This window comes from Actinacidiphila bryophytorum (genome assembly GCF_016916835.1).
In the GTDB taxonomy this organism is placed as follows: domain Bacteria; phylum Actinomycetota; class Actinomycetes; order Streptomycetales; family Streptomycetaceae; genus Actinacidiphila; species Actinacidiphila bryophytorum.
The window spans coordinates 1-55,591 of sequence record NZ_JAFFIX010000005.1 but is presented as its reverse complement, the minus strand read 5'-3'; the positions used below and the strand labels follow the sequence as shown (position 1 = coordinate 55,591).

Genomic DNA, 55,591 nt, shown 5'->3' with positions numbered 1-55,591 from the left:
AGGGCCGCCTTTCCCGGGCGGGTGGTGTCCGGCCAGTACCTGGCGGCGGTGGTCGGCATCGCGGCCTCGGGGAGCCATCCCGTGCACGACGACCCGGCCGTGGACCGCAGCATGCGGCTGCGGCTGGCGTGGCGGCTGCTCGGCCTCGGTGAGGCCGAGCAGGTGCTGCGGCCCGACCGGATCGCCCGGCAGTGCCTGCGCTTCGCCCGGCAGGTGGCCGACGAGCCGGAGCCCCGCGCCGAGGTGCCGGAGCAGTTCACCGTGGACGCGGCGGTGGCCCGCGCCCTGGCCTGCTTCGGCCTCGACCGCGAGCAGGCGCTGCGGATCGCGGAGGCCCGCCGGCAGAGCTACACGGCGGCACTCGCCGCCGGAACACCCGACCGGGACCTGGCGCGGGCCACCGCCGTGCCGGGCGACGGCGACCTGCTGCGGATCACCGTCCTGCTCGCCGACCTCGCCTGGTGCGACGGCCAGGTCGCCGCCCCGGCGCTGGCCGCCCAGCTGCGGTCCTGGCTGGCCGTCAGACACGACCTGGGCCTCGGCGACGGCATAGCGGGCCGGCTCGGCGACCGGATGCGCTTCGAGAGCTGACGAGCGAGCACCCGAAGTGGGCGGCCGAGGGACGAGGCCGTCCGCGGAGGGCGCGAGGAGGAAGATCGAGCGACAAGGGGGCGGGCCGGCCGCCAGCCGGTGCCTCACAGTGCCTGCTGTGCGCCCCCGTCGACCGGCAGCATCAGCCCGGTCAGGTAGGACGCGGCGGGGGAGAGCAGGAAGGCGGCGGCCCGGCCGAACTCGGCCGGGGTGCCGTAGCGGCGCAGCGGGATCGCCGCGCTGTGGCGGGCCCGGGCCGCGTCGGGGTCGCCGCCCAGCGCGTCCAGTTCGCGGACCCGGTCGGTGTCGATACGGGACGGCAGCAGGCCGACGACGCGGATGCCGCGCGGGCCGACCTCGGCGGCCAGCGTCTTGGCGAATCCCGCGAGACCCGGGCGCAGGCCGTTGGAGACGGCAAGGCCCGGGATGGGCTCGCGGACCGAACCCGACAGCACGAAGCCGATCACACCGCCCTCGCCCAGGCACCCGGCCGCCGCCCGGGCCAGCCGGACCGCGCCGAGGAAGACCGACTCGAAGGCCGCCTGCCACTGGGCGTCCGCGACGTCGGCCGCGGCCCCCGGCGGCGGGCCGCCGACGCTGATCAGCACGCCGTCGACCGTACCGAAGCGGGTCCTGGCGGTCGCCAGCAGCAACTCGGCCGTGGCCGGGTCCGCGTTGTCCGCGACGACGCCCAAGGCCTGCTCGGGGCCGCCGAGTTCGGCCGCGGCGGCGTCCACCGTGGCACCGGTGCGCCCGGACAGCACCACCTTGGCGCCCTCCGCGGCGAGTTCGCGTGCGGCGGCCAGGCCCAGGCCCCGGCCGCCGCCGGTGACCACGTACACCCGGTCCTTGAGCCCGAGGTCCATCGCTCAGCCCCTCTTTCCGTCCCGGCCCGACAGGGTGAGCGCGGTGTTGACCAGCCCGACATGGCTGAACGCCTGCGGGAAGTTGCCCAGTTGGCGCCCGGCGACCGGGTCCCACTCCTCGGCGAGCAGCCCGAGGTCGCTGCGCAGGCCCAGCAGCCGCTCGAAGAGCTGCCTGGCTTCCTCGGTCCGCCCTGTCGTGTGCAGCGCGTCGGCGAGCCAGAACGAGCAGGCCAGGAAGGCGCCCTCGCTGCCCGGCAGCCCGTCGACGCCGCCGGTGTCGGGGGAGTAGCGGCGCACGAACCCGCCGTGGTCCAGCTCCCGCTGCACCGCCTCGACGGTGCCGACGACCCGGTGGTCGGTCGCGGGCAGGAAGCCGACCTGCGGGATCAGCAGCGTCGCCGCGTCCAGCTCCGCCGAGCCGTAGTACTGCGTGAAGGTGTTGCGCCCGGCGTCGTAGCCCTTCTCGCACACCTCGGCGTGCACCTGCGCGCGCATCGACCGCCAGCGGTCCGCGTCACCGCGCAGTTCGGGGTGCGCCTCGACGGTGCGGGCCGCCCGGTCGGCGGCCACCCAGGCCATCACCTTGGAGTGCACGAAGTTCCGGCGCGGGCCGCGCACCTCCCAGATGCCCTCGTCGGGCTCGTGCCACTTGGACTCCAGGAACTCCATCAGCGACCGCTGCAGGTTCCAGGCGTGCGGCTCGTCCCGCAGCCCGCTGTTCCTGGCCAGGAACAGGGAGTCCAGGACCTCCCCGTAGACGTCGAGCTGCAGCTGGCCCGCGGCGGCGTTGCCCACCCTGACCGGGGTGGAGCCCTCGTAGCCGCTCAGCCACGGCACCTCGAACTCCGTCAGCCGCCGCTCGCCGGCGATGCCGTACATGATCTGCAGGTCCGCCGGGTCGCCTGCCACCGCCCGCAGCAGCCAGTCGCGCCAGGCCTGCGCCTCGGTCAGGAAGCCGCCGGAGACCAGCGAGTTCAGCGTCAGGGCGGCATCGCGCAGCCAGCAGTAGCGGTAGTCCCAGTTGCGTACCCCGCCGATCTCCTCCGGCAGCGAGGTGGTCGCGGCGGCCGCGATACCGCCGCTGGGCGCGTACGTGAGGGCTTTCAGGGTGATCAGGGACCGCAGGACCGCCGAGCGCCACGGCCCGTCGTAGGTGCACTGCGCGGACCACTTCTCCCAGTCCGCCACGCTCTGCTCCAGCGCGGTGAAGGGCGCCACCCGGCGCGGCCGGGTGGCGTGCGAGGGGTGCCAGGTCAGGACGAAGGCGACCCGGTCGCCCTCGGCGACGGTGAAGTCGGAGTACGTCCGCATGTCCTTGCCGTACATCGGCAGCGGGGGCTCGGTGCGCAGCCACACCGCGTCGGGGCCGGCGATGGCCACCCGGTGGTGGTCCGTGCGGCGCATCCACGGCACCACGCTGCCGTAGTCGAAGCGCAGGGCCAGTTCGCTGCGCATCCCGACCTGCCCCGAGACACCCTCGACGATCCTGATCACGTCGGGCGCGCGGTCGCGCTGCGGCATGAAGTCGGTGACCTTGACGGTGCCGGTCGGGGTGCGCCAGACGGTGTCGAGCACCAGGGTGTCGCCGCGGTAGGAGCGCTCGGTGCACTCCACCTCGTCCAGTGGGGCGATCCGCCAGCGGCCGTTGCTGTCGTCGCCGAGCAGCGCGGCGAAGCACGCCCCCGAGTCGAAGCGCGGCAGGCACAGCCAGTCCACCGACCCGTCCCGGCCCACGAGCGCGGCCGTCTGCAGGTCGCCGATCAGTGCGTAGTCCTCGATACGTCCTGCCACGGTCCGCCCATCCGCCAGTGCCGGTGTCTGTCGAGTCTGCTGGTGCCGCGGCTACACCGCTACCGGAACGCTGCCCTCCGGCTCCTGCGGCGTCTCGGGCTCCTCCGGCACCTCGGACTCCTTCTTGCGGGCGGCCAGTATCTCGGCGCGCTCCCTGCGCAGCAGGATCACCCAGCCCACCGGCACCATCGCGGTGAACAGCCACCACTGGATCGCATACGCCATGTGCGGGCCGATGCTGCTGTGGTCGGGGTCGGGGATCAGCCCGGGCCCGCCGCTGCCGGGCTTGGGCGAGACCATCTCCAGGTAGCCGCCGACCGTCTGCTCGGGCAGCCCGCCGGCCGACTTCACCTCGGAGCCGTTGATCAGCATGATCTGCCGGGACGGCAGCCCCTTGCGGTCCCTGATGCCGGTGGAGGACGTGGACTCGTCCGGGCGCAGCCGCCCCAGCACCGTCACCTCGCCCGACGGCGGAGGCGGGATCTTCGGGAACTTCGTCGGGTCGTCGCCCGGCGAGATCCAGCCCCGGTTGACCAGCACCGCCCTGCCGTCGTCCAGGACCAGCGGGGTGATGACGTGGTAGCCGACCTCCTCGCCGCCGCCCGAGGAGTCGTCCGAGCCGGAGTTGCCCGCCGTGCGGTGGCGGGCGACGACCTCGTGGGCGGTGTCGAAGCGGCCGGTCGCGGTCACCATGCGGTAGAGGTCCTTGTGCGGGACCTGGTAGCCGGGCCTGGTCACCGACTCGACCGGGACGGGAGTGGCCTTCAGACCGGCCGCGATGACCTTGTTGTTCGCCACCCGGTGTTCATGGCGGTGCAGCTGCCAGAAGCCCAGTCTGACCATCACCGGCATGAGCAGCAGACCGATGAGGGTGAGGATCACCCATTGGCGGGACAGCAGGAAGCGGTACACCCCACGACGGTACAACTCGGCCGTGGGGCGTCCGCGGGTAGGGGGTGGTCAGGCGTGGGAAGGGGTGTCGGCGTGGTCGACGATGCCGGTGCCGCCCTCCGCCTTGGCGCAGTGGCCGCCGCAGTACCAGTGGCCGTCGACCTCCACACCGTGTCCGATGATCTGCACCCGGCAGTGCTCGCAGATCGGCGCCATCCGGTGGACGGCGCACTCGAAGCAGTCGAAGACGTGCACCGCGCCCTGGGCGTGCACCTCGAAGCTCATCGCATAGTCGTTTCCGCAGACTTCGCATCGTGCCATGAGGCACAGGCTGCGATGGCCGGGCGGCCCGGGCAAACCGCGGGCGGGCGTGTTGCCCGGCTGCCACCCGGACGGCGGCGCGGACCCACCTGGCGGCCCGACCCGGGGGCCCGCCGGTCAGCCGTGGACGCCGGGCGCCGGGGTGACCGCCCTGAGCAGCTCGGTGAACTGCCGCTCGTCGATGACCGGCGTCCCGTACTCGCGGGCCTTGACCGCCTTGCCCGTCGGGGAGTCCGGGTCGTTGGTGACCAGCACACTGGTCAGCCGGCTGACCGAGGACGCCACATGCAGCCCCGCATCCGTCGCCCGGTCCTCCAGCAGCTCGCGGTCTATACCGGTGTCGCCGGAGAAGGCCACCCGCATCCCCTGGACCAGCGGCCCGTCCTGCGCCAGCCGCCCCGGGTTCGGATACGGGCACGCCGGGCGCTTGCGTGCCGGGCGCCAGCCCGAGCGCGGACCCGAGCCGTACAGCGCCCCGTAGCGCGGCGCGGGCACCGCAGGGTCCACCCACTCGGTCAGCGGGCGGCACGCGTGCAGCGGCAGCGGCAGCTCGGCCGCCGCCGCCAGGTGCAGGCTCGGCCGGAAGGCCTCGGCCAGCACCCGGGCGTCGTCCAGGGCGTGGTGGGCGCGCTGCTGGACCACCCCGTAGTGCGCGGCCAGCGACTCCAGTTTGTGGTTGGCCAGCGGCAGCCGCAGCTCCTTGGCCAGCACGATCGTGCACAGCCGGTGCTCGACCGGTGCGGCGGACTGCGCCCGCGCGTACTCCCTGGCCAGCATCGACCAGTCGAACACCGCGTTGTGCGCCACCAGGACGCGACCGGCGAGCCGTTCCGCCAGCTCGCCGGCGATCTCCGGGAAGAGCGGGGCGTCGGCGAGCATCGCCGAGGTCAGCCCGTGGATCCACACAGGACCCGGGTCGCGCTGCGGGTTCACCGGCGAATACCAGTGGTCCTGGACCTCGCCGCGGCCGTCCAGCCGGTAGACCGCGGCCGACACGATCCGGTCGTCCTTGCCGAGGCCGGTGGTCTCGACGTCGACCACCGCATAGCCCTCGGGATAGCCCGCGGGCCACGGTGAAGGAGGCGGCATGGCGGTGCGGTTGTCCAGCATGGTCACTGAGGATACGGCTCGGCGCCGACAGTGGATCATCCCGTCCGCCCGCCGGATGGCCGGGAGGCGTCGCCAGGTTGACGCGTACGCGACCGTACTAATCGGTAACAACATCTGGTGGGCGCCCGTGATGTGCCTCTATGGTGCGCGCATGCCCCAACTGCCCGATGTCGTGCTGTGGTCGATACCCGCATTCGTGCTGCTGGCCGTCGTCGAGATGGTCAGCTACCGCATTCACCCCGACGAGGACGCGGCCGGCTACACCGGCCCCGACACCGCCACGAGCCTTTCCATGGGCCTGGGGAGCCTCGTCACCGACGCGCTGTGGAAGATCCCGGTCGTCGCGATCTACTCCGGCGTCTACGCGCTCACGCCGCTGCGGGTGCCCGTCCACTGGTGGACGGTGCTGCTGATGCTGCTGGCGCAGGACTTCTTCTACTACTGGTCGCACCGCGGGCACCACGTCATCAGGATCCTGTGGGCCTGCCACGTGGTGCACCACTCCAGCCGCAACTTCAACCTGTCCACGGCGCTGCGCCAGCCCTGGACCAGCCTGACGTCGTGGCCCTTCTACCTGCCGCTGATCGCACTCGGCGTGCACCCGGCGGCGCTGGCCTTCTGCTCGTCGGTCAACCTCGTGTACCAGTTCTGGATCCACACCGAGCGGGTCGGGCGGCTCGCCCGCCCCTTGGAGTTCACCCTCAACACGCCTTCGCACCACCGCGTCCACCACGCCTCCCAGGGCAGCTACCTGGACCGCAACTTCGGCGGCATCCTCATCGTCTGGGACCGCCTCTTCGGCTCCTTCGCCGCCGAGACCGAACGCCCCGTCTACGGCCTGACGAAGAACATCACCACCTTCAACCCGCTGCGCGTGGCGACCCACGAATACGCGGCCATCGCCCATGACCTGGCCGCCGCGACAACCTGGCGCGACCGCCTGTCCCACCTGGTCCGCGGCCCCGGCTGGCACCCAACCCCCGCGGGCACGCCCACGGGGACGGCGGCGGGCACCCCCGCGCCTGCGGCGGGCGTTGCCGGCGCGCCAGCACCCGGCTCGGCGCCGGAGGCCGCCGCATGACGCCACCCGACTCCGCGGGCGGCCCGGCGACCGGCCCGGGGGGCGCGCCGACTGCGCCGGGCGCGTCTGCCGACGGACCGCCGGCTGCTGGCGCGCCCACGGGGACGGCGGCGGGCACCCCCGCGCCTGCGGCGGGCGGCGGAAGCCTGCCTGCGGCGGCACCCGACGCCACGCCCGACCTGACGGCCGGCCCGGGGGGCGCGCCGGCTGCGCCGGGCGCTGCGGGCGACCCGGTCGGGCGGCGGGCGCGGCTCGGTTGGCTGCGTGGTGCCGGGGTGACCGACCCCGCGGGCGGGACGGCTTGGGGATTGCGGCGGGTGCGGTCTGGGGTGGTTGTCGGGGTGTTCTGGGGGGTGGCGGTGGTGCAGTTGGTCGCCGTCGGGGGGGACTTCGGGGTGGTGCGGGGGGTCCGCAAAGGGCTGTTGATGCCGGTGCTGGCGCTGTGGGTGTGGGGGTGGCGGGGGCCGCGGGGGCTGGTGTGGGGGCTCGGGTGGGGGTGGGGTGGGGATGTGCTGCTGGAGGTGGGGGGCACCGTGGCCTTTCTGGCCGGGATGGGGTGCTTCGCTGCCGGGCACGTCTGCTACCTGAGGCTGTTCCGGCGGTACGGCGGGTTCGGCGGGCCGCGTGCCGCGGTGCGGGTGCGGTGCTCCGCATACGCGGTGGTGTGCGTCGTGCTCGTCGTCCTGCTGTGGCCGGGTCTCGACCCGGGGATGCGGGTGCCGGTGGCGCTCTACAGCCTGCTGCTGACCGCGATGGCGGCCGGGGCGTACGGCCTCGGCGCCGCGGCCCGGACCGGCGGTGCGCTGTTCCTGCTGTCGGACAGCCTGATCGCCACCGACCTGGCGGACTGGCCGCAGCTGCCCGGCCCCGGCGTGTGGGTCATGGCGACCTACGCGGCCGGCCAGATGCTGCTGGCCCTGGGCGTGCTCAGGGCCTCCGGCGGCGGTCCGCGCGCAGGGCGCCGAGGCTCAGGAGAGGGAGAGGTACCCGGCCCGGCCAGTGCCCGGGCAGTGCCGGGCGCGGCGGCGGGGGCGGGGCAGCGGTGACCGGGGCGGGCAGCCGGACGCTGCCGTAGGGGTGGCGGCGCGGCGGGAGCGGCGGGGTCTGCACGGCGGGTCCTCGCAGGGTTGCGGGGCGCCGGCGGGCAGCCGGCGGGTGTCGGCACGGTGTGCGCTGCACAACGAAGAGCCGCCGCCGCGGTGTCGCGGCACCCGCCCCGCCCCGGCGACTTCCGCCGGAAAGGGTGAGCACCCACCAGCGGTTTCAACAGTCTGTTGTAAAACGGCCCCGTTCGCGTACGCTGCCAGCGGTGTCCGCCGCCGGGAACGGCCCTGTCGGCGGCACGTCTTACGCTTGCAGGACCGGCGGCGAGATCCGGCGCCCTGAGGGAGGCGGAGCCCGTGCTCATCGACACCTACGGACGCATGGCCACCGACCTGCGCGTATCGCTCACCGACCGGTGCAACCTGCGCTGCACGTACTGCATGCCGGAAGAGGGTCTGCAGTGGCTGGCCAAGCCCGACCTGCTCACCGACGACGAGATCGTCAGGATGGTGCGGATCGCCGTCACCGACCTGGGCGTCACCGACGTCCGCTTCACCGGCGGTGAGCCGCTGCTGCGCCCCGGCCTGGTCGGCATCGTCGAGCGGTGCGCGGCGCTCGACCCGCGCCCCCGCCTGTCGCTGACCACCAACGGCATCGGCCTGAGCCGCACCGCCGACGCGCTGAGCGCCGCCGGTCTGGACCGGGTGAACGTCTCCCTGGACACCCTGCGTCCCGAGGTCTTCCGCACCCTGACCCGCAGAAACCGGCATGCCGACGTGCTCGCGGGCCTGGCCGCCGCCGCGGCCGCGGGCCTGACCCCGCTCAAGGTCAACACCGTGCTGATGCGCGGCGTCAACGACGAGGAGGCGCCCGACCTGCTGCGCTGGGCCGTGGGCCACGGCTACGAGCTGCGGTTCATCGAGCAGATGCCGCTGGACGCCCAGCACGGCTGGCAGCGCGCCGACATGGTCACCGCCGACGAGATACTCGCCGCCCTGCGCACCCGCTTCGACCTCACCGCGGAGGGCGAGACCGTGCGCGGCTCGGCGCCCGCCGAGCGCTGGCTGGTGAACGGCGGACCGGCCAGGGTCGGGGTGATCGGCTCGGTCACCCGGCCTTTCTGCCGGGCCTGCGACCGGACCCGGCTGACCGCCGACGGCCAGGTGCGCAACTGCCTGTTCGCCCGGGAGGAGTCCGACCTGCGCGGCCCCTTGCGCTCGGGTGCCTCCGACGCGGAGGTCGCCGCGCTGTGGCGGGCGGCGATGTGGGGCAAGAAGGCGGGCTCCGGCCTGGACGACCCGGCCTTCCTCCAGCCGGACCGTCCGATGTCGGCCATCGGCGGCTGAAAGCCGCTCAGCGGCTCACCGGCGGGCTACTGCTCGCCCGCGGCCACGCGACGCTCCCACTCGGCCAGCGCGACCACGTCCTTGAGGAAGCCGCGCATGCCGAGGAACTGCGTCAGGTGCTCGCGGTGCTCGTCGCAGGCCAGCCAGGTCTTGCGCCGTTCAGGGGTGTGCAGCTTCGGGTTGTTCCAGGCCAGCACCCACACGGCGGCGGTGCGGCACCCCTTGGCCGAGCAGATCGGCGTCTCGTCGTTCACGCGCCCCAGTAAACCCCACGCGTCCTGGTGCGGACATGGCGACGCCGGGCAGCCACGGGGGGAGCCGCCCGGCGTCGGTCCATCGCCCCGACGGGGGATGCGGAGCGCCTACGAAGTATGTCATGCACTGACGCGTTCGGGGGAGTGGAACGTCACCATTGATCTGAGCTTTTCTTGAGGTTCCGTTTCGGCGCCCCGGCCCCGCCGGGCCGCGGGCGCGGATCCCGGTGCCAGGTCAGGTGTTGTCGACCGGGTCGGCGAACGGCTCGGCCGCCCGTTCCGCCCCGGACTCCACTTTGGTCGCTTCGAGCACCGGCACGACCGGCGGCGGGATGTAGGCGGCCGGTGCGACGGGTGCGTTCTCCCGCCCGGCATTGGCGTAGACCACTGCGATGTACGGCAGCAGCAGGCCGACCACCAGAGTCGCCCAGGCCAGCGGGCGCTCCACATTCCACAGCACGACGGTGAGGATCACCGAGACCGTGCGGATCGACATCGAGATGATGTAACGCCGCTGCCGTCCGCGTACGTCCTCGGTCAGCCCGGCACGCGCCCCGGAGATCCGGTAGACCTCAGGCCCGCCCTGCTTCCGCATCGCATTCCACCGCCCGCTCGACAAGCCGGGCCGCACTGCTCACGGGTTGCAGCGCACCGCACCGGCTGGACACCACGGTACGCCGAGGACCGCCGCCGCATCAGAGTGGGGGAGGCGTGCGTCTTGCGCCGTACGGACCATGCTTGCCCCCGACATGCGGCGTAGCAGGACCGGGCGGAAACTGGCGGGACGAGTACCGGGCGCCGGCCGCCCGGTGACGAGGAGGTGGGCGGCATGGGCTGGCTCTGGGCGATCGTCGTCGGACTGGTGCTCGGTCTCATCGCGAAGGCGATCCTGCCCGGCAAGCAGACCCTGCCGCTGTGGCTCACGGTGATCTGCGGCATGGTCGGCAGCCTGCTCGGCAATGCCGTCTCGACCTGGATCGGCGTCAACGACACCAAGGGCATCGACTGGACCCGCCACGTCCTGCAGCTGGTCGGCGCGATCGTGATCGTCGCCGCGGGGGACGCCCTGTGGTCCGCCCGCAAACGCCGGCGCAGTACCACGACGGTATGAGCAGGACCGTCAGCCGGGCTGCACCCGCAGCCACTGCGGCGGCACGGGACCGGTCAGCCACACCCCGTTCGCACTGACCCGGAAGACGTGGCCCGCGGCGGCCAGCCCCGCCGCGTCCACCGCGAGCACCACAGGACGGCCGTGCCGTGACCCCACGCGCACGGCCGTCTCGACGTCCGCCGACAGGTGGACGTCCTGCCGCGCCATCGGCAGCAGCCCGTCCCGCAGGATCAGCGGCACGGTGGCCGCCGCCGTCCCGTGGAAGAGGACGTCCGGCGGCGCCGCGGGCTCCAGGCCCAGGTCCACCTGGACCGTGTGGCCCTGGCTCGCCCTGATCCGCCGGCCGTCCTCCGAGAAGGCGAACCGCCGCTTGTTGTTGGTGGCGACGACATGCTCCAGCTCCGCCCGGCTGAGCTTCCTGCCGTGCTCGGCGCACGCGGCGAGCAGCCGGTCCACATCGACCCAGCCGGCCTCGTCCAGCGCGAGCCCGATCCGCTCCGGCTGGTGCCGCAGCACCAGCGACAGGAACTTCGACGCCTTGACCGTCCGCTTCTCGTCCAGCACCTTCCCCGCCCCTCCTGTCCGCTCAGACCCCCTGGCTGACCGAACTCATGTTGAAGTCCGGGATCCGCAGCGCAGGTGCCGCCGCCCGGGTGAAGTAGTCGCTCCACTCGCGCGGCAGCGTCCGCTCGCTGCGGCCCGCTTCGACCGCCCGGCCCAGCAGGTCGACCGGCGACTCGTTGAAGCGGAAGTTGTTCACCACACCGGTGACCTCGCCGCCCTCGACCAGGTAGACGCCGTCCCTGGTCAGACCGGTCAGCAGCAGCGTCGCCGGGTCGACCTCGCGGATGTACCACAGGCAGGTCAGCAGCAGGCCGCGCTCGGTGCCGGCCACCATGTCGGCCAGCGACCGGGTGCCGCCGCCCTCCAGGACCAGGTTGTCGGCGGCCGGCGCCGACGGCAGCCCGGTCAGCGCCGCGCTGTGCCGGGTGGTCGGCAGGTGGCGCAGGGTGCCGTCGCGCAGCCAGTCCACCGGGCCGACCGGCAGCCCGTTGTCGAAGACCGAGGACTCGTCGCCCGAGGCGTGCGCGACCACGAAGGGCGCCGCCTCCAGGCCCGGTTCGCCCGGGTCGCTGCGCAGCGTCAGCGGCAGCGCCGACAGCTTCTCGCCCACCCGGGTGCCGCCGCCCGGCTTGCTGAAGACCGTACGGCCCTCGGCGGCGTCCCTGGCGCCCGACGACCACAGCTGGTAGATCATCAGGTCCGCGACCGCCGACGGCGGCAGCAGCGTCTCGTAGCGCCCGGCCGGCAGGTCGGTCTTCCGCTCGGCCCAGGCCAGCCGCTGCGCCAGCTCGGCGTCCAGCGCCAGCGGGTCGACGTCGGTGAAGTCCCTGGTGGCCGCGCCCGCCCAGGCCGACCGCGTACGGTCAGGCGACTTCGCGTTGACCTCAAGGGTGCCGGTCGGCTGGTCGTGCCGCAGCCGCAGCCCCGCGGAGGTCCCCAGGTACGTCGAGGTCACCGAGTGGAAGGCGAAGCCGTACAGCTGCCGCCCGCCGGCCCGCGCGGTCGCGAAGGCCTCACCGAGCGCGGGCGCGAAGGCCGCGAAGACCTCGGAGGCGGTCTCGGCGGGCGCGTCGGTGAAGTCCGCGGACTGCGGCACCCCGGTCACCAGCGGCTGCGCGTCCTCGGCGGGGCCGGCCTCGCGGGCCGCGGCCTCGGCGGCCCGCACCAGCGGCTCCAGCTCGTCGGCGGTCACCGCGGACCGCGACACCACGCCGGAGGCGGCGCCCTGGCCGCCGTCCACGGTCGCGATCACCGTGAGGGTGCGGCCGCGCGTGACGCCGTTGGTGGTCAGTGCGTTGCCGGCCCAGCGCAGGTTGGCGCTGGACTCCTCGTCGGCGATGACCACGCAGCCGTCCGCGGTGGACAGTTCGAGGGCCCGCTCGACGATCTCGTGCGGCTTGGTGGTCATCGCCCCGCCTCCTGGGTGGTGTTCAGAATGTTGACGCCGCGGAAGAGCGCGGAAGGGCAGCCGTGGGAGACCGCAGCGACCTGGCCCGGCTGGGCCTTGCCGCAGTTGAAGGCGCCGCCCAGGACGTAGGTCTGCGGTCCGCCGACCGCCTCCATCGACCCCCAGAAGTCGGTGGTCGTCGCCTGGTAGGCGAAGTCCTTGACCTGGCCGGCGAGGCGGCCGTTCTCGATGAGGTAGGCCCGCTGGCCGGTGAACTGGAAGTTCATCGCAGGGTCGGGGGGCATACCGCTCTGATCGGCGACTGTGCAGGTCAGGGTGTTTTCCACGGTGTGCCCTCAATCCCTGTTCATACTGGTTGAAACCGGACTGTACGGGGTCTGGTGTCGACCTGGTGTCAACCTCCGGGGCCGTCCGCGTGCTGCGTGCGGCGGCCCCTGGGGGTCAGTGGATCAGGGTTGAGACTACCCACCGGGCGTATGGCAGGGGGCGACAATTTTCCTTGATCGGCAGCCGAGGCGCGCGCCACCCATTTGCCGGATGGCCGGGTCGGGCACCAGTCAGACGGTCGGCGTCTCCTTTTCGAGGGAAACACGGCTGGGCGGCGCAACGGGCCGGTGCCGACGCCGACTACGCCACGCGACGCCCCGTCGCTTCACCGCCCTGACGATCTTCTCCGCAAGCTCTCCGGCGATCATCTCAGCAAGAAACTTGACAACTTGCCCAATCAGCCAGAGCACTGCCCGTAGTAGCGCTCCGATCACCTCGTCCACAGACCCCCCTCTGCTCCGCCCCGTGGCAAGCGTACGTGTCAAGCGCGCGACTCCGACCTGCATCCGCCCACGTCGACGGCCGTAGGCCAGTGTTGGTTGGTCCGTGGAGGTACGGACTATCGTCGTTTCCGGCGCGCGTCACGTGTGGCCGGTGCTCGCGCGACGGTAGAGGGCACACGATTGGGGAACCCGTACAGCCATGGCGTCTGACTCTGACCTCGGTTCAGGTGCGCAATTCACGTCGGCTGCCGCGGCCCGGGTGATGGCCTCCGCCTGCCGGGCGGCCGGGCTGGACGCCAGCGGCGCGGCGCCGATCCGGCTGGGGGAGAACGCGCTGTACCGTCTGGCGGCCGCACCGGTTGTGGTCCGGGTGGCTCGGGGACCCGCTTTCCTGCCGTCTGCGCGTAGGGAGGTCGCGGTCTCGCGGTGGCTCGCGGACGAGGGATTCCCGGCCGTCCGGGTGGTGGAGGACATCGAGCAGCCCTTGATGGTCGAGGAGCACCCCGTGACCTTCTGGCACCTGATCGAGGATGCCGGGCGACCCGCGACGTACGGGGAGTTGGGCTCCGTTCTCCGCGAACTGCACTCCCTCACCCCTCCGGCCAACCTGGGCCTGCCCCCCTTCGATGCCTTTGGGCGTGCTGACCGTCGTATCGAGATGGCCGAGGGCATATCGGATGACGACCGGGTGTTCCTGCGCAAGCGACGGCGGGAGCTGGCGGACCTCCTGGCGGGGCTCGCCTTCGACTCCGGTACGGGACCGGTGCACGGGGACGCGCACACCGACAACCTGATGGTCGACAGGGACGGGCGCCTGCACCTGATCGACCTGGAGAACTTCTGCCTCGACCGGTCGGAGTGGGACCTTGTGGTGTCCGCCCACGAGTACGACCGGTTGGGCTGGGTGTCAGCAGACGAATATTCGGCGTTCGTCCGCGGGTACGGGCGTGACCTTCGCGAGTGGTCCGGGTTCCGCGTGCTGTCCGCCGTCCAGGAGTTCAAGATGACCACCTGGCTTATGCAGAACATCGCGGAGGGTCCGCATATCGCGGCTGAGGTGAGGAACCGCCTCACGTCGCTACGGGACGACGAAGCGCCGCGGAGCTGGGAACCGTACTGACCGGGGACCGAGGGGCTACTCGTCCAGTTCGGCGCGCGCCATGGCCACCTTTTCGGTGAACTCGGCCACGGCCGGGATATCGGTGTAGCCGCTGATTTCCCGCTGGAAGTCCTCGACGTAGCGGACGAAGCGCGCGGACTGCAACGACTCTCCCTCATCCACCGCCAGGCCGGCCGTCGAGAGAGCGCCCTCAAGGTCGCCGTTGAGCAGCTGGCTCTGCGCGAGCACCATCCGGCAGAAGCCGAGCGTCCGGGCGTACTGTGCGTCGGTCTGCGCAACTGCCTGTGCCGCGAAGCGAAGCGACTCCGCTGGCCGCTTGAGGTCGCGGAAACAGTGACTGAACTCGCCGATGATCTCGGCTTCATCCACGTAGGCGAGGTATTCGGGGTCCTGCGACGTCCCGGCCCTTTCGAAGTACCTTTCGGCGTCGTTCATGGCCCGGGACGCGCCTGCGAAGTCCTGGGCGTTGGACAGGGCTCGGGCCTCGTGAGCGGCGAAGATTGCCTGTGCGCGCGGCGTGGCCTGACCGCGACCGCCTTCGATTGCGGCTCGTGCGAGTTGGGCGGAGCGGACTGTGTGCCCGAGGTAGTTCGCCTGGTGGCTCATGTTCGCGAGGATGGTCGCACCCAGTAAGCGGTCATCGATGACCTGCGTGAGTCGTAAGCCCGAGAGGAAGTACCGATGCGCCAAGGCGTGATCGCCGATGTCGTAGGCGGTCCAGCCCAGGACTTCGGCGATTTCCGCAGCAGCGCCGAACAGGGCGACCCCTACCTTCTCGCTGTAGCCGGCGCTCAAGAGCGGCAGCACCTCATGCCGGAAGTAGTGCCGCAACGCCGCATGGCCATGACCCCCTCCGTAGAGGAAGTCGAGTCGGCTGAACATGCCGGCTGCGGTGCGGATAGCCAGCACCTCACGCATGCCTACGCGGCGACTTCCGGCCACGTCGGCGCTGATCCCGTCCGGCCGAGAGACCATCCAGGACAGCACAGCGGAGTTGACGTCGCCGTCGCCAACGACCAGACCCGTGACAGAGGTGGACCCCGGAACCTCCTGCGTCAGGCTGTCGAGTGCGCTCAAGGCGTCGGACAGCGCAACGGGGTACGCAGGGTGCGGGTGGCGGATCGGAGGGTCGGTGCCGAGGAGACCCAGATCGGCGGCGCTCACTCGCCTGGCGAGCTTCGCACTCAACGCATCCGCCATGATGGCGGCGGTCTTGGGTTGGATGCCTGCCCCGTCGCGCCAGCGCTGCACGGAAACATGGGTCGTGCCCAGAGAGGCACCCCGCTGCGCCGCAAGGTCCCGCATGCGCTTGGCGAGGCCCTTGTTGGACACCTTGGCCTCTGCCATGAACGCGATTAATCGTTCGTTGGGCTCTCGGCTCATACCTTGAATCCCTCGCTCACAACCTGTGGCCATGGTGGCACAGGTGGCTGAGGCGGGGGGTTCATTTGTGAACCCCCCGCGTCGCGCCACGTGTTCACGTGAACCCCTCGATGAACACTCCCGCGCCTGCGTCCCGCGGCATTGACTGGCCGTCATTGGGCATCGCCCCACACTCGGCACGCAGGAAGGCCAGGCCCCATGACCGAATCCGTCTACTCGTCCACCGACCCGTTTCCCGACGCGCCGACCGCGGGCGGCGTCGCGCTGCGACTTCTTCCGTGGTCCGGCGAGGACGGCAGGCCGTGCTACCTCAGCACGGACGACGAGAAATCGTCGTATCTGTCGCGGTTGGCGGACAACCTTGAGGCGGTACAGCTCGGCATGGCCGAGAAACTGCTGGGCTATGTGGCGGAGGCCACGAAGGGCGAAAGCCCCTCGGAGACCGAACTCCGCTCGATGGTGGCGCCGTTGAGCCAGGCCCTGCGGGATGTCCTGCGCGTCGCCCACAGCCGGGGCAAGCGTCTGCCCGTGCTCGACGACAAGGCGAGCGCCGAGGCGAGTGCTGTGATCGACCGGGAGATCATCCGGTGAGTCCGGCCGCGAGCAAACGCCTCAGCCCACGGAGGCTCCACCAAGAGCCCGCAGCCGTGACCTGGGCGCGCGAGAAGGCCGGCTTGACGAAGCGGGCGCTTGCCCAACGGGTGGGCATCTCCGAACAGCTCATGGGCGAGATCGAATCCAGCTGGCGCAGTGCCACCCCGGCCAACCTGGCAAAGATCGCCGAAGCGCTGAACTGCCCCGTGGTCTTCCTGGAGCGCAAGCGCGCTGAACCTGTCCCGGTTCCGGCCGAGGCTTTGGAGTAGCGACAACCGAAAACGCGACCGGACCACCCCAGTGCCTCGACAGCGGGGGGTGGTCCGGCGGAGATCCGCGAGCGAACCCCGGTGCCGATGGTACCGGGGCGCTCACCGTGCCTCGATCCAACTGGCCGACTGCACAGCAGAGTTGACCGACTGAGGCGGGGAAGGGTGTTCGCGGATGAGCGGCACGAGCGATGAGTTCGACCTGGAGGAGACACAGTGGGTCCCGGGCGTCGACTACGTCGGCGGATGGCGCGATGCCAAGGACGCCTGCGACGAGTTGCTGGCAGCGGTGTCGGACACGTGGCCGGAGGCGGAGGACGTGACGGCGTCCGCTCAGTCAGTTTCAGACGGCTCGGCGCTGATCCACCTCCGCATCCCACCAACGACCGCCCGCAAGCTGGCCACCCTGATCCGCATTACGGCGGGCGACTCCAACAACCGGCGTACGGAGCCCTGAACCGAAGTTCTAACGGCAACGATCGATTTGGTCACACAGACATTGGAAGGTCCGCAATGGCGTGCTTGAGATCAGTTACTTCTGCTGCTGTGCTACAGCTCGACCTGACAAGACCGGCTGATCACGAGATCTAAGCCTCGCAGGATACCGAGGTCCAGGGAAGGCAAGCCTGCGGTCGCATCGGCTACGGGACGCTTGTCTAGGATCAGCCGACTTCGTTGCTTACGCCTGTTAGACGGCGTGAATTGGCCACCATATTTTTTTGGCTTATATCAGAAATTTTTTCCTTGTCGCTTGCGCTTAGCTGTATCTTCTTGCTCTACGCATCCAGGATCGACGGATGCGCACTTCCTAATTCAATCCCTACAATCGCCGACTCCGCGGCGGTTCTTTCACCAGCGCTTATGGTCCCATTTAAGAGTTGTAGGTTAGGAAAGCTTTCGCCGAGCGCTCTAAAATCTTCCACTCCGAATATCTTACCTGACCTACGGTGAGAGGTGTTCATAATACTCACCCGGCTCACCTGCGGCCAGGAGCCATTAAAGTTCAATAGACTGGGGAGCGAATCTCTCTCTATGCTCAGAGCATTAAGATTCGGGAGTTGATTAGCTTCAGCCCAATCTTCTTCCGTAAGTTTCTGAAATCCAGCGATCTTGAGGTCCTCAACAGTGATAAAATCACTCAAACCTCGGAGTCCAGTGTCGGCGAGAGTTCCATCAGAGAAGGAGATTCTACGCAGCGACGCCTCACGAGGTAGCACTGATAGATTATTCCCTGGAATCTTTTGCAGTATGCTCAGGTGATCAATGCGGCGCATGGATTTCAGGCCGCTCATTTTATTCAGTAATCCGTCCATGTCGTTTAAGCTCAGCTCTTCAAGCGGAAGGTCGTTGATCGGCGTCAAATCATTTACCAGAGGGCACTTGAAGAGAAAAAGCGACTTCAATTCAGGACATTCGGACAGAAAATCCAGACCATCAATGACATCATTCGCGTGAATTCCAAATCTACGGAGAATTTCGCGATTCAAGACCTCAATCCAGAGGTCTTGCCCAAAGTCTCCATTGGCAATTAGCGCCCGCCGGCCTCCGATCTCCTTGAGGAATCTTAGTTGCTCCTCTGTCTTTACCCATATCAACTCATCTTCGGGGAGGTTGGTGATGATCTCTTGACCGTACGCTCGTGTATCAAAATTCGACCACCCTCTCGCCAATTGATCGCGAGTCTCCGGAGCGTAGTGATTCCTGTAGGAGGCGAGCAGGGGAATTGCGGCATCAGTGCCAATGAGTGAGACCGTATTTATCACGGCTCTAACTTGGTTTGAGCTGAGGCCTTCTGGCCCAGGGAGCAGGTCGAGAACCATGAGCCCTGCGCTCGCCAGGTCTTCAGCCTCCTGGTAGCTTCCAGGAGGGATAATCTCACTAGCCCGCTTTTCGACTTCTAGGCGGATTGCAGGGCTTAATTCTGTAGCCTGCTCCAGGCAAGCCATCGCAAGCAAATAAATGCGTGTTTTGTGGCGCTTTACCCGATCTCCTCGCTTGATAAGTTTATTGAGAAGGCGCACTCTTTCGGCAGGGTAGGCGTGAGCCACGGCCATCCGTACGACATCTTCCCATTGGTCGTGATGGGCATTTTTCACCATCAGATCAAAATCGCGTTCCTCTACAGCGGCCTTCGCTCCCAAGTAGTCCTGAAACGTCCGATGAACAAAATCCGTAACACCATCTGTAGGTTCTCGAAGAAGGCCACTTCGGAGGAGTAGGTACGCGTACACCCTTCGTGCGTTTCCAAGTTGCGCCAAGACGGGCATGGCTGAAAGTGAGCTTTCGATGATGCCAATGGCATCTGAGCGATCCATTTCCACTTGCCCGTTGCGGATCAACCAATAAGCTAGTTTTTGGAGAAGCTGAACCTGCGTTTCTTCTGAGATTTGTACATCTAGATCTCGCTCGCGATCTCGACGGGCCAGAAGCATAGAAAGAGCCGCGTCATACAGCTGCTTTCTGCCGGGCGGAAGATAACCTCTTCTGTCGCGATGAAGTGCGCAAATCAGTCCACACATTAGGGGGTTGGTGGCCAGGCGTCCTAGATCTTGTTTAGCCCTCAGAGCGCTGAGGAGGCTCTCTTGATAACCGGTCAGTCGTGAAATTTCTTCAGCATCGCGACACGTCGTAGACGCGGCGCTGTGCCATCTCCGTACAAATGTGGCGACATCCCTGTGGTTCATCGGAGACAGACTGAGTTCGACAAAATCCTCCGACTCGAGCCAATCGTCAGAAACCGCAGAAGGTCGTGATGTAACCAGCCAGGAATTTCCCGGGAATGCCGTAATTAGCTCACGCAGCCAGATCTTGACTCGCTCGCGATCTGCTTCAGATATCTCATCAAGGCCGTCTACTAAAATGAGACCCTGCTGCGCCGAAAGTACCCTTTCAGTCCACCCTTGCGGTTGCAGACCGGAGAGGGGGTTTCTGGCCGAGGTGAGGAAGCTATCGGGCAGGGGAAGTGACGAATTCCGGATAAGTGTCCGCAGGGGGAGAATGAAAGGGATGCGGCTGTGTAGATGTCGAAGCCCACCGTTAAACTCTCGCTTCGCTGTCGATACAGCTAGCCACTGAACGAGGGTTGTCTTTCCGGAACCCGCTACCCCTCGTAGGAGGATACGGTCGTGGCCTTCAAGTGCTCTATCAGCCGGAAGTACAGATTGAGATTTTTCCAACCCTCCCCGAGTATTGTTAGCCTCTCGCTTCGATCCTCTGTAATCCGTTGCTTCGAGACTTAGATAAGCAGCATCGAGTGGCCACTCTGCGTGAGATTGATCGTTTAAATCAATTCCGAAAATTGTCAAAGTACCGAATTTAGTTGCGATGTACCCTCTGTATCGCTCCTCAAATATATGATCGGGCGACATGGCTTCGGGTATGGATACATACTCTGGATTTCCATCTTCGTCTAGAATTGCCTTGAAGTGAGGGTCATTGCAGAACTCAGACACTGGAGTTGCCTCGACGCGACCATGCTGCCAGTTCGCTGGATCGTGGCCGACAACCCCTACGATCACGTCACTATAAAATAGCGCAGCGCCCGAGAAGCCTGACCACGGTGAGGAGGCATCGTCTCTTGAGGGGGGTGTATGGGTACTGTCTAGTACGCATTTCCTGCTCAGTAGATTTGAGCCTGGCTTCAGAGTTCCTACAAGTTGTTCACTATCAAGCTGGCCCCTAGCGTTTCGCTGTGCTTGAGGAAAACCAATTGCCTGACAACTTGGAAGAGGGGTCAAAGAAGTAATCGAACCGAGGCGTACATCTGGAAGGGCGACTGTATGGTTGAGTATCGGCTGATGTGCAATTAGTAGGGCAGCGTCGCATCGTTCGTCATGCCGAATCCATCCAACATCGCAAGTCACCTTCTCGATTCCCGGTAGTGCGACGCGAACATCCGTTTTGTCGGCGACAACGTGGGCGGCGGTGAGGATTAAACGTGGGGTCAGAAGGTAGCCGCTTCCCTGTCGTCCTCCAGCGAAAACTGCGGCTATGCGTTCCCGTGTAGGGCCAAGATACGGCAGCATCAATCGTCCCCCTTGAACTTACTAGCGTCACCCTCTGACTCGTTCGAGATTTCCCAGCCGCTTTTTGTCGTGGAATTTTTTGGCTTGAGGGTAAAGGCTACTTTTTGAACGCGCGTGTTTGCGACGGATCCCTCGGCGGATATATTTGCGATCCACGCCTTAACTCCGGCTCGCCCCTGGAAGTCGCGGCGGAGTTCGACGGAAAATTCCATTTGAATGTCACCCACTTCGAAGTGCAGTGGTGACCCGCTACCACGGCTGGCCGCAACCAGGAGACCATCTCGGACTGCTTCTACGGCGTCAGCTAGCTCGATGTCATCAGCAGGTGAAGTCACCCTACTAGGGTATGGGCAGGCGACCCTGTGATGGTGCCAGTTCAGAGAATCAGCCTCGTCACTATGAGCACGCCGTGCACAAGAGACCCAAGAGCTGATTGCTCAGCAGTCAGCGTTGCAGGCCAGCTGCCCAACTCCGCTGTCGCTCCTCCAGCGAAATGACCGTCCTGAAGTTGAAGCGGAAGACGAGCTGGCAGGCGTGGACCTGCCCTGTGTCTGGAGAGGGGAGCTCCTTGGTGGCAAGGGTCACCTGACTGTTGGGCTTGGCGTTGCAGGTATCTCAGCCGTGTTGTAGACCCGCACCTTCATAAGCTTCCATCCCGTCTGCCGTCGGCCCGCACACCTGTGGAGCGGGCGTGGTTCAGGGCGTCAAGGTGGAGCGCCCCGCTGGACGAACGACCTTGACGCCCTGGGCCGCGACTGCTCGGCTTGCCCGGGTCGATGGCAGGTGGGATGGGAGCACCCCCCGCTCACCACGACGAACGTGCAGACGCCGACGGGTTGGGGCCATCTCGGAGCCTGAGCGCCCCCGCCGGAGGCATCGTCTTGGCCCCGGCTGTGCGAGATCACCTCATGCCACCGGCCAGCCCACCGCGGGCGCGCGCGGCGTCGGCCGGGCCGAGCGGGGCGGAGACAGGAGCGACGGCGCGGCCGGACGCCGGACGCGCGCCCGGCGGAGCGGCAGCGACGCCGGGTGCCTTGAGGAAGTGGAGACAGATTTCGACGGGCCGTCGGGTCAGGTGCGGGTGGCGCGGAGCTTGGGGGTGGGGTCCGGGGTGATGCGGTAGGCGAGTTGGGCGCGGTCGGCGCTTGTGCGGAGGACTTCGAGGATGAGCGGGTGGTCCTTGGTGCCGTGGGTGACGCGGGTGGTTTCCAGGAGGGGGGTGGCGTCCTGGAGCTGGAGCGAGGTGCGCTCGTCCGGGAGTGGCATCCGTGCGCGGACGGTCTCCGACCACCAGAGGGTGTGGCCGGCTGCGGCTAGCAACGCGTAGATGCGCGCGGGCTCGGTGCCCGGGTGCTCCGCCAGGTCGGTTCCTTCGGCGGTGGCGAACGGGATGAGCGTCTGATGCAGTACGCGGGTGGCCGTGGTGGTGTCGATGAGCAGGCGGTCGACGCCGAACAGCGCTTCATCTTCCCTGAGGCCCAGTTGAGGGCCGGTGACCGCGTTGGTGTGGGTGCGGTAGATGTGAGGCTCTTCGACCTCCTCCCACTCGGCGGCGCCCTCGGTGGTGAAGGCTCCGCCGTCGTCCTGGCTCACCGACCGATCGATGGTCACAACCGGGGATGACGCGCCTCGGACGAAACTGCCTTTGCCGTGGATGACCTCAAGGAGCCCTTCGGAGCGGAGGGCCGCGACGGCGTTACGAACCGTGGGGCGGGAGACCTGGTAGCGCTCGATGAGTTGGGCTTCGGAGGGGAGCGGGGCTCCGGGCGGGTACTCGCCGGATGCGATGGCGTCGCGGATCGCGGCGGCCACCTGGCGGTAGAGCGCCCCCGGGCGCTGGATCTCTGACATGCCGCTCCCCTTGTCCGCGTGGTGCGCTCTGTGTCGCTCACGTCACTCGTCAGCATAAGTGCTTGCGTTCGGCCGTCAAGGCTTGCATAGTCATCACTCGTTAGTACGAGTGACGTCAGCCCGAAGTTGACGTCTGAGGGCCGAGGAGGCCGAGCACGCATGCAGTCCATACCTGTGGACACGACTCGCTTGGGCGTACTGAGGTGCGCCGTCGAACCCGAGGCGAAGATCAGCAACTTCGACACGCAGGAGGTCAAGAAGGACAGGGACGGCAACACGATCTACACCGTGGGCGTGATGGTCCGGCAGGAAGGGCGCCGGGTCTCGGTGATCGAAATCTCGGTCACCGGGGAGCCCCGGGGCGTCACGGAGGGCACCGAGGTCCGGGTGACCGGGCTGGAGGCGTTCGCCTGGTCGATGGGGGACCGGCACGGCATCAGTTTCCGGGCTGCCGCCATCACTCCCGTTCCGCCCGTGCCCGCGCCTGCCAAGTCCGGTGGTGGTGCCTGATGGGACAGTCGATTCTCTTAGCCGCCGGTCTGGCCGTGCTGGCGTGGCTCCTGGTCGTCTCGCGGCAACTGCGGGACCGGCGTCCGGAGTGGTTCTGGTACCTGACCGGCTTCGTGCCGGCGGCCATGCGGGTCATGACCACTTGGCGGAGGGTGGCCCGGGTCAACGACCTGGCCGTGTCCTACGGGCCGAACCAGCGGGCACTCGGTGGCCTGATCGTCAGGGGCACGCCCTTACGGTTGCGGTTCCCGCGGCTGACGGGTATCCGGCCGCTGCCCAACGGCCTGGCCGTGCGGGTACGGCTGCTGCCGGGGCAGACCCCGGCGGCGTTCGTCGAGGCCGCGGACGCCATGGCACACGCATGGCGCATGTTCGCCGTGCGGGTGGTGTCGCCTCGGCGCGGCGTCGTCTTGATCAGTGCGACGGCGAGCGATCCGCTGGAAAACCCGCGCCTGCCCCGGGGTGCGACCGGCGTCCCGCTGCTGTCGGCGGTCGTCGGTGCTCTGGAGACCGGCGGCGCCTGGGTGGTCGACTTCCGCCGCGAGCCTCACTGGCTCGTGGTCGGTGCGACACGCTCGGGTAAGTCCACGCTCCTGGCCCGGCTCGTCGTGCAGCTCGCTCCACAACCGGTCGCGCTGGTGGGAGTGGACTGCAAGGGCGGCATGGAACTGGGCCTCTTCCGCCGGCGACTGTCGGCGTTGGCCACGTCCCGCCCGGAAGCGGTGGCACTGTTCGGGGCGCTGGTTGTCGAGGTTCAGCGGCGTATGAAGGTGTGCCGTGCGGCCGGTGCCCGGTCCATCTGGGAACTCCCCAACGAAGAACGACCCCTGGCAGTCGTCGTCCTGGTCGACGAGATGGCGGAGCTCTACCTCACCAACGGATCGCGCGACGACCGCGCGGAAGCCGAGCAGTGCTCGACCTACCTCCTGCGGCTGGCCCAGCTCGGCGCCGCCTTGGGCGTCCACCTGGTCATCGCCGGTCAACGCGTCGGCGCCGACCTCGGCCCGGGAGTCACCGCACTGCGCGCCCAGCTCGGCGGACGCATCTGCCACCGCGTCAACGACCCCGGCACCGCGGAGATGACCCTCGGCGACCTGCACAAGGACGCCGTTGCCGTCGCCCAGAGCATCCGGGCCGACGAACAGGGAGTGGCCGTCACGACCGCGGGCGCGGCCGGTTGGGTACGGGCTCGCTCTCACCTGACAGCCCCCGCCGATGCCGCCCGGCTGGTCGACGCATACGCCGATCGGACACCGCACCTTGCCTTCCTGGACAACGCGATGGAAGCAGGTGACCCCTCATGACGACATGGTCCATCCCGCTCGTGGCCGTCTTCGGACTCGTGTCCTTCCTCCTCGTCCGCGGTCGCGACGTACGGGCCTGGGAAGCCGTTGTCCTGGCCCTCTTCGGCTACTACCTCGCGGCATCGCCCGTCAGCGGCGACATCTCCGCGAGCGTCGACTGGCTGCTCCACGGCTTCCTCCACACCTGACGACACAAGGACACACATGCCTATGAGCCGCGTCCGCTGCCCGGCCTGCAAGGGCGAGGGAGCACGTACCACCTGGACGGGAAGGCGCCGCCGCTGCCGCATCTGCCGCGGCGCCGGCTCCATCCGCTGACCAGTCCGGCACACACAGATCCAGCCGAGCAAGGAGTGATCGCCATGAAGGACCCCCACCCACCATCCAGCCGAGCCGCCTCGGCGGCCCACCCCGGAAGGTCCCCACCACCATCACCACTGAACACACCTCGGCTGGCAGGCGTGCCGTGCTTGCACGTGCGGCACGCCTGCGTCAGCTCAGCGAAACCGACCGCGACATCCTCCGCCTCGCCAACCACCCCCAGTTCGACCGCTGGCTCCAGCAGATCACCGCAACAGGCGGCTGCGCCCACCCCATCCACCTGTCCGGTACCACCACCACCCGAGACGCCCTGACCGGGGAAGTCCTCCACCACTACGACACCGCCGACGAACCGTACGAACGCCTCTCCGTCCGCTGCCGCAACCGCCGGGCCACCGTCTGCCCCTCCTGCTCCCGACTCCACGCCGGAGACACCTACCACCTGGTGCGCGCCGGCCTCATGGGCGGCAAGAACATCCCGACCGGTGTCCGGCAGCACCCCCGGCTGTTCATCACCCTCACAGCCCCCAGCTTCGGCGCCGTCCATCGCGCGGCAACCGCCGAACGTCCGATCTGCCGCCCGCACAGGCGCGCCGTGTCGTGCGAGCACGGACGACCGACCTCATGCCGTGAGGTGCACGACGATCCCACCGACCCGAGGCCCGGGCAGCCGCTTTGCCCCGGCTGCTACGACTACACCGCCCATGTCCTGTGGCACGCCCATGCCGGCCGCCTCTGGAAGGCGTTCACCGACAACCTGTACCACCACCTCGCTGCACAAGCGGGCCAGGGGCGTACCGCGCTGCGACGCAGCGTGCGCATCTCCTATGCCAAGGTCGCCGAGTACCAGCGGCGCGCGGCGGTCCATGTTCACGCGGTGTTAAGAGCGGACGGTGCGGGCGGGGCCGAGGACCTTCCGCCGTCCTGGGTCGACGCACCCGGGCTTGCCGATGCCGTACGCACCGCGGCCGCCGTCGTACGCCTGACGGTCCCGTACGCCCGCGGCCTCGGAGAGTACGAGCTGCGATGGGGCGCCCAACTCGACGCCCGGCCGTTGCGCGCCGCGACCGGCCATGACGCGTTGACCGATGACGCGGTGGCGGCCTACGTGGCGAAGTACGTCACCAAGGGCGCGGCGGACACGGGAGCCGGCACGGACCACCCCGTCAGAAGCCAGGAGGACATTGCGGCTGCCGCCGTCTGCCCGCACGTACGCGCCCTCATGGCCGCCTGCTGGCGCTTGGGCGGCCTTGCCGAACTGGAACACCTGAGGCTCCGGGAATGGGCACACAGCCTCGGCTACCGCGGCCACATCCTCACCAAGTCGCGCCGCTACTCGACCACGTACGCCGCCCTTCGCTCCGATCGTGCCGACCATACGAGCGGTGAGACCGAGGCGGGCGTGAGCGGCCCGGACGCGGTGACGGAAGCGGCCTGGCGCTACGTCGGCTCCGGCCACACTCCCGGCGCCGCCCAACTGGCGGCCGGAATCGCCGAAGACCTCGCGCGCTCCCGGCACCTCTACGCGGAGGCGCAAGCGGATCGCGAATGGGGGCGGCAGTGGTGAGAGGCGGCAGCAACCTGCTCATGACGCCGGAGGAGGCAGCCGCGGAGTTGGGCGTCACGAAGCGGGTCCTCATGGACTCGTACCGGCGCTGGGGCATCCCGTACCTCAAGGTCGGCAAGCATGTCCGGTTCCGAACTCGCGATCTGCACAACTGGGTTGAGGCTCGGATGCAGGCTCACTAGGCTCACAGCCAGAGCCACTAACCCATCAACATGTGGAGGATCAACAAACGTGGCGACGATAAAGAAGGAAGAGTGCTCCTGCCCGCGCCGCAAGAAACCGACCTGCCCGCACAAGCCCTACCGGGTCTCGTACCGGGAGCCAGGAGGCAGGGCGGGCAAGCCCCGGCAGGTGTCGTTCAAAAAGCTCGACGACGCGGAGGCGTTCGCGGTCAAGGTCGAGCGGGACAAGGACCTGGGGACGTACATCAACCCCAAGACCGGGCAGCGGACGTTCGAGGCGGTCTGGCGTGAGTGGGTCGAGGCGGGAACGCTCGAAGAGTCCTCGAAGCGGAACTACCAGAGCGTCTACGACAACCACTACGGGCCGTTCTTCGGGACCAGGCCCATCGTCAGCATCACGCCGACGACCGTCCAGGAGTGGGAAGCCGACCAGAAGAGCCGGGGCTACAAGGAGACCGGGATCAACGGGCGAAAGAGCGTCCTGTCGTCCGTCTTCAACTACGCGGTGGCGGCCGAGATCATCGGCCGTAACCCCTGCAAGAAGGCGAACCCCCGGCGGCGTCCGGGGCAGCCGCTTACGCCGGTCACCGACGCCGACATCCCCAGCATGGAGGAGGTCCTGGGGATCATCGCCGAGGCTCCCAAGCTGATCCGGGCCGGCTTCTGGGCCATGGCAGGTTGCGGTGTGCGGCCGGGGGAGTCCCTGGCGCTCTCAGATGAGTCGATGGACTGGGAGAACGGCATCCTCGCGGTGGACCACCAGGTCTCGGCCTACGGCTGCCAGGAGATCTCCGGCAGCCGCCGCGGGGTGAAGCGGGGTACGAAACACCGCACCTTCGACGAAGCACGAAGGACGCCGGTACCCGATTCGATCAAGGAGTTGTTCAGCGACCACATCGACGCGTTCGGCACGTGGGGCGATCGGGGCTGGTTCTTCGAGTCCCCTCGGCTGAGCGACCGGCACCCGTCCTACGACTGGTTCCTCGACCAGTTCAAGGCTGCGGCCAAGCAGGCGGGAACCCCGCAGTACACGCCCAAGAGCTTCCGGCACTTCTTCGTGTCGGAGGCCATCCACGCGGACATCCCGCTCTTCGAGGTCGCCGCGTGGGTCGGGCACCGGACCACTCGGACCACTGAGCTGGTCTACGGGCACCTCGTGCGGCGGGCCATGAGCCGGGGGAGCCGGACCATCCACAGCCGCCTGGGGCTGAAGCTGGAGCCCTTCAAGGGCCTCATCGTCCCGCCCTCGCTGACTCCCGGAGAGGGAGACACCGAGGACTGGGACGACGTGGCGTAGTGGCGTTCGCTGTGATGGCGTGCAGACCTGGTGCAGACTTCGGGCCGCGAACGGCTTCCGCCCGCTGCCTGTCAGCTGCGCCCCGCCTCCTGGGTGGTGTTGAGGATGTTCACGCCGCGGAAGAGCGCGGACGGGCAGCCGTGGGAGACCGCGGCGACCTGGCCCGGCTGGGCCTTTCCGCAGTTGAAGGCCCCTCCGAGCACGTAGGTCTCGGGGCCGCCGACCTGCTCCATGGACCCCCAGAAGTCGGTGGTCGTGGCCTGGTAGGCGAAGTCCTTGACCTGGCCTGCGAGGCGGCCGTTCTCGATGAGGAAGGCCCGCTGACCGGTGAACTGGAAGTTGTAGCGCTGCATGTCGATCGACCAGGAACGGTCGCCGACCACGTACAGGCCGCGTTCGACGCCGCCGATCAGCTCGTCGGTGGACGGGCCGTCCGGCGCGGGCTGCAGCGAGACGTTCGCCATCCGCTGGACCGGGACGTGTCCGGGGGAGTCGGCGTAGGCGCAGCCGTTGGAGCGGTCGAAGCCGGTGAGCCGGGCGATCCGCCGGTCCAGCTGGTAGCCGACCAGGACACCGTCCCTGACCAGGTCCCAGGCCTGGCCGGCCACGCCCTCGTCGTCGTAGCCGACGGTGGCCAGGCCGTGCTCGGCGGTGCGGTCGCCGGTGACGTGCATCAGCGGGGAGCCGTACGTGAGGCTGCCGAGCTGGTCGAAGGTCGCGAAGGAGGTGCCCGCGTAGGCCGCCTCGTAGCCCAGCGCCCGGTCCAGCTCGGTGGCGTGGCCGATCGACTCGTGGATGGTCAGCCACAGGTTGGACGGGTCGACCACCAGGTCGTACGCGCCCGCCCGTACCGAGGGCGCGCGCATCTTCTCGGCCAGCAGGCCGGGGATCTCGGCCAGTTCCGCGTCCCAGTCCCACACGTCGCCGGTCAGGTACTCCCAGCCGCGGCCGACCGGCGGCGCCAGGGTGCGCATCGAGTCGAAGCCGCCGGTGCCGGGGTCGACGCTCACCGCGGTCAGCTGCGGGTGCACCCGCACCCGCTGCTGGGTGGTCGTGGTGCCCGCGGTGTCGGCGTAGAACTTGTTCTCGTGCACGGCGATCAGCGACGCGTCGGCGTGCGTGACCCCGTCGGCGGCCAGCAGCCGGCTGCTCCACTCCGCCAGCAGCCCGGTCTTGTCCGCGTCCGGCACCTCGAAGGGGTCGGTCTCGTACGCCGACACCCAGGTGCGGTCCGCGTGCACCGGCTCGCCGGCCAGCTCCACCCGTTCGTCCGAGCCGGCCGCCGCGATCACCTGGGCGCTCAGCTTGGCCATGGCGACGGCCTGAGAGGCGACCTTCGCCGCCGCGTCCATCGTCAGGTCCACGCCCGAGGCGAAGCCCCAGGCGCCGCCGTGCACCACCCGGACCGCATAGCCCAGGTCCGTACTGTCCGAGCTGCCCGCGGGCCGCGCGTCCCGCAGCCGCCAGGCCGCGCTGCGCACCCGCTCCAGGCGGAAGTCGGCGTGGTCGGCGCCGAGCGCACGCGCTCTGGCCAGCGCCGCGTCGGCGAGCGCCCGCAACGGCAGCGCGAGGAATGACTGATCGACCTCATGAGGCACGGCGAACTTCCCTTCGCATCAGCGTGTCCGCAGTGAATCATGTCCCGCGGTCGGTCGGCCGCGCCACAGCATTGCTTCGGCACCCGTAGTTTCATTTATGGTCATTTCCTGGCGTGATGCCCTGTCAGCCGGTCCCGTTGTCCGCATTTCGGAGCGTCAAGGGACATACGACATCGCGAACTTGTTCGGTCCGCGAGCCCTGGCTAGAGTCGGCCGCCATGACCGCAGACCTCTCCCTCATCCGGAGCAGCTTCACCGCTGTCCAGCCCCACGGCACACAGGTGACCGAGTACTTCTACGAGCACCTCTTCGCGAACAACCCGCAGGTACGCCCGCTGTTCGCGACCCACCTCGACGAGCAGCGCGACCGCCTGTGGGCGGCGCTGGGCGCGCTGGTGTCCAACCTGGAGAACACCGAGACCCTCACCTCGATGCTGCAGAACCTCGGGCGGCGCCACGCCGGGTACGGCGCACTGGCCGAGCACTACCCCGCCGTCGGCGCGAGCCTGATAGCCACCCTCCAGCACTACGCGGGCGACGCGTGGACCCCCGCCGTCGAGGAGTCCTGGACGGCGGTCTACGGCGTGATCAGCAGCACCATGGTCGCGGCCGGCGACTCGGTCTCCAGTTGACGAACCCGTCGGCGGCTTTCCCGGGCGAGCCGCCGACCTGTCCGACATCCCGGAGGTCACGTCAGATGCCAGCCACCGGAGGGTGGTCGTGAGCGACTCCCATCCACTGCGGGACTCCTTCGCCCTCGTCGGCAAGTCCGGCGACGAGGTGCCGCGGTACTTCTACTCCTATCTCTTCCTGATCGCGCCCGAGGTCCGGCCGATGTTCCCGGTGGCCATGGGCATGCAACGCGACCGGCTCGTGGCGGCGCTCGGCCGGATCGTCGCGGACGCGGACGACCCGGAGAAGCTCGTCCCCTTCGTCCAGCAGCTGGGCCGCGACCACCGCAGGTACCAGGTGGTCGCCCAGCACTACGAGGCCGTGGGGCAGGCGCTGCTGGCCACCCTGGCCTACTTCCTCGGCGAGGCCTGGACCCCGGAGCTGCAGCAGGGCTGGACCGACGCCTACACCCTGGTCGCCCGCACCATGGTCCAGGCAGCCGAGGCCGACAGCGCGGTGAACCCGCCCTGGTGGAACGCCGAGGTGGTGCGGCACGAGCAGCGCGGGTTCGACCTCGCGGTCATCACGCTGCGCCTGGAGCAGCCGATGGCGTACGCCGCCGGGCAGTCGGTGATGCTGGAGGCCCCGATGCTGCTGCCCAGCGTCTGGCGCTCCTTCACCCCGGCCAACGCCTCGCGCACCGACGGCATCATCGAGCTGCACGTGCGGGCCGTCGACGGCGGCCTGCTCAGCCCCGCCCTGGTCTACCGGCTGCGGCACGGCGACGTGCTGCGGCTGGGCGCCCCGGTGGGCGACCGGCTCGGCCTGCCGGTGTCCGAGGGGCGCGACCTGGTGCTCATCGCCGGCGGCACCGGGCTCGCCCCGCTGCGCGCCCTGATCGAGGAGATCGCCTGGCACGGCCCGCAGCGCCGCGTCGACCTCTTCTTCGGTGCGCGCGACTCCCACGGCCTGTACGACATGCCGGCCCTGACCCGGGCGGCACAGGCCCACCCGTGGCTGCGGATCACACCGGTCAGCGGTGCGGACGCCGGCACCTTCGAGAACCGCAGCCTGGCCGGCCCGGTCCTGCGGGCGGCCGCATGGCGCGAGCGCGCCTTCTACATCTGCGGCTCGCCCGCCATGGTCTCGGCGACGGTGCGCGACCTGGCGAACGCAGGCATCCCCCACGACCTGCTGCACTTCGAAGACGTTCGGTGATCGGAGACACATGAACGAGACCGGAGCACCCAGCCCGGACGGACGCCGGGTGACCGCGGAGGCCCTGCGGTCGATGACCTTCCCCCGCGCCCCGCTGACCCGCCGCGGCTACAGCGAGGAGCCGGTGCACCAGGTGCTGCGCCGCTGTGCGGCGGAGCTGACGGCGCTGGCCGAGGAGAACGACCGGCTGCGCGCGGACATGCAGCGGCACCGGGACTGGATCCGGGCGAACAACATCGGCGACTCGGCGGGCCCCACCGGGGTCCCGACGGTGGACGCGGTCCTGCAGCAGGCCCGCGCCCAGCAGTCCGCAGAGCAGACCGTCTTCGCCGCCCGCGAGCAGGCCCGCACCATGCTGCGTGCGGCGCGCGCGCAGGCCGAGGCGATCCTGCAGCAGATGTCGGAGCGGGACGGCCAGGGCGGCGAGGGCGACGAGGAGGAGGCCGAGCGGCTCATCTCCTACCTGCGGCAGATCGCCCAGTCGTTGAGTGTGACCGCCGACCAGTACGCCACCAAGCACGCGGCGCCCGCCGCACAGGCGCAGGTCGTCAGCCGGCAGGGCGGCATCTGACCCGATCTGACGCGACGACAGCTGCCCTTCGTGCAGCAGCTCTTGGCTTGGTCCAGACCAATCTCTATGCTCGGGGTGCCGCCCTCTCTTGTCCGCACCGCATCACCGCACGCTCGACAAGGAGCCCCCCACATGTCAGTACGCCGCAAGGCCGCCGCACTCGGCGCGGTCGGCGCCACCACCCTGATCGTCGCCGGGCTGACCCCCGGCACGGCCAGCGCGCACGGCGCGCTCAGCACCCCGGTCAGCCGTATCTCCGCGTGCTACGCGGAAGGCCCGGAGACCCCGAAGTCCCAGGTGTGCAAGGACCTCGTCGCCGACAGCGGCACCCAGCCGCTGTACGACTGGAACGAGGTCAACATCGCCAACGCCAACGGGCAGAGCCGGACGATCATCCCCGACGGCCACCTGTGCTCCGCCAACCGCGACAAGTACCGGGCGCTGGACTGGGCGCGCACCGACTGGCCGGCCACCCCGGTCCAGGCGGGGCAGACCGGCATCAGCTTCCGGGTCACCGCACCGCACCGCGGGGTCATGACGCTCTACATCACCAAGCAGGGCTACGACCCCACCCAGCCGCTGAAGTGGTCCGACCTGGACGACACCCCGATCGCCACCTACACCACGGCCGCGTCCTCGCCCGGCTACTACACCTTCAACGCCACCCTGCCGGCCCGCACCGGGCGGCAGCTGATCTACCAGGTGTGGCAGCGCACCGACAGCCCCGAGGCCTTCTACGGCTGCGCGGATGTCGTCTTCGGACAGACCGCGCAGGCGGCGAAGGCGGCCACCGCCGACATCGCCCAGGCGCCGACCGACGCCCAGATCACCGCGGGCGAGTCCCGGTCGACCGTCGTCCACCACGGCCACGGCGGTGACGCTCCCGTCACCTCCACCACCGGCGACCTCGCCACCAGCAACGTCGCCGCCAGCAGCAGCACCCTGGAGACCGCGCTGTCCGGCAGTGCGGTGCTGGCCGGCGGGGCCGTGGGGCTGCTGGTCTACAGCCGCCGCAGGGCCGGGGCGCGCAACCGGGGCTGACACCGGACCGCTGTAGGAATCCCACAGGGTCGGCCGGAGCAGCCTGTCGGGGCCGATTCCCCGGAAAGGCGCCGGGACCGATAGCTTTCACGGAGATACTCACGACTGAGGAGTGATCCGTTGAGCCGCTCGGTTCTCGTCACCGGAGGAAACCGGGGCATCGGCCTCGCCATCGCCCGGGTTTTCGCCGACGCGGGCGACAAGGTCGCCATCACGTACCGCTCGGGCGAGCCGCCGGCCGACCTCGTGGCGCTCGGTGTGCTCGCGGTGCGCTGCGACATCACCGACGCCGAGCAGGTCGAGCAGGCCTACAAGGAGATCGAGGCGGTGCACGGCACCGTCGAGGTGCTGGTCGCCAATGCCGGCATCACCCGCGACCAGCTGCTGATGCGCATGTCCGAGGAGGACTTCACCGCCGTCCTCGACACCAACCTCACCGGCACCTTCCGGGTGGTCAAGCGCGCCAACCGCGGCATGCTGCGGGCCAGGAAGGGCCGGGTCGTCCTGATCTCGTCCGTGGTCGGCCTGCTCGGCTCGGCGGGGCAGGCGAACTACGCCGCCTCCAAGGCCGGCCTGGTCGGCTTCGCCCGCTCGCTGGCCCGCGAGCTGGGCTCGCGCAACATCACCTTCAACGTCGTCGCACCCGGTTTCGTCGACACCGACATGACCCGGGCGCTGACCGACGAGCAGCGCGCCGGAATCGTGGCGCAGGTCCCGCTGGCCCGCTACGCGCAGCCGGAGGAGATCGCCGCCGCGGTGCGTTTCCTGGCGTCCGACGACGCCGCGTACATCACTGGAGCCGTCATCCCGGTTGACGGCGGATTGGGCATGGGGCACTGAACACCATGAGCGGAATCCTCGACGGCAAGCGCATCCTGGTCACGGGTGTGCTGATGGAGTCCTCCATCGCCTTCCACACCGCCAAGCTGGCCCAGGAGCAGGGTGCCGAGATCATCCTGACCGCCTTCCCCCGGCCCACCCTGACCGAGCGGATCGCCCGCAAGCTGCCCCGCCCGACGAAGGTCATCGAGCTTGACGTGACCAACGCCGAGCACCTGGCGGGCCTGGAGGGCGTCGTACGCGACGAGCTGGGCGGCCTGGACGGCGTCGTCCACTCCATCGGGTTCGCCCCGCAGGACGCACTGGGCGGCAACTTCCTCAACACCCCCTTCGAGTCGGTCGCCACCGCGATGCACGTCTCGGCGTACTCGCTGAAGTCGCTGACCATGGCCTGCCTGCCGCTGATGAGCGACGGCGGCGGCTCGGTCGTCGGCCTCACCTTCGACGCGCAGTACGCCTGGCCGCAGTACGACTGGATGGGCCCCGCCAAGGCCGCTCTCGAGGCGACCTCCCGCTACCTGGCCCGGGACCTGGGCAAGCAGAACATCCGCTGCAACCTCATCTCGGCCGGGCCGATCGGCTCCATGGCCGCGAAGTCCATCCCGGGCTTCTCGGAGCTGGCCGACGTGTGGAACCACCGCTCGCCGCTGGAGTGGAACATGTCCGACCCCGAGCCCGCCGGCCGCGGTGTCGTGGCGCTGCTGTCGGACTGGTTCCCGATGACCACCGGCGAGATCGTGCACGTCGACGGCGGCCTGCACGCCATCGGCGCCTGACGCACACCTCCGCGCGGCCGCCCCGTCAGCGGGCGGCCGCGCGGAAGCGGCAGTGGAAGGCGTGGGTACGCGCCTCCTCCGCCGCACGCGACGGGTCGCCGGCCCGGATCGCGGCCACCAGCCGGGAGTGGTCGAGGTGGTCGGCGGGGCGCAGCTCGGTGCCGACGTCGGCCCGCAGGAAGTCCCGCAGCACCTGGCCGAGGTCGGCGTACACGGTGGTGAGCACCTCGTTGTGCGAGGTCGCGACCACCGCGAGGTGCAAGGTCGCGTCGGCCTCGACGAAGGCCTCGGCGTCCCCCGATTCCCAGGCTCGCTCGCGCCGGGCCAGCAGCGCGTCCAGCTGCCGCAGGTCCGCCTCGTCGCGCCGCTCGGCGGCCAGCGAGGCCGCGGTGGTCTCCAGCGCCCCGCGCAGCTCGGCGATGTGCAGCTGCTCCGCGCCGGCGAAGCGCCGCTGCATCACCCCGGCAAGCTCGCTGGTGGCCACCACATAGGTGCCCGAGCCCTGCCGGATGTCCAGCAGGCCGTTGTGCGCGAGCGCCCTGATCGCCTCCCTGACGGTGTTGCGCGCCACCCCGAGCCGCTCGACCAGCTCGGGTTCCGTCGGGATGCGGCTGCCCACCGGCCAGGTGCCCGAGGTGATCTCGGCGCGCAGACGGGCGATGACCTGGTCGGCGAGAGTGCCGCTGCGGGGCACGGGTCCGAGATTCATCCCATCATTCTATGATGGGTCCATGCGCGATGACGAATCCCTGACCCTCGACCTGCCCGCGACCCCGCACACAGCCGCCACGCAAGCCGCCACGCAAGCCGCCCCGCACAGCGCCTCGCAGCCCGCACCCCCGCAGCCCGCGGCCCCCGGGGCCGGGCTGCCGCGCTGGGTCCGGGTGCTCGCCCTCGCGGGACTCGTCCTCGCCGCCGTCAACCTGCGCCCCGCCGTCACCAGCCTCGGCCCGCTGATGACGGAGGTCCGCGACGGCCTCGGCATGAACGGCACCATGGCGGGCCTGCTCACCTCGGTGCCCGCCGCGTGCTTCGCCCTCTTCGGCTTCGCCGCCCCCCGGCTCGCCCGCCGCTACGGACCGGGCGCCGTCGTCTGCGCCGGCATGGCCCTGATCACCGGCGGCCTGCTGCTGCGGCCCTTCGCCGGCGGCACCCCCGCCTTCCTGGCCGCCAGCGCGCTCGCCCTGGCCGGCATCGCCGTCTCCAACGTGCTGATGCCGGTCATCGTCAAGCGCTACTTCCCCGACCGGATGGGCGCCGTCACCGGCGTCTACTCCATGGCCCTGTCGCTGGGCACCGCCGTGGCCGCCGCGGTGTCCGTACCGCTGACCCACGCCATGGGCCACGGCTGGCGGCTGGGCCTGGGCGTGTGGGCGGTGCCCGCCGCGCTGGCCGTGCTGGTCTGGCTGCCGCTGGTACGCGACCGGTCCGCGGCCACCGCCCCCGTCTCCACCTCCGCTGCCGCTGCCACCGGCGAGAACGGGCGGATCACCCGCAGCCGCACCGCCTGGACGATGGCCGCCTTCTTCGGCCTCCAGGGCACCGCCGCCTACGTCACCATGGGCTGGATGCCGCAGATCTTCCGGGACGCCGGGATCTCCGCCGGCCAGGCGGGCCTGCTGCTCGCGGTCACGATGGTGATGGGTGTGCCGCTGTCCTTCGTGCTGCCGCAGGTCGCCGCCCGGATGCGCTCGCAGGGGCCGATCGTTGTCGTGCTCGGCGCCTTCCAGGTCGCCGGGTTCGCCGGGCTGTGGGCCGCGCCCGCCGCCGCCCCCTGGGCGTGGGCGCTGCTGCTCGGGGTGGCCAACTGCGCCTTCCCGCTGGTCCTCACGATGATCGGGATGCGCTCGCGCACCGGCGCCGGGGTCGTACGCCTGTCGGCCTTCGCGCAGAGCACCGGCTACCTCATCTCCATCCCCGGGCCGATCCTGGTCGGCGCGCTCAACCAGTCCTCCGGCGGCTGGGGCCTGCCCATCGCCCTGATGCTCGCGCTGGTCGTCCCCCAGGTGCTGTGCGGGGTGCTGGCCGGGCGCAACCGGTACATCGAGGACGAACTGTGACCCCGGTGGGAGCCGTCCGGGCGCCGGTGCCAGACTGGACGCATGCCCGTACTCGAACCGAACCCCCCGCAGCCGCAGCGCCGGCTGCTGACCCTCTTCGGCCTGATGATGGGGGTGCCCGCGATCGTCGCGGTGGTCGCCGTCATCGCCGCGCGCATGGGGTGAACTGCCCGACCCCGACCCGGGGGTGGGGACAACCCCACCATCCCTAGGGGGCCAGGGTCAGGGTCAACTGGGTGGACGACCGGATGGGAGCGCCCGCCGCGCGCCCGTAGCGTCGAAGTGCAGTCAGACAACGGCACTTCGACGGTCCACCACGGAGGCGTTCACCGTGACCACACAGTCCCCGCACCTGTACACCCGGCAGGCCGGGACCGGCACCCAGACCCCTGCCGCACGCAGGACCGGCGCGGTGCAGACCCGGCTGCCGTGGTGGGCGGTGGCGCTGCCCGCGGTCGCCTTCGCCGCACTGCTCGCGCTCATCAGCGGCGGCAGCGCCGACGCCTCGACCGCGGCCCCCGCCGGCGACGTGCTCTCCCGGCTCGCCACCGCGCTGCCCGACCTGCTCCGTCACATCCTGTGACCGCCCGCAGGGGCCGGCGACCGAGCCCATCCCGCGCCTGACTGCGGGTTTTCTGGAAAGCTGAAAGGCATGACCGTCGATTCGCCCCGCACCATCGTCCTGCTCCGGCACGCCAAGGCCGACTGGCCGTCCGTACCCGACCACGAGCGGCCACTGGCCGACCGCGGCCGGCTGGACGCCCCGATGGCCGGCCGCCGCCTCGCCGACGACGGCATCGCCCCCGACCTCGTGCTCTGCTCCACCGCCGCCCGCACCCGCGAGACCTGGAAGCTCGCCGCGCACGAACTGCCGCACCGGCCCCGTACGGTCTACGAGGAGCGGCTGTACGACGCGAGCCTCGGCGAACTGCTCGCGCTGCTCAGCGAGACCCCCGACGACGTCGGCTCGCTGCTGGTCGTCGCCCACAACCCCGGGATGCACGCGGCCGCGGAAGCCCTCGCGGGCACCGCCGACAGCGACGCGCTGGCCCGGATGAAGAGCGGCGGCTTCCCCACCGCGGCCTTCGCCGTGGTCACCTTCGCCGGCTCGTGGAAGACCGTCGAGCACGGTGTCGGCCGGCTCACCGCCTTCTGGACCCCGCACGAGGCCTGACAGGCCCGCTTGCGGTGGACCGGGTCAGGCGGTCGGGGTGCCGTCCAGCTCGTCGGCCGCCTCGATCTCCTCGCGGGTGATGCCCAGCAGGTACAGCACCGCGTCGAGGAAGGGCACGTTCACCGCGGCGTCCGCCGCCTCACGCACCACGGGCTTGGCGTTGAAGGCGACACCCAGGCCCGCCGCGTTGAGCATGTCCAGGTCGTTGGCGCCGTCGCCGATCGCCACGGTCTGGCTCAGCGGCACCCCGGCCTGCTCGGCGAAGCTGCGCAGCAGCCTGGCCTTGCCCGCCCGGTCCACGATCGGCCCGACGACCCGGCCGGTCAGCCGCCCGTCGGCCACCTCCAGGGTGTTCGCGGCGGCGAAGTCCAGGCCGAGCCGCTCCATGAGGTCGTCGGTGACCTGCGTGAAACCGCCGGAGACCACACCGACCTGGTAGCCGAGCCGCTTGAGGGTACGGATCAGGGTCCGCGCGCCCGGGGTCAGCCGGACCTCGGCGCGCACCTTGTCCACCACCGAGACGTCCAGGCCCGCCAGCAGCGCGACCCTGGCGTGCAGCGACTGCTCGAAGTCCAGCTCGCCGCGCATCGCGGCGGCCGTGACGTCGGCGACCTGCTCCTCGCACCCGGCGTGTGCCGCGAACAGCTCGATGACCTCGTCCTGGATGACGGTGGAGTCGACGTCCATGACCACCAGCCGCTGCGCCCTGCGCTGCAGCCCCGACGGCACCACCGCGACGTCCACCCCGCGGGCGGCGGCGGCGATCGCGAGCGCCGAGCGCAGCGCGACCGGCTCCGCGCCGGAGACGGCGAACTCCACGGCCGTCACCGGGTACTTCGCCAGCCGGAAGATCCGGTCGATGTTGCCGCCCGCGCCGGTGATCACCGCCGTTATGGCCGCCGTCGACTCCGCCGTCAGCGGCCTGCCGAGCACCGTGACATGGGAACGGCCCTCGCCGCGCGGCCGGTTGTCGCCGACACCGGAGATGATCTCGGCCTGCATCTTCAGGCTCTCGGCCCAGCTGTGCACGGTCGCCCGCAGGTCGCCCTCGGTGCCGGTGCCCGGCGCCGGGGCGGTCACCAGGGCACACAGCACTATCCGGCCGCGGGTCACCACCTGCTCGATGTCCACCACGTCCACCCCGTAGGCGGCGAGCGTGTCGAACAGGCCGGCGGTGATGCCCGGCTGGTCCCTGCCGAAGATCTTGACCAGGAGGGTCGGCACGTCCGCTGCGGGAACGGCGGCGACAGGCGTGGCTTGCGAGGCGTCGTTCATGGTCCCTCCACGGTATCCGCCCCGCACTGCCGTATGACCATCCGTCCCGCGTGCCGGACAATCGGCTGCTGGGAACACCCGGAACGCGTCCGGGAGGGCGCTTTCTGTTACGAGACCGGGGCCTGCAATAGTTCCTCCCGATGTTCGCAATCCCTAGACTCCCCTCATGGGGGACAACACGGGGGACAACCAATGGGGCTTGGGGTGCCTGAACTCGTACTCGAATTGAACGGTCGAACCTGGACGCTCGACGCCTCCCGGTCCTACAGCCTCGGGCGCGACCCGCAGGCCGATCTGCACTGCGACGACCCCCGGGTCTCGTGGCGGCACGCCACCATCCGCCGGGGAGACCGCGGTTGGCTGATAGAGGACCACGGGAGCACGAACGGCACCTTCGTCCACGGGCAGCGGATCCAGCAGACGGAGGTCGGCCCCGGCACCGCGGTCAACCTCGGCAACGCCACCGACGGCCCGCGGCTGGACTTCACCGGCGGCACACCGGTCGCGGCGGCCGGCCGCGACGTCTACAGCGCGGAGACCGCGCACGCCCAGCAGCCGCCGCAGCTCTACCCGCAGGCGCAGTCCGCACCGCCGGTGCAGCAGCCGGTGCAGCCGGCCCGGCCCGTACAGCAGCCGGCCCCGCAGGTGCCGCCGCAGCAGCACGTACCGCCGCAGGTCCAGCAGGCGCCGCCGCAGCACTACCCGCAGTACCAGCCGCCGGCCCAGCCGGCCGCCGCGCACCAGCAGGCGGCGGTGCCGCAGGCCGCAGCCGGCTGGCCGCAGCAGCCGCCGGCGCCGCAGGGCGTACCCCAGCAGCCGCCGGCCGGCGGCCGGGCACCCGGCTACGGCGACCGCAGCCCGACGACCTTCCACCAGCTGGCGCTGGGCCGGGTCATGCGGATCGGCCGTGCGCTGGAGAACGAACTGGTCGTCTCCGACCTCCAGGTCTCCCGCTACCACGCCGAGTTCCGCGCGCACCCCGACGGCCGCTACGAGATCGTCGACCTCGGCAGCCACAACGGCACGTATGTCAACGGCCAGCCGATCCAGCGGCACCTGCTCGGCGCCAACGACATCGTCGGCGTCGGCCACTCCACCTTCCGGCTGGTCGGCGACCGGCTGGAGGAGTTCGTCGACACCGGCGCGGTGTCCTTCTCCGCCCGCCGCCTGTCGGTGACCGTGCCGCACGGCAAGACCACCAAGACGATCCTCAAGGACGTCTCCTTCGGGGTGCCGGAGAAGTCGCTGATCGGTGTGATCGGCCCGTCCGGCTCCGGCAAGTCGACCCTGCTGCGCGCGCTGACCGGCTACCGGCCCGCCGACCAGGGCGAGGTGCTCTACGACAACCGGAACCTGTACAAGCAGTTCGCCGAGCTGCGGCAGCGCATCGGCCTGGTACCGCAGGACGACATCCTGCACAAGGAGCTGCAGGTCAAGACCGCACTGCGGTACGCGGCCAAGCTCCGCTTCCCCGGTGACACCGCGGCCGCCGAGCGCGAGGCGCGGATCGACGAGGTGCTGCGCGAGCTGAAGCTCGACATCCACGCCGACAAGCGCATCACCTCGCTGTCCGGCGGCCAGCGCAAGCGCGTCTCCGTGGCGCTGGAGCTGCTCACCAAGCCGTCGCTGATCTTCCTCGACGAGCCCACCTCGGGCCTCGACCCGGGCATGGACCGCGACGTGATGAAGCTGCTGCGCGGCCTCGCCGACGACGGCCGCACGGTCCTGGTGGTCACCCACTCGGTGGCGGAACTGGCGCTGTGCGACAAGCTGCTGGTGATGGCGCCGGGCGGCTCCGTGGCCTACTTCGGTCCGCCGGACGAGGCGCTGAACTTCTTCGGGTACGACAACTGGGCCGACGTCTTCTCGGCCTTCGAGACCTACCGCGACTACGACTGGATGGGCCGCTGGCGCGGTTCGCAGCACTACCAGACCTATGCCGCGGACCTGGACTCGGTCGCCCCGCAGGCCGCGCCCTACATACCGCACCAGGTGGCCAGGCCGCCCAAACCGCAGGCGTGGGGTCCGCAGTTGTGGACCCTGGTACGCCGCTACATGTCGGTCATCGCCTCCGACCGCGGCTTCATCGGCCTGATGCTGATCCTGCCGACGGTGCTCGGCATCGTCAGCCTGCTGATCCCCGCGCACGACGGACTGGGCTACGGCCCGGTCAGGGCGCACGGCCAGAACCGGGACGCGGGCACCATCCTGATGATCATCGCGGTCGGCGCGTGCTTCGCCGGTGCGGCGAACTCGGTCCGGGAGCTGATCAAGGAGCGGGTCATCTACGAGCGGGAACGCGCCGTCGGCCTGTCGCGGTCCGCGTACCTGATGTCCAAGGTCATCGTGCTCGGCCTGATCACCGCCCTGCAGGGCGCGATCATCTGCGGCATCGGCTTCGTGCCGCGCAGCAAGATGCCCGCCGAGGGCGTCATCCTGCACGGCCAGCCGGCGGTGGAGATGACCCTGGTCGTGATGGCCTTCGGCTTCACCTCGATGATGGTCGGGCTGATCATCTCCGCGCTGGTGAAGACCGCGGAGAAGACGATGCCGCTGCTGGTGATGTACTCCATCGTGCAGATCGTCTTCACCGGTGTGCTCTTCCAGATCTACGGCAAGCCCGGCATGGAGCAGGTGGCCTGGCTGATGCCGGCCCGCTGGGCGGTCGCAGGCGCCGGTTCGACGGCCGACCTCAACACGCTGCTGCCGTGGGACACCACACCGCCGGTCAGTGTGGACTCGCTGTGGAAGCACAGCGCGGGCATCTGGACGCTCGACGTCTTCATGCTGCTGGTGATGGCGGCGGTGTGCGGTGTCGCCGTCGCCCGGCTGCTGCGCCGGCACGAGCCCGAGGTCATGCGCAAGTAGTCGGCAATTCGCGGCATGCGAAAGGGCGGTGGGACTCGGGGAGTCCTACCGCCCTTTTCGCATCGGCTGGTCCGCCGCAACCGGTGGGGGTTCCGGTGCGCGGGTCAGTACGCCGAGTTGACGTTGTCCATTCCGCCGTAGACGTGCCAGGCGTAGTTGCACGCGGCGGCGATGTTCGCGACCGGGTCGTAGATGTTCCACGACGTGCCGGACACGTGGTAGGCGTTGAAGGTCGGGTCGATCGTCTGCAGCAGGCCCTTGGAGGGAATGCCGTTCTGGGCGTTGATGTCCCAGAGGTTGATCGCGTTCGGGTTGCCCGAGGACTCGCGGATGATGTTCCGGTAAATGCCGTTGTAGGTCGGCACCGGGATGTTGTGCGCGGCAAGTACCGCACGGGCCTCGCGAATCCAGCCGTCCAGGTTGTCGGGGTAGACGACCTTGGCGGGAGCGGCGGCGACCTTCTTCGGGGCGGCCTTCAGGGCGGTGCGCTGCTTGGAGCGGTTCGCGGCCTGCTGCGCCCTGGCGCGCTCGGCTGCCCGGGCGGCGGCCTTCTTCTTCGCGGCGGCGGCAGCCTTCTTCTTGGCGGCTGCGGCGTCCGCGGCCTTCTTCTTCGCTGCCGCGTCTGCGGCCGCCTTCTGCTTGGCCGCGGCGTCGGCGGCGGCCTTCTTCTTGGCCGCCTCGTCCTGGATCGCCTTCTGCGAGGCGAGGCCGGCCTGTGCGTCGAGGCTCTTGACCTGCTGGCCGGAATCCACCGAGAACCCGGTCGGGTCACCCTTGGCTTCAGCCGTGCCACCGGTCGCCTGGAGACCGGTGACGGCCAGGACAACAGCAGCCGCGGCGGCGGCACCGGCCGCCGTGATCTTGTGCTTCTTGGACAGTCGGCCGATCTTCGGGATCGTGGGGAGCTGCATGGAATGACCTCTTCCGGTTGCGGACCTGAGAATTCTTAGGGCCTCGCAAAACGGGGGTCAATGAAGCCGGCTACGAATCGAATTCGTAGCCGGCGCGGGAACGGGCAGTCACTTCCCTGAGATATTCCGGGGCTTGCCGGGGGTCGTATTCCACTACGCTGCTTAGTATGTGACGCAGGTCCTATCTGTCACCTCACACCACCGCACCCCCACGGTCGCTTGCGGTGACCGTGGGGGTGCTTTATGTGACGTTTATTGGGGGTCTCTTTACGGGAGCAGGAGATTCACGTCCCCGAACTCGTGCCACAGGTAACAGTGCTGGAGCGCCTCGGCGTAGACCCGCTCCAGCAGGTCGTCGTCGGAGACCGCGCGCAGCATCAGCAGATGCGAGGCCTCCGGCTCGTGCAGCCCGGTCAGCAGGCCGTCCACCGCACGCACCCCGCGCTCCGGGGTGATCACCAGATCCGTCCAGCCCTGCGCGGGGCGGACCACCCCGCGCCCGTCGGACGCGGTCTCCAGTGCCCGCACCGCGGTGGTGCCCACCGCGATGACCCGGCCGCCGGCCGCCCGCGCCGCGTTGACCTGCCATGCCGTGGTGGCCGGCACCGTGTACGGCTCGGCGTACGGCGGCTCGTACGCCTCGGCCGACGCGACCCCGGTGTGCAGCACGATGGGCGCGATCTGCACCCCACGGCTGACCAGCTCGGTCACCAGCGGTGCGGTGAAGGGCCGGCCGGCGCTCGGCATCTCGGCGGAGGCGCCGCCGTCGGCCGAGGGCGTGGCGAAGACCGTCTGGTAGGAGCTGAGCGGCTGGTCCCGCTCGGTGTAGGCGTAGCGGATCGGCCGCCCGTGGGCACGCAGGTGGGCCACCGTGTCGGGCATCGAGGGCCGGGCGAACCACAGCCGGTCCCCGCACGGGTCCATCGGCTCCTCCAGCGCCAGCTTCCCGCCGCCGGCCAGCTCCACCACCGCGCCCGCGGGGCCGCCGGCCCGGCGGACGGTGGAGCCGCGGCCGTCGGGGTCGCGGACCTCGACCACCCAGCGGCCGTCGTCGCGCCGGGTGGAGAAGTGCACCACCACCCGGTCGCCGCCGAGCTGCCCGTCCAGCGCGGCCGGCAGCGTCTGGGAGGTGTTCACCACCAGCACGTCGCCGGCCCGCAGCAGGTCGGGCAGGTCGCGGAAGGTGTGGTGCGAGACCTCACCGGACCCCCGCCGCCCGACCAGCAGCCGCACCCCGTCCCTGCGGGCCGGCGGAGCCGGCGCCAGTGACTCCGCCGGCACCTGGAATCCCCGCAGAATGTCCGATGTGCGGCTTGTATCTGTCATGACTCCTATTCCCCTTATATAGGGGTCTGCGTTTTGGGTCATCGCCATCACCGTCCGTTCCGCAGGCCTGACGCCGTGTAGCGGCCACTGGCGGCCTTCTCGTCCAGCAGCCGCAGCAGCGCGGGCGCCACCTCCTCGGGCAGCGCGCGCTCGGAGAAGTCGGGGTCGTCGGGCACGGCCGCCGCGTACAGCTCGGTCCGCAGGTCGCCCGGATCCACCCACCACACCCGCAGCCCCGGCTCCTCCACCGCCAGCACCGCAGACAGCTGGTCGAGCGCGGCCTTGCTCGCCCCGTAACCGCCCCACTCCGGGTACGCCTCCACCGCCGCGTCCGAGCTGACGTTCAGCACGCTGCCGGACGCCGCCCGCAGCGCCGGCAGCGCCGCCTGCACCAGAGCGAAAGGCGCCGTGACATTGACCTCAAGTGCCCGCTGCAGACCCTCGACCGGCAGCTCGGCCAGCGTCACCAGCGGCTCGGCGCCCAGCGCACTGGCGTTGTTGACCAGCAGGTCCACCCCGCCCAGCTCCTGCGCCGCCGCCACCAGCTCGGCCCGGTGCGCCGGGTCCGCCACGTCGCCCGGCACCGCACGTACCGCCGCCGCACCCGCGCCGGCACCCGTATCCCCGCCGGCACCGGACTTCACCGCCGCGTCCTCGACAGCGGCAGCCGCCGAGCGCAGCGCCTCCGCGTCCCGCGCGTCGAGCACCAGCCGCCAGCCCCGGCCCGCAAGCTCCGCGGCGAGCGCCCGGCCCAGCCCCTTCGACGCCCCTGTGATGATCGCTACCGGCATGAGACCGCCCTCGCTGTGATGGCCGCCGGGAAAGCACCCCGGCGCGGCCGGACCCGGTGCCCGGCCGTCTGGTCCCTCCACCGTAGGAACGCGGCCCGCCCGCCCGCTTCGGTCGGCCGCCCTACACCGCTCGGTCACAAGGGCCTAGGTCCACATGCCCACACCCGCTCGGCCTTGCGGCGCATATGTGCCGTGACCTGCCACGGGTACGGTGGAGACATGTCCAGCAGGCCCCCCAGAGGCGGAATCGAAGCGGTCAGCGCCGCGGTCCTGGCGATGAACCGCCGGCTGGAGGTGCGCGAGGTCCTGCAGACCATCGTGGCCTCCGCCCGCGAGCTGCTGGCGGCCGAGTACTCGGCGCTCGGCGTGCCCGACGACCACGGCGGCTTCGCGCAGTTCGTGGTGGACGGCGTCAGCGACGAGGAGTGGAAGGCCATCGGCCCGCTGCCCCGGCAGCACGGCATCCTCGCCGCGATGCTGCACGAGGCGACACCGCAGCGCCTCGACGACGTCCGCGACTTCGCCAGCTTCGCCGGCTGGCCCCGCAAGCACCCCGTCATGAAGGCCTTCATCGGCATGCCCGTGATGGACGGCGACGACATCCTCGGCGCCCTCTTCCTGGCCAACAAGCAGTGCCAGGGCCACGACGGGGGCGACAGCCGCGGCTTCACCCAGGAGGACGAGGACCTGCTGCGCATCCTCGCCGACCACGCCGCCATCGCCCTGACCAACGCCCGGCTCTACGAGCGCAGCCGCGAGCTGACGCTCGCGGGGGAGCGGGCCAGGATCGCCCACGAGCTGCACGACGCGGTCTCCCAGAAGCTCTTCTCGCTGCGGCTGACCGCACAGGCCGCCGCAGCCCTCATCGACACCGACCCGGCCCGCGCCAAGGGCCAGCTGCGTGAGGTCGCCGGGCTCGCCGCCGAGGCCGCAGACGAGCTGCGGGCCGTCGTCGTGGAGCTGCGCCCCGCCGCCCTGGACGACGACGGCCTGGTCGCGACGCTGCGCACCCAGGCCGAGGTCCTCGACCGGGTGCACTCCGCAGGGGTCACCTTCCGCTCGCGTGACGTCCGCGCCCTGCCCGCCTCCCAGGAGGAGGCGCTGCTGCGGGTCGCCCAGGAGGCCATGCACAACGCCCTGCGGCACGCCCGCGCCACCGCCGTCACCGTCACCCTCGAAGGACACGGCAGGGGCGCCACACTGCGGGTCGCCGACGACGGCAAGGGCTTCGACCCCGAGTCGGTCCGCCGCGCCGGCCGGCACCTCGGCCTGGTCTCGATGCGGGACCGGGCCGGCGGCGTCGGCGGCCGGCTCATCGTGCAGTCGGCGCCCGGCAAGGGCACCGTGATCGAGCTGGAGGTGCCCGGTGGCTGACAAGGTGATCCGCGTGCTGCTGGTCGACGACCACCAGGTCGTACGCCGGGGCCTGCGCACCTTCCTCGAAGTGCAGGGCGACATCGAGGTCGTCGGCGAGGCCGGCGACGGCGACGAGGGCGTGGCCCGCGCCGAGGAGCTGCGGCCCGACGTGATCCTCATGGATGTCAAGATGCCCGGCACCGACGGCATCGAGGCGCTGCGCCGGCTGCACGACGCGCAGAACGGTGCCCGGGTGCTGATCGTCACCAGCTTCACCGAGCAGCGCACGGTGGTACCGGCTCTGCGGGCCGGCGCCGCCGGATACGTCTACAAGGACATCGACCCGGTCGCGCTGGCCGACGCGATCCGCTCCGTGCACGCCGGGCACGTCCTGCTGCAGCCGGAGGTGGCCGGCGCACTGCTCTCCCAGGACGAGGCGGGCGGCCCCGGGCAGGGCCGCGGCAACGCGCTGACCGAGCGGGAGCGCGAGGTGCTCACCCTGATCGCCGACGGCCGCTCCAACCGGGAGATCGCCCGCGCACTGGTGCTGTCGGAGAAGACCGTCAAGACCCACGTGTCGAACATCCTGATGAAGCTGGACCTCGCCGACCGCACCCAGGCCGCCCTGTGGGCGGTGCGCAACGGCGTCGGCGGCTGACCGAACGGCGTCCCCGTTCTAGGGCCTGCGCCGCTCCGACTCCTCCACGTACGCGTTGTACGCCGCGACCTGCGCGCGCCTGGCGGTCCGCTCCACCGGGCGCAGCAACTCCGCCCTGGCCGAGATCTGCGAGGCGCTCACCGCGGCGCCGTGCCCGTCGCCGGCGATCTCCACCAGCGCCGCGACCCGCTGCGCCAGCTCCAGCACCCGCACCGCACGCGGCGGATAGCCCGGCGCCAGCACCTCGCGGCCCCTGGCCGCCCGCGCCCGGTAGGCGTCGAGAGCCGCGTGCGCCGTCGGGCCGCCGGCGCCCGCCACGTCCAGCGCCGCCAGTGCCGAGGTCGCGTCACGCAGCGCCTCGGCCAGCTCGCGCTCCGCCTCGCCCAGCGACGGCACGTCGGCCGGCGGCGCGTCCCGCACCGGCAGGCACCGCCACTCCACCTCCACGTGCACATCGCCCGCGGGACCCGCCTCGCTCACGTCCGGCACCAGCCCCAGCGGCACGGCCCCGACGGTGAGCACCGCCTCACCCGCCTCCAGGGCGAGGTCGTTGAAGTCCGGCGGCCCGGTCAGGCCCAGCGGGTGCCCCGAGACCGGCAGCGCGAGCCGCAGCCCGGTCACCCCCAGCGCCCGCAGCCTGCCGAGGCCCAGGGTCAGTCCGACCGGCCCGTTCTCCCCGGGCAGCGCCGTGATCCGGTGCACCGCGTCCTGGCCCACGATCCGCTGGGCCACGTCATCAGGTGCGGCAAGTCCGGCAAGCAGGGCATTTCCCCATGCGGTCAGCCGCCCTGAACGAGGTTCATCAAGCATGCCCCCAGCCTATGGACTGGACCCGTCGTGCGGTGGCGTAAGTTTTCCCCAGGGGATCCCTCCGGGGACGTGCCAGCCCGGGCACCGCCGGGCTGACGAGACTGCAATGGGAGACAACGCGCTCATGAGCGATGTGCTGGAGCTGGTGGACGTATCCGTGGTCCGCGACGGACGGGCTCTGGTGGACCACGTCTCGTGGTCGGTCGCGGAGGGCGAGCGCTGGGTCATCCTCGGCCCCAACGGCGCCGGCAAGACCACCCTGCTCAACGTCGCCTCCAGCTACCTCTTCCCCACCACCGGCACCGTCTCCGTCCTCGGCGACAAGCTCGGCGGCGTCGACGTCTTCGAACTGCGCCCGCGCATCGGCATGGCCGGCGCCGCGATGGCGGAGAAGATGCCGCGCCGGCAGACCGTCCTGGAGACCGTGCTCACCGCCGCGTACGGCATGACCGCCACCTGGCACGAGGGCTATGAGCAGGTCGACGAGGACCGCGCCCGCGCCTTCCTCGACCGGCTCGGCATGAACGACTTCCTCGACCGGAAGTTCGGCACCCTCTCCGAGGGCGAGCGCAAGCGCACCCTGATCGCCCGCGCCATGATGTCCGACCCCGAACTGCTGCTGCTGGACGAGCCCGCCGCCGGCCTCGACCTCGGCGGACGCGAGGACCTGGTCAGGCGGCTCGGCCGGCTGGCCCGCGACCCGATCGCACCCTCCATGATCATGGTCACCCACCACGTCGAGGAGATCGCCCCTGGCTTCACCCACGTCCTGATGATCCGCCAGGGCAAGGTCGTGGCCGCAGGCCCGCTGGAGAGCGAACTGACCTCCCGCAACCTGTCCCTGTGCTTCGGCCTCCCCCTGGTCGTCGAGCGCCGCGGCGACCGCTACACCGCGGCCGGACTCCCGCTCTCCTGAGCTTCACATCCCCGCGCACTGCCGCAACTGCCCCGTACAGCCCTACGATTGGGCTGTGGACGCATGGCTGTGGTGGCTGATAGCAGCAGTGGGGCTGGGCATCCCGCTGGTGATCACGACGATGCCCGAGTTCGGCATGTTCGCCGTCGGTGCGGTGGCGGGCGCCGCCGCCGCGGGAATGGGCGGCGGGATCGTCGCCCAGGTCATCGCCTTCGTGGTGGTGTCCGTCGCGCTGCTGGTCTTCGTACGCCCGATCGCCTACCGCAACCGGCAGCACGCCGGGCAGCGCAGCGGCATCGACGCGCTCAAGGGCCGGCAGGCGGTGGTCCTCGAACGGGTCGACAGCGGCGCCGACGGCAGGATCAAACTCGCCGGCGAGGTATGGTCCGCGCGCTCACTGGAAGCCGGCCGGGTCTTCGACCCCGGCCAGCAGGTGGACGTCGTGGAGATCGACGGAGCGACAGCCGTCGTGATGTGACGGCAGAAGTGCCCTTGTCCGGCCGGGAATTCGCCGAACCCGCCCGCGGCGGGCGGCCGTCTGCCAAGATCGATCATGTCGGCGTACACCGGGTACACCGTGTTTCCGCAGTCAACCGGCGCGGGGAGTGGACATGCAGCCCATCATCATCGTCCTGATCATCCTGGTGGTGCTCGTCTTCATCGCGCTGATCAAGACGGTCCAGGTGATCCCGCAGGCCAGCGCGGCCATCGTGGAGCGCTTCGGCCGCTACACCCGCACCCTCAGCGCGGGACTGAACATCGTGGTGCCCTTCATCGACACCATCCGCAACCGCATCGACCTGCGCGAGCAGGTCGTGCCCTTCCCGCCGCAACCGGTCATCACCCAGGACAACCTGGTGGTGAACATCGACACCGTCATCTACTACCAGGTGACCGACGCGCGGGCCGCGACCTACGAGGTCGCCAGCTACATCCAGGCCATCGAGCAGCTCACCGTCACCACCCTGCGCAACATCATCGGCGGCATGGACCTGGAGCGGACCCTGACCTCCCGCGAGGAGATCAACGCGGCCCTGCGCGGCGTCCTGGACGAGGCCACCGGCAAGTGGGGCATCCGCGTCAACCGCGTCGAACTCAAGGCGATCGAGCCGCCCACCTCCATCCAGGACTCGATGGAGAAGCAGATGCGCGCCGACCGCGACAAGCGGGCCGCGATCCTCACCGCCGAGGGCATCAGGCAGTCCCAGATCCTCACCGCCGAGGGCGAGAAGCAGTCCTCGATCCTGCGCGCCGAAGGTGACGCCAGGGCCGCGGCCCTGCGCGCCGAAGGTGAGGCGCAGGCGATCCGCACGGTCTTCGAGTCCATCCACGCCGGCGACCCGGACCAGAAGCTGCTGGCCTACCAGTACCTGCAGATGCTGCCGAAGATCGCCGAGGGCGACGCCAACAAGCTGTGGATCATCCCCAGCGAGCTGAACGACGCACTCAAGGGCCTCGGCGGCATAGTCAACCTGCCCGGCGTCCCCGGGAACGGCAACGGGGGCGGTGGCTCCGCCACCACACCGGCACCCCGCCGCGAGTCCGCACCCTTCGACAAGGACTGAGGCCCGGGCGGCCGAGGGGCCGTGGCTGAGGGGTGAGACGCCCCTCGGGGGCGGCGGAGCGCTGTGACATGATCACGGGGTTATGTCCCCAGCTGAAGCTCTCGCCGTCCTCGCCGCGGGAGTCGGGGCCGGCACCATCAACACCATCGTCGGCTCCGGCACCCTGCTGACCTTCCCGGTCCTGCTCGCCGTCGGCCTGCCCCCGGTCACCGCCAACGTCTCCAACGCCCTCGGCCTGGTCCCCGGCTCGATCACCGGCGCCATCGGCTACCGGCGCGAACTCGCCGGCCAGCGCGACCGGCTGGTCCGGCTCGGCACCGTCGGGCTGCTCGGCGGCGCCACCGGGGCCGTGCTGCTGGTCACCCTGCCCTCGCAGGCCTTCCACGCCATCGTGCCCGTGCTGATCGCCGCCGCCCTCGTCCTGGTCGTGCTGCAACCCCGGCTCGCCCGCGCCGTCCAGGCCCGCCGCGAACGCCGCGGCACCACCGCCCCCGCCCACGGCGGCCCGCTGCTGGTCGGCGGGATGTTCCTGGCCAGCGTCTACGGCGGCTACTTCGGCGCCGCCCAGGGCGTGCTGTACCTGTCGTTGATGGGCCTGCTGCTCGACGAGACCCTGCAACGCGTCAACGGCTTGAAGAACGTCCTGGCCGCCCTCGTCAACGGCATCGCCGCGCTCTTCTTCATCGTCGTCGCCCACATGGACTGGGCCGCCGTCGCCCTCATCGCGGTCGGCGCCACCATCGGCGGGCTCATCGGCGCCCGCGTCGGCCGCCGGCTGCCGCCCGCCGCGCTGCGCGGCCTGATCGTCGTCGTCGGCATCGCCGCCATCGTGCAGCTGATCCTCAAGTGAGCCGTGCGGCCCGGCCCGTCACGGACAGGCCGGGCCGCACCGCTCACACCGGTTCAGGCCCTCGGCCTCAGGCCGGCCGGGCCAGCCACTCCGGCAGCCCCGCCCGCTCCCGCACCCCGAGCGCCAGCAGCAGCGCATCGGCCGGCGTCGGCTCGAACGGCTGCGCCAGCAGCCGCATACCCGCCTGCTCCGGCGTACGGTCCGCCTTGCGCTGGTTGTCCTCCGCGCACGCCGCCACCGTGTTCAGCCACGTGTCGCCGCCACCGCGGGACCGCGGCTGCAGGTGGTCCACCGTGGTGGCCCGCCGGCCGCAGTACGCGCACCGGTGCCGGTCACGCACCAGCACACCCCGCCGCGACCACGGCGCCCGTTGTCGGAACGGCACCCGCACATACCGGCACAGCCGGATCACCTGCGGAAGGGGTACGTCCACGTCGGCCGCACGGATGCGCAGCCCGGGATGCGCCTGCTCCACGACCGCCTTGTCCTGCATCACCAGGACCACGGCACGCCGCAGCGACACCGTCGACAGCGGCTCGAAGCTCGCATTCAGCACCAGCGTGTCACGCATCCCGCCCACCTCCCGGGCCTCCTCCGCCCCCCTGGCGGAGTGGCTCCACTGTGCCCGCGCGTTCACGTGCGGACAACGCAATTTCCCCCCGGCGGACAACAGGTGACCGGGGGAGAAGGAGTCGGGAAAGAGCAGGGGAAAAGCTTGCGCCCCGGACACCGGACGTGATGGACGTCCCGGTATCCGGAGCGCGCCGGCCGGCGCGGACCCCCGGTCCCCAGACCGGGATCCGACAGGCAGCGGGGGGCGCGTGGTACCGCCCAGCGCAACGCCCCGCCGCCCCCGCAACTGCGGTGCCGGCCGACCCGGTGTCCGCCGCGCCGCCCGGGCGCATGACCGGGGGCGTCCGGCAGGCCGGGCAGGCACCACTGTGCGGCGGGCCGCGCCGGGGTGCAACCGAATAACCACCGACCGCGACCGGGCCGGCGCCCGCGGCGGATCAGCCGCCCGCGGGCACCTCGTACTCACCGATCAACTGCGCCCGGCCCAGCGTGTGGAAGCGCAGGTTGAAGCCCACATAGGCCGGGGACGCCGCCGCGTCCACGCCCAGCTTCTCCTGGTCCACCGCGTACACCGTGAACACGTAGCGGTGCGGGCCGTCCCCCGGCGGCGGCGCCGCACCGCCGAAGTCCTGCGTCCCGTAGTCGTTGCGCGCGTGCACCGCACCCGCCGGCAGCCCGGCGAAGTCCCCCGTGCCCGCACCCCGCGGCAGCTCCGTCACCGACGCCGGGATGTCGAACAGCACCCAGTGCCAGAAGCCGCTGCCGGTCGGCGCGTCCGGGTCGTAGCACGTCACCGCGAAACTCTTCGTCCCCGCGGGGAAGCCCTCCCAGCGCAGCTGCGGCGAGACGTTGCCCGCCGCGTACACCTGGTCGTCGCTGAGCGCCGCCCCCGGCGCCACGTCGTCACTGACCACCGTGAACGCCGGTACGGGCGGATGGAAGTCATGGGGGAGCGGTCGCCGCGCTTGCTCGGACACCTCGACACCTCTCGATCGCGAACCAACTCTGCGACCCGAGCCTAGAGCCTCCGGGGCACCCTCCCCCGCAGGCTAGAACCAGTTCCGCTTGGCGCCCACCTCGGCAAGCCACTGGTGCAGGTAGTCCGCCCAGTCCGTCTGCTCGAAGCCCTGCATCGGCATCACGAACGAACGGTACGTGTCCCCGCCGCCGAACAGCCCCGGCTTCTTGTCCATCTCCATCACGACGTCCATCTGCTGCCCGTCGGAGACGAAGGTCAGCTCGACCTCCTTGAGCCCCTTGTACTGCGACGGCGACTTGAACTCGATCTCCTGGTAGAACGGCAGCCGCTGCCGCGTCGAGCGCAGGTGCCCCTTCTCCAGGTCCGCCCCGTGGAAGCGGAAGCCCAGCCGGCCGAACGCGTCGAGCAGCGCGTCCTGCGCCGGCAGCGGGTGCACGTTCACCGGGTCCAGGTCGCCCTTGTCGACCGCCCGGGCGATCTGCAGCTCCGTCGTCACCCCGACGTCCATCCCGGTCAGATGCCGCCCCATGAACATCGTCACCGGCGTCTCCCACGGCACCTCCAGCGAGAACTGCACGTTGTGCACCGCCCCCGGCCGGATCTCGAACTCCCCGCCGATCTGCTGCGTGTGGAACTCGATGTTCTGGTGGTACTCGACGTCGTTGCCCTGCGCGTCCTTGCGCTCCACCTCGACCTTCGCCTGCAGGCCCACCGACAGCCCCTGGATGCGCTGCTCGACGGAACCGCCCTGGATCCGCACCTCACCCTGGACCACACCGCCCGGCGTGACGTCGGACTGGAACAGCTCCGTCTCCACCGACGCCCCACCCGCGCCCAGACTCGCCATCAGCTTCTTGAAGCCCATTGCGGACACCCTCCGTTTGCCGTTTCCTGCACAGTTCTTGGCGAACTCTACGAACGCAGCGCATGCCCGGCTGGTTCCACCCCGCTCCGGTAGGCTCGGGCCGCGTGACCACCGCACCGGACCGCACCCCGCTGGCCCGCGCCTTCTTCGACCGGCCGGTCCTGGAGATCGCCCCCGACCTGCTCGGCAGGACCCTGGTCCGGGACACGGACGACGGCCCCATCGAACTGCGGCTCACCGAGGTCGAGGCCTACGACGGCCCCAACGACCCCGGCTCGCACGCCTACCGCGGCCGCACCGACCGCAACGCGGTGATGTTCGGACCGCCGGGACACACCTACGTCTACTTCACCTACGGCATGTGGCACTGCCTGAACCTGGTGTGCGGCCCGGTCGGCACCGCCAGCGGAGTCCTGCTCAGAGCCGGACTGGTCACCCGCGGCGCCGACCTCGCCCGCGCCCACCGCCCCACCTCCCGCCGGGACACCGACCTCGCCCAGGGGCCCGCCAGGCTCGCCACCGCCCTGTCCGTCGGCCGCGACCTCAACGGCGCCGACGCCTGTTCCGCCGGCGGCGGCCCCTTCCGCATGCTGGCCGGCACCCCGCCGGAGCCCGCCGCGATCCGCAGCGGGCCGCGCACCGGGGTCGGCGGCGAGGGTGCCGCCCACCCCTGGCGCTACTGGATCGACGGCGACCCCAGCGTCAGCCCCTACCGTGCCCACGCCCCGCGCAAGCGCGCGAAAACGGCGGCGCGGCCGGGGGACGGGACCGCGTAGGCTCGTAGCCGTCGCACCCCGCCTGTAGGGGCACCCAGACACGAGGAGACACGGAACCGTGACGGACATCGTCGACGAGCTGCAGTGGCGCGGGCTGATCGCCGTATCCACTGACGAGGACGCACTGCGCAAGGCGTTCGCGGACGGCCCCGTCACGGTCTATTGCGGCTTCGACCCCACCGCCCCCAGCCTGCACCTCGGCAACCTGGTCCAGATCCTCACCATCCGCCGCCTCCAGCAGGCCGGACACCGCCCGCTGGGCCTGGTCGGCGGAGCCACCGGACTGATCGGCGACCCCAAGCCCACCGCGGAGCGCACACTGAACGACCCCGCGGTCGTCGCCGAGTGGGTGGGACGGGTGCAGGCCCAGATCGAGCCCTTCCTCTCCTTCGAGGGGCCGAACGCGGCCGCCATGGTCAACAACCTGGACTGGACCTCGGGCCTGTCCGCCATCGAGTTCCTGCGCGACATCGGCAAGCACTTCCGGGTGAACAAGATGATCGCCAAGGAGGCGGTGTCCCGCCGGCTCAACTCCGACCAGGGCATCAGCTACACGGAGTTCAGCTACCAGATCCTGCAGGGCATGGACTTCCTGGAGCTCTACCGGCGCCACGGCTGCACCGTGCAGACCGGCGGCAGCGACCAGTGGGGCAACCTGACCGCGGGCATCGACCTCATCCACCGGGTCGAGGGCGCCTCGGTGCACGCGCTGGCCACCCCGCTGATCACCAAGGCGGACGGCACCAAGTTCGGCAAGACCGAGGGCGGCGCCATCTGGCTCGACCCCGAGATGACCACGCCGTACGCCTTCTACCAGTTCTGGCTGAACGCCGACGACCGCGACATCTCCACCTTCGTCCGCATCTTCAGCTTCCGGTCCCGCGAGGAGATCGAGGAGCTGGAGCGCTCCACCACCGAGCGCCCGCAGGCCCGCGCGGCGCAGCGCGCCCTCGCGGAGGAGCTGACGAGACTGGTGCACGGCGCCGACCAGTGTGCTGCCGTGGTCGCCGCGTCGAAGGCACTTTTCGGCCAGGGCGATCTCGCCGACCTCGACGAGGCCACCCTGGCGGCCGCGCTCAGCGAGCTGCCGCGCGCCCAGGTGACCGAACTCGCCCCGGTCGCCGACCTGTTGGCCCAGGTCGAGCTGGTCCCGAGCAAGTCGGCAGGCCGCCGCACCATCCGCGAGGGCGGTGCGTACGTCAACAACGCCAAGGTGACGAGCGAGGACGAGACCCCGTCCGCGAGCGACCTCATCCACGGCCGCTGGTTGGTCCTGCGCCGGGGCAAGCGCAACCTCGGAGCGGTCGAGGTCCGCTGACACGGCTGGAAAAGTACGTTTGAGCGGCGGTCGAGCTTGACTCGGCCGCCGCTCGTGCGTAACGTAGTCCGAGCCGCCAAAACGGTGGGAGACCTGGTTCACACCGACTCCCGCCGCCCGAGCGGCCACCCACTACCTACGTCTCCCCGAGCATCGGGTCGATTTTTGGTGCGCCGAAAATCGAATCGATGAGGCTGAAACAGCCGATTATGAATCGGTGCGGGAATCGGGTACGGTGGGGAACACAACGAAGGGAAAGCCCGGAGGGGCCGGTGAAACGGTTCCGATGGCAG

57 protein-coding genes and 2 pseudogenes (1 of these 59 cut by a window edge) are annotated in these 55,591 nt (G+C 70.2%); 34 read left to right on the top strand and 25 right to left on the bottom strand.

Annotated features, from left to right (window positions below; genetic code table 11):
- A protein-coding gene (locus JT723_RS09555) for a hypothetical protein (RefSeq protein ID WP_205044090.1) crosses the window boundary here: on the top strand, positions 1–591 show its 3' portion. 72 nt of this gene lie to the left of the window's left edge; 591 of the gene's 663 nt are visible here — the last part of the coding sequence; its start codon lies beyond the left edge, outside the window; the stop codon is at positions 589–591.
- A gap of 104 nt (positions 592–695) precedes the next feature.
- On the opposite strand, the gene JT723_RS09550 is transcribed toward JT723_RS09555, so the two are convergent.
- The 5 genes from JT723_RS09550 to JT723_RS09530 all read right to left on the bottom strand — a co-directional run bounded on the left by JT723_RS09550 (position 696) and on the right by JT723_RS09530 (position 5,570).
- The gene (locus JT723_RS09550) at positions 696–1,457 is read right to left on the bottom strand and encodes an SDR family oxidoreductase (protein WP_205044089.1); all 762 of its coding nucleotides are present in this window, start codon (positions 1,455–1,457) and stop codon (positions 696–698) included.
- Between the two features lie 3 nt (positions 1,458–1,460).
- Entirely contained in the window at positions 1,461–3,248 is a 1,788-nt protein-coding gene (locus JT723_RS09545) for a glycoside hydrolase family 15 protein (protein WP_205044088.1), read from the bottom strand.
- A 51-nt stretch (positions 3,249–3,299) separates the two neighbouring features.
- Positions 3,300–4,160 carry an SURF1 family cytochrome oxidase biogenesis protein gene (locus JT723_RS09540; protein WP_205044087.1) on the bottom strand — a complete coding sequence of 287 codons (861 nt, stop codon included), beginning with the start codon at positions 4,158–4,160 and terminating at the stop codon, positions 3,300–3,302.
- A gap of 48 nt (positions 4,161–4,208) precedes the next feature.
- Positions 4,209–4,460, bottom strand: coding sequence for a metallothionein (locus tag JT723_RS09535; RefSeq protein ID WP_205044086.1), 252 nt, complete (start codon positions 4,458–4,460; stop codon positions 4,209–4,211).
- 117 nt (positions 4,461–4,577) lie between these two features.
- A complete protein-coding gene (locus tag JT723_RS09530) occupies positions 4,578–5,570 on the bottom strand; it encodes a DEDDh family exonuclease (RefSeq protein WP_240165361.1) in 993 nt (330 codons plus the stop codon).
- A gap of 151 nt (positions 5,571–5,721) precedes the next feature.
- Between JT723_RS09530 and JT723_RS09525 the strand changes: the two genes are divergently transcribed.
- The 3 genes from JT723_RS09525 to moaA all read left to right on the top strand — a co-directional run bounded on the left by JT723_RS09525 (position 5,722) and on the right by moaA (position 9,041).
- A complete protein-coding gene (locus tag JT723_RS09525) occupies positions 5,722–6,651 on the top strand; it encodes a sterol desaturase family protein (protein WP_205044084.1) in 930 nt (309 codons plus the stop codon).
- Positions 6,652–6,992: 341 nt separating this feature from the next.
- On the top strand, positions 6,993–7,697 hold the full coding sequence (locus JT723_RS34990) for a lysoplasmalogenase family protein (protein ID WP_307863948.1): 705 nt from the start codon (positions 6,993–6,995) through the stop codon (positions 7,695–7,697).
- A 354-nt stretch (positions 7,698–8,051) separates the two neighbouring features.
- Complete coding sequence (gene moaA, locus JT723_RS09515; protein WP_205044082.1) at positions 8,052–9,041, top strand: GTP 3',8-cyclase MoaA; 990 nt, start codon at positions 8,052–8,054, stop codon at positions 9,039–9,041.
- A gap of 26 nt (positions 9,042–9,067) precedes the next feature.
- Here the strand turns inward: moaA and JT723_RS09510 are convergent, their stop codons facing one another.
- Both JT723_RS09510 and JT723_RS09505 read right to left on the bottom strand, forming a co-directional pair.
- Complete coding sequence (locus JT723_RS09510) at positions 9,068–9,295, bottom strand: hypothetical protein (RefSeq protein ID WP_205044081.1); 228 nt, start codon at positions 9,293–9,295, stop codon at positions 9,068–9,070.
- Between the two features lie 235 nt (positions 9,296–9,530).
- Positions 9,531–9,890 (bottom strand): DUF3099 domain-containing protein, encoded by a 360-nt coding sequence (locus tag JT723_RS09505; RefSeq protein WP_205044080.1) that lies wholly within the window; start codon positions 9,888–9,890, stop codon positions 9,531–9,533.
- 234 nt (positions 9,891–10,124) lie between these two features.
- Between JT723_RS09505 and JT723_RS09500 the strand changes: the two genes are divergently transcribed.
- On the top strand, positions 10,125–10,406 hold the full coding sequence (locus tag JT723_RS09500; RefSeq protein WP_205044079.1) for a GlsB/YeaQ/YmgE family stress response membrane protein: 282 nt from the start codon (positions 10,125–10,127) through the stop codon (positions 10,404–10,406).
- Between the two features lie 9 nt (positions 10,407–10,415).
- Here the strand turns inward: JT723_RS09500 and JT723_RS09495 are convergent, their stop codons facing one another.
- From JT723_RS09495 to JT723_RS09485, 3 genes and pseudogenes are all read right to left on the bottom strand, one after another.
- Entirely contained in the window at positions 10,416–10,967 is a 552-nt protein-coding gene (locus tag JT723_RS09495; protein ID WP_205044340.1) for an RNA 2'-phosphotransferase, read from the bottom strand.
- Between the two features lie 25 nt (positions 10,968–10,992).
- The gene (locus tag JT723_RS09490) at positions 10,993–12,378 is read right to left on the bottom strand and encodes a metallopeptidase TldD-related protein (protein WP_205044078.1); all 1,386 of its coding nucleotides are present in this window, start codon (positions 12,376–12,378) and stop codon (positions 10,993–10,995) included.
- Positions 12,375–12,644 (bottom strand): annotated as a pseudogene (locus tag JT723_RS09485) (metallopeptidase TldD-related protein); the annotation flags it as partial. The pseudogene JT723_RS09485 and the gene JT723_RS09490, both read right to left, overlap by 4 nt.
- A 703-nt stretch (positions 12,645–13,347) precedes the next feature.
- Between JT723_RS09485 and JT723_RS09480 the strand changes: the two are divergent.
- Positions 13,348–14,268 carry an aminoglycoside phosphotransferase family protein gene (locus tag JT723_RS09480; RefSeq protein ID WP_205044077.1) on the top strand — a complete coding sequence of 307 codons (921 nt, stop codon included), beginning with the start codon at positions 13,348–13,350 and terminating at the stop codon, positions 14,266–14,268.
- A gap of 15 nt (positions 14,269–14,283) precedes the next feature.
- Here the strand turns inward: JT723_RS09480 and JT723_RS09475 are convergent, their stop codons facing one another.
- Entirely contained in the window at positions 14,284–15,651 is a 1,368-nt protein-coding gene (locus JT723_RS09475; protein ID WP_205044076.1) for an NsdA family TPR-like regulatory protein, read from the bottom strand.
- A gap of 198 nt (positions 15,652–15,849) precedes the next feature.
- On the opposite strand from JT723_RS09475, the gene JT723_RS09470 reads away from it, so the two are divergent.
- From JT723_RS09470 to JT723_RS09460, 3 genes are all read left to right on the top strand, one after another.
- Positions 15,850–16,242: a hypothetical protein gene (locus JT723_RS09470; protein ID WP_240165360.1), complete on the top strand. Its 393-nt coding sequence runs from the start codon at positions 15,850–15,852 to the stop codon at positions 16,240–16,242.
- 56 nt (positions 16,243–16,298) lie between these two features.
- Entirely contained in the window at positions 16,299–16,514 is a 216-nt protein-coding gene (locus tag JT723_RS09465) for a helix-turn-helix domain-containing protein (RefSeq protein ID WP_251512927.1), read from the top strand.
- A 175-nt stretch (positions 16,515–16,689) separates the two neighbouring features.
- Positions 16,690–16,971: a hypothetical protein gene (locus JT723_RS09460; protein ID WP_205044074.1), complete on the top strand. Its 282-nt coding sequence runs from the start codon at positions 16,690–16,692 to the stop codon at positions 16,969–16,971.
- 319 nt (positions 16,972–17,290) lie between these two features.
- On the opposite strand, the gene JT723_RS09455 is transcribed toward JT723_RS09460, so the two are convergent.
- The 4 genes and pseudogenes from JT723_RS09455 to JT723_RS09445 all read right to left on the bottom strand — a co-directional run bounded on the left by JT723_RS09455 (position 17,291) and on the right by JT723_RS09445 (position 22,390).
- Positions 17,291–20,032 carry an NACHT domain-containing protein gene (locus tag JT723_RS09455; protein WP_251512929.1) on the bottom strand — a complete coding sequence of 914 codons (2,742 nt, stop codon included), beginning with the start codon at positions 20,030–20,032 and terminating at the stop codon, positions 17,291–17,293.
- Positions 20,033–20,050: 18 nt separating this feature from the next.
- A pseudogene (locus tag JT723_RS36395) lies at positions 20,051–20,539 on the bottom strand (trypsin-like peptidase domain-containing protein); the annotation flags it as partial.
- On the bottom strand, positions 20,539–20,874 hold the full coding sequence (locus JT723_RS09450) for a trypco2 family protein (RefSeq protein WP_205044072.1): 336 nt from the start codon (positions 20,872–20,874) through the stop codon (positions 20,539–20,541). The gene JT723_RS09450 and the pseudogene JT723_RS36395, both read right to left, overlap by 1 nt.
- 736 nt (positions 20,875–21,610) lie before the next feature.
- Positions 21,611–22,390 (bottom strand): GntR family transcriptional regulator, encoded by a 780-nt coding sequence (locus tag JT723_RS09445; RefSeq protein ID WP_205044071.1) that lies wholly within the window; start codon positions 22,388–22,390, stop codon positions 21,611–21,613.
- 159 nt (positions 22,391–22,549) lie between these two features.
- On the opposite strand from JT723_RS09445, the gene JT723_RS09440 reads away from it, so the two are divergent.
- The 6 genes from JT723_RS09440 to JT723_RS09415 all read left to right on the top strand — a co-directional run bounded on the left by JT723_RS09440 (position 22,550) and on the right by JT723_RS09415 (position 27,571).
- On the top strand, positions 22,550–22,900 hold the full coding sequence (locus JT723_RS09440) for an SCO3933 family regulatory protein (protein WP_205044070.1): 351 nt from the start codon (positions 22,550–22,552) through the stop codon (positions 22,898–22,900).
- Positions 22,900–24,204 carry an FtsK/SpoIIIE domain-containing protein gene (locus JT723_RS09435; protein ID WP_205044069.1) on the top strand — a complete coding sequence of 435 codons (1,305 nt, stop codon included), beginning with the start codon at positions 22,900–22,902 and terminating at the stop codon, positions 24,202–24,204. Before JT723_RS09440 ends, JT723_RS09435 begins: the two co-directional genes overlap by 1 nt.
- Positions 24,201–24,392 (top strand): hypothetical protein, encoded by a 192-nt coding sequence (locus tag JT723_RS09430; RefSeq protein WP_205044068.1) that lies wholly within the window; start codon positions 24,201–24,203, stop codon positions 24,390–24,392. The genes JT723_RS09435 and JT723_RS09430 overlap by 4 nt, the downstream gene beginning before the upstream one ends.
- A gap of 278 nt (positions 24,393–24,670) precedes the next feature.
- Complete coding sequence (locus JT723_RS09425) at positions 24,671–26,092, top strand: replication initiator (RefSeq protein ID WP_205044067.1); 1,422 nt, start codon at positions 24,671–24,673, stop codon at positions 26,090–26,092.
- Positions 26,074–26,274 (top strand): helix-turn-helix domain-containing protein, encoded by a 201-nt coding sequence (locus JT723_RS34985; protein WP_307863946.1) that lies wholly within the window; start codon positions 26,074–26,076, stop codon positions 26,272–26,274. Before JT723_RS09425 ends, JT723_RS34985 begins: the two co-directional genes overlap by 19 nt.
- Before the next feature lie 49 nt (positions 26,275–26,323).
- Positions 26,324–27,571: a tyrosine-type recombinase/integrase gene (locus JT723_RS09415; protein ID WP_205044066.1), complete on the top strand. Its 1,248-nt coding sequence runs from the start codon at positions 26,324–26,326 to the stop codon at positions 27,569–27,571.
- A gap of 71 nt (positions 27,572–27,642) precedes the next feature.
- Here the strand turns inward: JT723_RS09415 and JT723_RS09410 are convergent, their stop codons facing one another.
- Positions 27,643–29,169, bottom strand: coding sequence for a TldD/PmbA family protein (locus JT723_RS09410; protein ID WP_205044065.1), 1,527 nt, complete (start codon positions 29,167–29,169; stop codon positions 27,643–27,645).
- Between the two features lie 218 nt (positions 29,170–29,387).
- On the opposite strand from JT723_RS09410, the gene JT723_RS09405 reads away from it, so the two are divergent.
- The 6 genes from JT723_RS09405 (at position 29,388) to fabI (ending at position 34,227) form a co-directional block, all read left to right on the top strand.
- On the top strand, positions 29,388–29,801 hold the full coding sequence (locus JT723_RS09405) for a globin family protein (protein WP_205044064.1): 414 nt from the start codon (positions 29,388–29,390) through the stop codon (positions 29,799–29,801).
- A gap of 88 nt (positions 29,802–29,889) precedes the next feature.
- Positions 29,890–30,999 carry a globin domain-containing protein gene (locus JT723_RS09400; protein WP_205044063.1) on the top strand — a complete coding sequence of 370 codons (1,110 nt, stop codon included), beginning with the start codon at positions 29,890–29,892 and terminating at the stop codon, positions 30,997–30,999.
- A gap of 10 nt (positions 31,000–31,009) precedes the next feature.
- Complete coding sequence (locus JT723_RS09395; RefSeq protein WP_205044062.1) at positions 31,010–31,570, top strand: hypothetical protein; 561 nt, start codon at positions 31,010–31,012, stop codon at positions 31,568–31,570.
- A 132-nt stretch (positions 31,571–31,702) separates the two neighbouring features.
- Positions 31,703–32,611 carry a lytic polysaccharide monooxygenase auxiliary activity family 9 protein gene (locus JT723_RS09390; protein WP_205044061.1) on the top strand — a complete coding sequence of 303 codons (909 nt, stop codon included), beginning with the start codon at positions 31,703–31,705 and terminating at the stop codon, positions 32,609–32,611.
- 120 nt (positions 32,612–32,731) lie between these two features.
- Complete coding sequence (gene fabG, locus JT723_RS09385) at positions 32,732–33,451, top strand: 3-oxoacyl-[acyl-carrier-protein] reductase (protein WP_205044060.1); 720 nt, start codon at positions 32,732–32,734, stop codon at positions 33,449–33,451.
- Between the two features lie 5 nt (positions 33,452–33,456).
- Positions 33,457–34,227: an enoyl-ACP reductase FabI gene (fabI, locus tag JT723_RS09380; RefSeq protein ID WP_205044059.1), complete on the top strand. Its 771-nt coding sequence runs from the start codon at positions 33,457–33,459 to the stop codon at positions 34,225–34,227.
- Between the two features lie 25 nt (positions 34,228–34,252).
- On the opposite strand, the gene JT723_RS09375 is transcribed toward fabI, so the two are convergent.
- A complete protein-coding gene (locus tag JT723_RS09375; RefSeq protein ID WP_205044058.1) occupies positions 34,253–34,936 on the bottom strand; it encodes a FadR/GntR family transcriptional regulator in 684 nt (227 codons plus the stop codon).
- A gap of 22 nt (positions 34,937–34,958) precedes the next feature.
- Here JT723_RS09375 and JT723_RS09370 point away from each other — a divergent pair, with 22 nt between their 5' ends.
- From JT723_RS09370 to JT723_RS09360, 4 genes are all read left to right on the top strand, one after another.
- Positions 34,959–36,287: a CynX/NimT family MFS transporter gene (locus tag JT723_RS09370; protein WP_205044057.1), complete on the top strand. Its 1,329-nt coding sequence runs from the start codon at positions 34,959–34,961 to the stop codon at positions 36,285–36,287.
- A gap of 42 nt (positions 36,288–36,329) precedes the next feature.
- Entirely contained in the window at positions 36,330–36,452 is a 123-nt protein-coding gene (locus JT723_RS35740) for an SGM_5486 family transporter-associated protein (protein WP_251512930.1), read from the top strand.
- A gap of 166 nt (positions 36,453–36,618) precedes the next feature.
- Positions 36,619–36,870: a hypothetical protein gene (locus tag JT723_RS09365; protein WP_251512948.1), complete on the top strand. Its 252-nt coding sequence runs from the start codon at positions 36,619–36,621 to the stop codon at positions 36,868–36,870.
- A gap of 69 nt (positions 36,871–36,939) precedes the next feature.
- The gene (locus tag JT723_RS09360) at positions 36,940–37,461 is read left to right on the top strand and encodes a SixA phosphatase family protein (RefSeq protein ID WP_205044056.1); all 522 of its coding nucleotides are present in this window, start codon (positions 36,940–36,942) and stop codon (positions 37,459–37,461) included.
- Between the two features lie 24 nt (positions 37,462–37,485).
- Here the strand turns inward: JT723_RS09360 and serB are convergent, their stop codons facing one another.
- Positions 37,486–38,736, bottom strand: a complete 1,251-nt coding sequence (serB, locus tag JT723_RS09355) for a phosphoserine phosphatase SerB (protein WP_205044055.1) — start codon at positions 38,734–38,736, stop codon at positions 37,486–37,488.
- Between the two features lie 192 nt (positions 38,737–38,928).
- On the opposite strand from serB, the gene JT723_RS09350 reads away from it, so the two are divergent.
- Positions 38,929–41,604, top strand: coding sequence for an FHA domain-containing protein (locus JT723_RS09350; RefSeq protein ID WP_205044054.1), 2,676 nt, complete (start codon positions 38,929–38,931; stop codon positions 41,602–41,604).
- Between the two features lie 104 nt (positions 41,605–41,708).
- Here the strand turns inward: JT723_RS09350 and JT723_RS09345 are convergent, their stop codons facing one another.
- From JT723_RS09345 to JT723_RS09335, 3 genes are all read right to left on the bottom strand, one after another.
- A complete protein-coding gene (locus JT723_RS09345) occupies positions 41,709–42,515 on the bottom strand; it encodes a transglycosylase SLT domain-containing protein (RefSeq protein WP_205044053.1) in 807 nt (268 codons plus the stop codon).
- A 267-nt stretch (positions 42,516–42,782) separates the two neighbouring features.
- Positions 42,783–43,841, bottom strand: a complete 1,059-nt coding sequence (locus JT723_RS09340) for an S-adenosylmethionine:tRNA ribosyltransferase-isomerase (protein WP_205044052.1) — start codon at positions 43,839–43,841, stop codon at positions 42,783–42,785.
- Positions 43,842–43,888: 47 nt separating this feature from the next.
- A complete protein-coding gene (locus JT723_RS09335; RefSeq protein WP_205044051.1) occupies positions 43,889–44,632 on the bottom strand; it encodes an SDR family oxidoreductase in 744 nt (247 codons plus the stop codon).
- Between the two features lie 219 nt (positions 44,633–44,851).
- On the opposite strand from JT723_RS09335, the gene JT723_RS09330 reads away from it, so the two are divergent.
- Complete coding sequence (locus tag JT723_RS09330) at positions 44,852–46,006, top strand: GAF domain-containing sensor histidine kinase (protein ID WP_205044050.1); 1,155 nt, start codon at positions 44,852–44,854, stop codon at positions 46,004–46,006.
- Positions 45,999–46,646, top strand: coding sequence for a response regulator (locus JT723_RS09325; RefSeq protein WP_205044049.1), 648 nt, complete (start codon positions 45,999–46,001; stop codon positions 46,644–46,646). The genes JT723_RS09330 and JT723_RS09325 overlap by 8 nt, the downstream gene beginning before the upstream one ends.
- Positions 46,647–46,664: 18 nt before the next feature.
- Here JT723_RS09325 and JT723_RS09320 read toward each other — a convergent pair whose 3' ends face one another.
- Positions 46,665–47,456, bottom strand: coding sequence for an Rv1486c family protein (locus JT723_RS09320; RefSeq protein WP_205044048.1), 792 nt, complete (start codon positions 47,454–47,456; stop codon positions 46,665–46,667).
- A gap of 124 nt (positions 47,457–47,580) precedes the next feature.
- Between JT723_RS09320 and JT723_RS09315 the strand changes: the two genes are divergently transcribed.
- The 4 genes from JT723_RS09315 to JT723_RS09300 all read left to right on the top strand — a co-directional run bounded on the left by JT723_RS09315 (position 47,581) and on the right by JT723_RS09300 (position 50,787).
- Positions 47,581–48,372, top strand: coding sequence for an ABC transporter ATP-binding protein (locus JT723_RS09315; protein ID WP_205044047.1), 792 nt, complete (start codon positions 47,581–47,583; stop codon positions 48,370–48,372).
- Between the two features lie 55 nt (positions 48,373–48,427).
- The gene (locus tag JT723_RS09310) at positions 48,428–48,850 is read left to right on the top strand and encodes an NfeD family protein (RefSeq protein WP_251512932.1); all 423 of its coding nucleotides are present in this window, start codon (positions 48,428–48,430) and stop codon (positions 48,848–48,850) included.
- Positions 48,851–48,983: 133 nt separating this feature from the next.
- Positions 48,984–49,937, top strand: a complete 954-nt coding sequence (locus JT723_RS09305; RefSeq protein WP_205044046.1) for an SPFH domain-containing protein — start codon at positions 48,984–48,986, stop codon at positions 49,935–49,937.
- A gap of 82 nt (positions 49,938–50,019) precedes the next feature.
- Positions 50,020–50,787 carry a sulfite exporter TauE/SafE family protein gene (locus JT723_RS09300; RefSeq protein ID WP_205044045.1) on the top strand — a complete coding sequence of 256 codons (768 nt, stop codon included), beginning with the start codon at positions 50,020–50,022 and terminating at the stop codon, positions 50,785–50,787.
- Between the two features lie 67 nt (positions 50,788–50,854).
- Here the strand turns inward: JT723_RS09300 and JT723_RS09295 are convergent, their stop codons facing one another.
- From JT723_RS09295 to JT723_RS09285, 3 genes are all read right to left on the bottom strand, one after another.
- Positions 50,855–51,358 carry an HNH endonuclease gene (locus JT723_RS09295; protein WP_205044044.1) on the bottom strand — a complete coding sequence of 168 codons (504 nt, stop codon included), beginning with the start codon at positions 51,356–51,358 and terminating at the stop codon, positions 50,855–50,857.
- A 439-nt stretch (positions 51,359–51,797) separates the two neighbouring features.
- On the bottom strand, positions 51,798–52,337 hold the full coding sequence (locus JT723_RS09290) for a YbhB/YbcL family Raf kinase inhibitor-like protein (protein ID WP_205044043.1): 540 nt from the start codon (positions 52,335–52,337) through the stop codon (positions 51,798–51,800).
- Between the two features lie 72 nt (positions 52,338–52,409).
- A complete protein-coding gene (locus JT723_RS09285) occupies positions 52,410–53,204 on the bottom strand; it encodes a sporulation protein (RefSeq protein ID WP_205044042.1) in 795 nt (264 codons plus the stop codon).
- A 104-nt stretch (positions 53,205–53,308) separates the two neighbouring features.
- Here JT723_RS09285 and JT723_RS09280 point away from each other — a divergent pair, with 104 nt between their 5' ends.
- Together JT723_RS09280 and tyrS are read left to right on the top strand one after the other, a co-directional pair.
- On the top strand, positions 53,309–53,980 hold the full coding sequence (locus tag JT723_RS09280; RefSeq protein ID WP_205044041.1) for a DNA-3-methyladenine glycosylase: 672 nt from the start codon (positions 53,309–53,311) through the stop codon (positions 53,978–53,980).
- Positions 53,981–54,038: 58 nt separating this feature from the next.
- Positions 54,039–55,298 (top strand): tyrosine--tRNA ligase, encoded by a 1,260-nt coding sequence (tyrS, locus tag JT723_RS09275; RefSeq protein ID WP_205044040.1) that lies wholly within the window; start codon positions 54,039–54,041, stop codon positions 55,296–55,298.
- The last annotated feature ends 293 nt before the right edge of the window (positions 55,299–55,591 follow it).

Bases quoted from the DNA above. Each gene is read 5' to 3' on its own strand.
- JT723_RS09505 (WP_205044080.1), bottom strand. From the start codon at position 9,890: ATGCGGAAGCAGGGCGGGCCTGAGGTCTACCGGATCTCCGGGGCGCGT.
- JT723_RS09500 (WP_205044079.1), top strand. From the start codon at position 10,125: ATGGGCTGGCTCTGGGCGATCGTCGTCGGACTGGTGCTCGGTCTCATC.
- JT723_RS09535 (WP_205044086.1), bottom strand. From the start codon at position 4,460: ATGGCACGATGCGAAGTCTGCGGAAACGACTATGCGATGAGCTTCGAG.
- JT723_RS35740 (WP_251512930.1), top strand. From the start codon at position 36,330: ATGCCCGTACTCGAACCGAACCCCCCGCAGCCGCAGCGCCGGCTGCTG.
- JT723_RS09390 (WP_205044061.1), top strand. From the start codon at position 31,703: ATGTCAGTACGCCGCAAGGCCGCCGCACTCGGCGCGGTCGGCGCCACC.
- JT723_RS09315 (WP_205044047.1), top strand. From the start codon at position 47,581: ATGAGCGATGTGCTGGAGCTGGTGGACGTATCCGTGGTCCGCGACGGA.
- JT723_RS09345 (WP_205044053.1), bottom strand. From the start codon at position 42,515: ATGCAGCTCCCCACGATCCCGAAGATCGGCCGACTGTCCAAGAAGCAC.
- JT723_RS09320 (WP_205044048.1), bottom strand. From the start codon at position 47,456: ATGCTTGATGAACCTCGTTCAGGGCGGCTGACCGCATGGGGAAATGCC.
- JT723_RS09405 (WP_205044064.1), top strand. From the start codon at position 29,388: ATGACCGCAGACCTCTCCCTCATCCGGAGCAGCTTCACCGCTGTCCAG.
- JT723_RS09440 (WP_205044070.1), top strand. From the start codon at position 22,550: ATGCAGTCCATACCTGTGGACACGACTCGCTTGGGCGTACTGAGGTGC.
- JT723_RS09430 (WP_205044068.1), top strand. From the start codon at position 24,201: ATGACGACATGGTCCATCCCGCTCGTGGCCGTCTTCGGACTCGTGTCC.
- JT723_RS09295 (WP_205044044.1), bottom strand. From the start codon at position 51,358: ATGCGTGACACGCTGGTGCTGAATGCGAGCTTCGAGCCGCTGTCGACG.
- JT723_RS09525 (WP_205044084.1), top strand. From the start codon at position 5,722: ATGCCCCAACTGCCCGATGTCGTGCTGTGGTCGATACCCGCATTCGTG.
- JT723_RS09285 (WP_205044042.1), bottom strand. From the start codon at position 53,204: ATGGGCTTCAAGAAGCTGATGGCGAGTCTGGGCGCGGGTGGGGCGTCG.
- JT723_RS09460 (WP_205044074.1), top strand. From the start codon at position 16,690: ATGAGCGGCACGAGCGATGAGTTCGACCTGGAGGAGACACAGTGGGTC.
- JT723_RS09435 (WP_205044069.1), top strand. From the start codon at position 22,900: ATGGGACAGTCGATTCTCTTAGCCGCCGGTCTGGCCGTGCTGGCGTGG.
- JT723_RS09360 (WP_205044056.1), top strand. From the start codon at position 36,940: ATGACCGTCGATTCGCCCCGCACCATCGTCCTGCTCCGGCACGCCAAG.
- JT723_RS09395 (WP_205044062.1), top strand. From the start codon at position 31,010: ATGAACGAGACCGGAGCACCCAGCCCGGACGGACGCCGGGTGACCGCG.
- JT723_RS09340 (WP_205044052.1), bottom strand. From the start codon at position 43,841: ATGACAGATACAAGCCGCACATCGGACATTCTGCGGGGATTCCAGGTG.
- JT723_RS09330 (WP_205044050.1), top strand. From the start codon at position 44,852: ATGTCCAGCAGGCCCCCCAGAGGCGGAATCGAAGCGGTCAGCGCCGCG.
- JT723_RS09480 (WP_205044077.1), top strand. From the start codon at position 13,348: ATGGCGTCTGACTCTGACCTCGGTTCAGGTGCGCAATTCACGTCGGCT.
- fabI (WP_205044059.1), top strand. From the start codon at position 33,457: ATGAGCGGAATCCTCGACGGCAAGCGCATCCTGGTCACGGGTGTGCTG.
- JT723_RS09350 (WP_205044054.1), top strand. From the start codon at position 38,929: ATGGGGCTTGGGGTGCCTGAACTCGTACTCGAATTGAACGGTCGAACC.
- JT723_RS09490 (WP_205044078.1), bottom strand. From the start codon at position 12,378: ATGACCACCAAGCCGCACGAGATCGTCGAGCGGGCCCTCGAACTGTCC.
- JT723_RS09550 (WP_205044089.1), bottom strand. From the start codon at position 1,457: ATGGACCTCGGGCTCAAGGACCGGGTGTACGTGGTCACCGGCGGCGGC.
- JT723_RS09530 (WP_240165361.1), bottom strand. From the start codon at position 5,570: ATGCTGGACAACCGCACCGCCATGCCGCCTCCTTCACCGTGGCCCGCG.
- JT723_RS09335 (WP_205044051.1), bottom strand. From the start codon at position 44,632: ATGCCGGTAGCGATCATCACAGGGGCGTCGAAGGGGCTGGGCCGGGCG.
- JT723_RS09470 (WP_240165360.1), top strand. From the start codon at position 15,850: ATGACCGAATCCGTCTACTCGTCCACCGACCCGTTTCCCGACGCGCCG.
- JT723_RS09305 (WP_205044046.1), top strand. From the start codon at position 48,984: ATGCAGCCCATCATCATCGTCCTGATCATCCTGGTGGTGCTCGTCTTC.
- JT723_RS09300 (WP_205044045.1), top strand. From the start codon at position 50,020: ATGTCCCCAGCTGAAGCTCTCGCCGTCCTCGCCGCGGGAGTCGGGGCC.
- JT723_RS34985 (WP_307863946.1), top strand. From the start codon at position 26,074: ATGGGGGCGGCAGTGGTGAGAGGCGGCAGCAACCTGCTCATGACGCCG.
- serB (WP_205044055.1), bottom strand. From the start codon at position 38,736: ATGAACGACGCCTCGCAAGCCACGCCTGTCGCCGCCGTTCCCGCAGCG.
- JT723_RS09475 (WP_205044076.1), bottom strand. From the start codon at position 15,651: ATGAGCCGAGAGCCCAACGAACGATTAATCGCGTTCATGGCAGAGGCC.
- JT723_RS09445 (WP_205044071.1), bottom strand. From the start codon at position 22,390: ATGTCAGAGATCCAGCGCCCGGGGGCGCTCTACCGCCAGGTGGCCGCC.
- JT723_RS09375 (WP_205044058.1), bottom strand. From the start codon at position 34,936: ATGAATCTCGGACCCGTGCCCCGCAGCGGCACTCTCGCCGACCAGGTC.
- JT723_RS09370 (WP_205044057.1), top strand. From the start codon at position 34,959: ATGCGCGATGACGAATCCCTGACCCTCGACCTGCCCGCGACCCCGCAC.